At 57.9% G+C, this 56,170-nt stretch carries 54 protein-coding genes and 4 pseudogenes; 26 read left to right on the top strand and 32 right to left on the bottom strand.

The annotated features are described in order from the left end of the window. Positions 1-432: alginate export family protein (locus AC1RT6_RS09850; protein ID WP_493029480.1), on the top strand; the 432-nt coding region annotated here is incomplete at its 5' end. Positions 433-725: 293 nt separating this feature from the next. On the opposite strand, the gene AC1RT6_RS09855 is transcribed toward AC1RT6_RS09850, so the two are convergent. Both AC1RT6_RS09855 and AC1RT6_RS09860 read right to left on the bottom strand, forming a co-directional pair. Then, positions 726-1,277, bottom strand: a complete 552-nt coding sequence (locus AC1RT6_RS09855; RefSeq protein WP_472790316.1) for a tetratricopeptide repeat protein — start codon at positions 1,275-1,277, stop codon at positions 726-728. After that, positions 1,249-1,464: pseudogene (locus tag AC1RT6_RS09860) on the bottom strand (secretin GspD/PilQ domain-containing protein); the annotation flags it as partial. The pseudogene AC1RT6_RS09860 and the gene AC1RT6_RS09855, both read right to left, overlap by 29 nt. Before the next feature lie 102 nt (positions 1,465-1,566). Here AC1RT6_RS09860 and AC1RT6_RS09865 point away from each other — a divergent pair. After that, positions 1,567-2,172 (top strand): hypothetical protein, encoded by a 606-nt coding sequence (locus tag AC1RT6_RS09865; protein WP_079445821.1) that lies wholly within the window; start codon positions 1,567-1,569, stop codon positions 2,170-2,172. A 28-nt stretch (positions 2,173-2,200) separates the two neighbouring features. Here the strand turns inward: AC1RT6_RS09865 and AC1RT6_RS09870 are convergent, their stop codons facing one another. From AC1RT6_RS09870 to AC1RT6_RS09885, 4 genes are all read right to left on the bottom strand, one after another. Next, entirely contained in the window at positions 2,201-2,662 is a 462-nt protein-coding gene (locus tag AC1RT6_RS09870) for a prepilin peptidase (protein ID WP_079445817.1), read from the bottom strand. Between the two features lie 207 nt (positions 2,663-2,869). Then, on the bottom strand, positions 2,870-3,556 hold the full coding sequence (locus AC1RT6_RS09875) for an energy transducer TonB (protein WP_472790319.1): 687 nt from the start codon (positions 3,554-3,556) through the stop codon (positions 2,870-2,872). 54 nt (positions 3,557-3,610) lie between these two features. Next, positions 3,611-3,994: an ExbD/TolR family protein gene (locus AC1RT6_RS09880; protein ID WP_079445815.1), complete on the bottom strand. Its 384-nt coding sequence runs from the start codon at positions 3,992-3,994 to the stop codon at positions 3,611-3,613. Next, entirely contained in the window at positions 3,987-4,358 is a 372-nt protein-coding gene (locus AC1RT6_RS09885; RefSeq protein WP_079445814.1) for a MotA/TolQ/ExbB proton channel family protein, read from the bottom strand. The genes AC1RT6_RS09880 and AC1RT6_RS09885 overlap by 8 nt, the downstream gene beginning before the upstream one ends. A 415-nt stretch (positions 4,359-4,773) precedes the next feature. Between AC1RT6_RS09885 and AC1RT6_RS09890 the strand changes: the two genes are divergently transcribed. Next, complete coding sequence (locus tag AC1RT6_RS09890; protein WP_079445813.1) at positions 4,774-5,007, top strand: hypothetical protein; 234 nt, start codon at positions 4,774-4,776, stop codon at positions 5,005-5,007. Positions 5,008-5,712: 705 nt separating this feature from the next. Here the strand turns inward: AC1RT6_RS09890 and AC1RT6_RS09895 are convergent. The 9 genes from AC1RT6_RS09895 to AC1RT6_RS09935 form a co-directional block, all read right to left on the bottom strand. Then, on the bottom strand, positions 5,713-6,117 hold the full coding sequence (locus tag AC1RT6_RS09895) for a winged helix-turn-helix domain-containing protein (RefSeq protein WP_079445812.1): 405 nt from the start codon (positions 6,115-6,117) through the stop codon (positions 5,713-5,715). Positions 6,118-6,727: 610 nt separating this feature from the next. Then, positions 6,728-6,937, bottom strand: a complete 210-nt coding sequence (locus tag AC1RT6_RS09900) for a cold-shock protein (RefSeq protein WP_079445811.1) — start codon at positions 6,935-6,937, stop codon at positions 6,728-6,730. Between the two features lie 258 nt (positions 6,938-7,195). Beyond that, positions 7,196-7,444, bottom strand: coding sequence for a hypothetical protein (locus AC1RT6_RS09905; protein WP_079445810.1), 249 nt, complete (start codon positions 7,442-7,444; stop codon positions 7,196-7,198). A gap of 337 nt (positions 7,445-7,781) precedes the next feature. After that, positions 7,782-8,234, bottom strand: a complete 453-nt coding sequence (locus AC1RT6_RS09910) for a DUF2721 domain-containing protein (protein ID WP_079445820.1) — start codon at positions 8,232-8,234, stop codon at positions 7,782-7,784. Positions 8,235-8,530: 296 nt separating this feature from the next. Continuing rightward, positions 8,531-9,085 (bottom strand): thioredoxin family protein, encoded by a 555-nt coding sequence (locus AC1RT6_RS09915; RefSeq protein WP_079445809.1) that lies wholly within the window; start codon positions 9,083-9,085, stop codon positions 8,531-8,533. A gap of 307 nt (positions 9,086-9,392) precedes the next feature. Further along, complete coding sequence (locus tag AC1RT6_RS09920; protein ID WP_079445808.1) at positions 9,393-9,662, bottom strand: hypothetical protein; 270 nt, start codon at positions 9,660-9,662, stop codon at positions 9,393-9,395. After that, positions 9,643-11,142: a S8 family peptidase gene (locus AC1RT6_RS09925; protein WP_079445807.1), complete on the bottom strand. Its 1,500-nt coding sequence runs from the start codon at positions 11,140-11,142 to the stop codon at positions 9,643-9,645. Before AC1RT6_RS09925 ends, AC1RT6_RS09920 begins: the two co-directional genes overlap by 20 nt. Positions 11,143-11,181: 39 nt before the next feature. Beyond that, positions 11,182-12,687, bottom strand: a complete 1,506-nt coding sequence (locus tag AC1RT6_RS09930) for a tyrosinase family protein (protein WP_158081496.1) — start codon at positions 12,685-12,687, stop codon at positions 11,182-11,184. 102 nt (positions 12,688-12,789) lie between these two features. After that, positions 12,790-13,353, bottom strand: a complete 564-nt coding sequence (locus tag AC1RT6_RS09935) for a hypothetical protein (protein WP_472790327.1) — start codon at positions 13,351-13,353, stop codon at positions 12,790-12,792. A gap of 272 nt (positions 13,354-13,625) precedes the next feature. Here AC1RT6_RS09935 and AC1RT6_RS09940 point away from each other — a divergent pair, with 272 nt between their 5' ends. Then, on the top strand, positions 13,626-15,920 hold the full coding sequence (locus tag AC1RT6_RS09940) for a T6SS phospholipase effector Tle1-like catalytic domain-containing protein (protein ID WP_079445804.1): 2,295 nt from the start codon (positions 13,626-13,628) through the stop codon (positions 15,918-15,920). An 85-nt stretch (positions 15,921-16,005) separates the two neighbouring features. On the opposite strand, the gene AC1RT6_RS09945 is transcribed toward AC1RT6_RS09940, so the two are convergent. After that, complete coding sequence (locus AC1RT6_RS09945) at positions 16,006-16,710, bottom strand: hypothetical protein (RefSeq protein ID WP_244553414.1); 705 nt, start codon at positions 16,708-16,710, stop codon at positions 16,006-16,008. Positions 16,711-17,639: 929 nt separating this feature from the next. On the opposite strand from AC1RT6_RS09945, the gene AC1RT6_RS09950 reads away from it, so the two are divergent. Continuing rightward, positions 17,640-18,050: a hypothetical protein gene (locus tag AC1RT6_RS09950; RefSeq protein WP_139372830.1), complete on the top strand. Its 411-nt coding sequence runs from the start codon at positions 17,640-17,642 to the stop codon at positions 18,048-18,050. 198 nt (positions 18,051-18,248) lie between these two features. Here the strand turns inward: AC1RT6_RS09950 and AC1RT6_RS09955 are convergent, their stop codons facing one another. From AC1RT6_RS09955 to AC1RT6_RS09965, 3 genes are all read right to left on the bottom strand, one after another. Then, on the bottom strand, positions 18,249-20,162 hold the full coding sequence (locus AC1RT6_RS09955; RefSeq protein WP_472790332.1) for a di-heme-cytochrome C peroxidase: 1,914 nt from the start codon (positions 20,160-20,162) through the stop codon (positions 18,249-18,251). A 257-nt stretch (positions 20,163-20,419) separates the two neighbouring features. Then, the gene (locus AC1RT6_RS09960) at positions 20,420-21,667 is read right to left on the bottom strand and encodes a cytochrome P450 (protein ID WP_079445800.1); all 1,248 of its coding nucleotides are present in this window, start codon (positions 21,665-21,667) and stop codon (positions 20,420-20,422) included. A gap of 149 nt (positions 21,668-21,816) precedes the next feature. Beyond that, the gene (locus AC1RT6_RS09965; RefSeq protein ID WP_472790334.1) at positions 21,817-22,425 is read right to left on the bottom strand and encodes a hypothetical protein; all 609 of its coding nucleotides are present in this window, start codon (positions 22,423-22,425) and stop codon (positions 21,817-21,819) included. 222 nt (positions 22,426-22,647) lie between these two features. Here AC1RT6_RS09965 and AC1RT6_RS09970 point away from each other — a divergent pair, with 222 nt between their 5' ends. The 3 genes from AC1RT6_RS09970 to AC1RT6_RS09980 all read left to right on the top strand — a co-directional run bounded on the left by AC1RT6_RS09970 (position 22,648) and on the right by AC1RT6_RS09980 (position 27,929). Further along, on the top strand, positions 22,648-25,491 hold the full coding sequence (locus tag AC1RT6_RS09970; protein ID WP_493029481.1) for a peroxidase family protein: 2,844 nt from the start codon (positions 22,648-22,650) through the stop codon (positions 25,489-25,491). A gap of 814 nt (positions 25,492-26,305) precedes the next feature. After that, positions 26,306-27,211, top strand: a complete 906-nt coding sequence (locus AC1RT6_RS09975) for a nodulate formation efficiency C protein (protein WP_244553413.1) — start codon at positions 26,306-26,308, stop codon at positions 27,209-27,211. Positions 27,212-27,614: 403 nt separating this feature from the next. Further along, entirely contained in the window at positions 27,615-27,929 is a 315-nt protein-coding gene (locus tag AC1RT6_RS09980; RefSeq protein ID WP_244553412.1) for a hypothetical protein, read from the top strand. A gap of 51 nt (positions 27,930-27,980) precedes the next feature. Here the strand turns inward: AC1RT6_RS09980 and AC1RT6_RS09985 are convergent, their stop codons facing one another. Next, a complete protein-coding gene (locus AC1RT6_RS09985; protein ID WP_139372828.1) occupies positions 27,981-28,184 on the bottom strand; it encodes a hypothetical protein in 204 nt (67 codons plus the stop codon). Positions 28,185-28,517: 333 nt separating this feature from the next. Here AC1RT6_RS09985 and AC1RT6_RS09990 point away from each other — a divergent pair, with 333 nt between their 5' ends. Next, the gene (locus AC1RT6_RS09990; protein ID WP_079445797.1) at positions 28,518-28,868 is read left to right on the top strand and encodes a hypothetical protein; all 351 of its coding nucleotides are present in this window, start codon (positions 28,518-28,520) and stop codon (positions 28,866-28,868) included. A gap of 307 nt (positions 28,869-29,175) precedes the next feature. Here AC1RT6_RS09990 and AC1RT6_RS09995 read toward each other — a convergent pair whose 3' ends face one another. Beyond that, positions 29,176-29,622: an NUDIX hydrolase gene (locus AC1RT6_RS09995; protein WP_079445796.1), complete on the bottom strand. Its 447-nt coding sequence runs from the start codon at positions 29,620-29,622 to the stop codon at positions 29,176-29,178. Between the two features lie 429 nt (positions 29,623-30,051). Then, a complete protein-coding gene (locus AC1RT6_RS10000) occupies positions 30,052-30,549 on the bottom strand; it encodes a hypothetical protein (protein WP_472790341.1) in 498 nt (165 codons plus the stop codon). 352 nt (positions 30,550-30,901) lie between these two features. Between AC1RT6_RS10000 and AC1RT6_RS10005 the strand changes: the two genes are divergently transcribed. Next, a complete protein-coding gene (locus AC1RT6_RS10005) occupies positions 30,902-31,342 on the top strand; it encodes a VOC family protein (protein ID WP_079448360.1) in 441 nt (146 codons plus the stop codon). Positions 31,343-32,125: 783 nt separating this feature from the next. On the opposite strand, the gene AC1RT6_RS10010 is transcribed toward AC1RT6_RS10005, so the two are convergent. Further along, positions 32,126-32,317: a hypothetical protein gene (locus AC1RT6_RS10010; RefSeq protein ID WP_079448347.1), complete on the bottom strand. Its 192-nt coding sequence runs from the start codon at positions 32,315-32,317 to the stop codon at positions 32,126-32,128. 578 nt (positions 32,318-32,895) lie between these two features. Between AC1RT6_RS10010 and AC1RT6_RS10015 the strand changes: the two genes are divergently transcribed. The 4 genes and pseudogenes from AC1RT6_RS10015 to AC1RT6_RS10030 form a co-directional block, all read left to right on the top strand. Then, positions 32,896-33,150 (top strand): hypothetical protein, encoded by a 255-nt coding sequence (locus tag AC1RT6_RS10015; RefSeq protein ID WP_079448348.1) that lies wholly within the window; start codon positions 32,896-32,898, stop codon positions 33,148-33,150. A 191-nt stretch (positions 33,151-33,341) separates the two neighbouring features. After that, entirely contained in the window at positions 33,342-35,675 is a 2,334-nt protein-coding gene (locus AC1RT6_RS10020; RefSeq protein WP_493029482.1) for a Tex family protein, read from the top strand. Between the two features lie 227 nt (positions 35,676-35,902). Then, positions 35,903-36,007 (top strand): annotated as a pseudogene (locus AC1RT6_RS10025) (phosphate acetyltransferase); the annotation flags it as partial. Between the two features lie 5 nt (positions 36,008-36,012). Continuing rightward, positions 36,013-36,374: pseudogene (locus tag AC1RT6_RS10030) on the top strand (hypothetical protein); the annotation flags it as partial. A gap of 389 nt (positions 36,375-36,763) precedes the next feature. Here the strand turns inward: AC1RT6_RS10030 and AC1RT6_RS10035 are convergent. The 4 genes from AC1RT6_RS10035 to AC1RT6_RS10050 are packed head-to-tail and all read right to left on the bottom strand — an operon-like array spanning position 36,764 to position 43,994. Continuing rightward, positions 36,764-36,970, bottom strand: coding sequence for a hypothetical protein (locus tag AC1RT6_RS10035; RefSeq protein ID WP_087881223.1), 207 nt, complete (start codon positions 36,968-36,970; stop codon positions 36,764-36,766). Positions 36,971-36,984: 14 nt separating this feature from the next. Further along, on the bottom strand, positions 36,985-40,647 hold the full coding sequence (gene glgP, locus AC1RT6_RS10040) for a glycogen/starch/alpha-glucan family phosphorylase (protein ID WP_472790344.1): 3,663 nt from the start codon (positions 40,645-40,647) through the stop codon (positions 36,985-36,987). 54 nt (positions 40,648-40,701) lie between these two features. Continuing rightward, positions 40,702-41,586 carry a glycoside hydrolase family 65 protein gene (locus AC1RT6_RS10045; RefSeq protein WP_158081564.1) on the bottom strand — a complete coding sequence of 295 codons (885 nt, stop codon included), beginning with the start codon at positions 41,584-41,586 and terminating at the stop codon, positions 40,702-40,704. Between the two features lie 2 nt (positions 41,587-41,588). Continuing rightward, positions 41,589-43,994: a phosphoketolase family protein gene (locus AC1RT6_RS10050; protein ID WP_079448353.1), complete on the bottom strand. Its 2,406-nt coding sequence runs from the start codon at positions 43,992-43,994 to the stop codon at positions 41,589-41,591. 464 nt (positions 43,995-44,458) lie between these two features. Between AC1RT6_RS10050 and AC1RT6_RS10055 the strand changes: the two genes are divergently transcribed. The 9 genes and pseudogenes from AC1RT6_RS10055 to AC1RT6_RS10095 all read left to right on the top strand — a co-directional run. Next, entirely contained in the window at positions 44,459-44,806 is a 348-nt protein-coding gene (locus AC1RT6_RS10055) for a hypothetical protein (protein WP_139372952.1), read from the top strand. A 46-nt stretch (positions 44,807-44,852) separates the two neighbouring features. Beyond that, positions 44,853-45,059, top strand: a complete 207-nt coding sequence (locus AC1RT6_RS10060) for a hypothetical protein (protein WP_493029483.1) — start codon at positions 44,853-44,855, stop codon at positions 45,057-45,059. 626 nt (positions 45,060-45,685) lie between these two features. After that, the gene (locus tag AC1RT6_RS10065) at positions 45,686-45,997 is read left to right on the top strand and encodes a hypothetical protein (protein WP_079448356.1); all 312 of its coding nucleotides are present in this window, start codon (positions 45,686-45,688) and stop codon (positions 45,995-45,997) included. 135 nt (positions 45,998-46,132) lie between these two features. After that, a complete protein-coding gene (locus tag AC1RT6_RS10070) occupies positions 46,133-46,303 on the top strand; it encodes a hypothetical protein (RefSeq protein ID WP_158081565.1) in 171 nt (56 codons plus the stop codon). A gap of 1,158 nt (positions 46,304-47,461) precedes the next feature. Further along, positions 47,462-47,737: a hypothetical protein gene (locus AC1RT6_RS10075; protein WP_244553585.1), complete on the top strand. Its 276-nt coding sequence runs from the start codon at positions 47,462-47,464 to the stop codon at positions 47,735-47,737. Positions 47,738-48,071: 334 nt separating this feature from the next. Then, positions 48,072-48,383 carry a site-specific DNA-methyltransferase gene (locus tag AC1RT6_RS10080; protein ID WP_201789040.1) on the top strand — a complete coding sequence of 104 codons (312 nt, stop codon included), beginning with the start codon at positions 48,072-48,074 and terminating at the stop codon, positions 48,381-48,383. Positions 48,384-48,905: 522 nt separating this feature from the next. Further along, positions 48,906-49,082, top strand: a complete 177-nt coding sequence (locus AC1RT6_RS10085; protein WP_173816079.1) for a hypothetical protein — start codon at positions 48,906-48,908, stop codon at positions 49,080-49,082. A 61-nt stretch (positions 49,083-49,143) separates the two neighbouring features. Then, positions 49,144-49,494, top strand: coding sequence for a cupin domain-containing protein (locus tag AC1RT6_RS10090; RefSeq protein WP_309774802.1), 351 nt, complete (start codon positions 49,144-49,146; stop codon positions 49,492-49,494). A 1-nt stretch (position 49,495) separates the two neighbouring features. Then, positions 49,496-49,954, top strand: a pseudogene (locus AC1RT6_RS10095) (integrase core domain-containing protein); the annotation flags it as partial. 117 nt (positions 49,955-50,071) lie between these two features. Here AC1RT6_RS10095 and AC1RT6_RS10100 read toward each other — a convergent pair. From AC1RT6_RS10100 to AC1RT6_RS10115, 4 genes are all read right to left on the bottom strand, one after another. Continuing rightward, the gene (locus tag AC1RT6_RS10100; protein WP_079445844.1) at positions 50,072-51,766 is read right to left on the bottom strand and encodes a methyl-accepting chemotaxis protein; all 1,695 of its coding nucleotides are present in this window, start codon (positions 51,764-51,766) and stop codon (positions 50,072-50,074) included. A gap of 522 nt (positions 51,767-52,288) precedes the next feature. After that, positions 52,289-52,657 carry a GlsB/YeaQ/YmgE family stress response membrane protein gene (locus AC1RT6_RS10105; protein ID WP_079445843.1) on the bottom strand — a complete coding sequence of 123 codons (369 nt, stop codon included), beginning with the start codon at positions 52,655-52,657 and terminating at the stop codon, positions 52,289-52,291. A 591-nt stretch (positions 52,658-53,248) separates the two neighbouring features. Next, complete coding sequence (locus AC1RT6_RS10110) at positions 53,249-54,235, bottom strand: DUF5996 family protein (RefSeq protein ID WP_079445842.1); 987 nt, start codon at positions 54,233-54,235, stop codon at positions 53,249-53,251. Positions 54,236-54,339: 104 nt separating this feature from the next. Then, on the bottom strand, positions 54,340-54,543 hold the full coding sequence (locus AC1RT6_RS10115; protein ID WP_079445845.1) for a DUF2171 domain-containing protein: 204 nt from the start codon (positions 54,541-54,543) through the stop codon (positions 54,340-54,342). Between the two features lie 90 nt (positions 54,544-54,633). Here AC1RT6_RS10115 and AC1RT6_RS10120 point away from each other — a divergent pair, with 90 nt between their 5' ends. Continuing rightward, the gene (locus AC1RT6_RS10120; protein WP_079445841.1) at positions 54,634-54,951 is read left to right on the top strand and encodes a hypothetical protein; all 318 of its coding nucleotides are present in this window, start codon (positions 54,634-54,636) and stop codon (positions 54,949-54,951) included. A gap of 66 nt (positions 54,952-55,017) precedes the next feature. Here the strand turns inward: AC1RT6_RS10120 and AC1RT6_RS10125 are convergent, their stop codons facing one another. Then, positions 55,018-55,149: a hypothetical protein gene (locus AC1RT6_RS10125; RefSeq protein ID WP_274533936.1), complete on the bottom strand. Its 132-nt coding sequence runs from the start codon at positions 55,147-55,149 to the stop codon at positions 55,018-55,020. A gap of 344 nt (positions 55,150-55,493) precedes the next feature. Between AC1RT6_RS10125 and AC1RT6_RS10130 the strand changes: the two genes are divergently transcribed. Together AC1RT6_RS10130 and AC1RT6_RS10135 are read left to right on the top strand one after the other, a co-directional pair. Then, positions 55,494-55,736: a hypothetical protein gene (locus AC1RT6_RS10130; protein WP_472790353.1), complete on the top strand. Its 243-nt coding sequence runs from the start codon at positions 55,494-55,496 to the stop codon at positions 55,734-55,736. A gap of 41 nt (positions 55,737-55,777) precedes the next feature. Then, positions 55,778-56,026: a hypothetical protein gene (locus AC1RT6_RS10135; protein ID WP_079445839.1), complete on the top strand. Its 249-nt coding sequence runs from the start codon at positions 55,778-55,780 to the stop codon at positions 56,024-56,026. The last annotated feature ends 144 nt before the right edge of the window (positions 56,027-56,170 follow it).

Consider the following 56,170-nt stretch of genomic DNA (forward strand, 5'->3'; position numbering starts at 1 on the left):
GCCAGCGGCGACAGCGCCAACCCTGCCACCTTCACCCGTTTCGATACCCTGTTCGGCGCCCGGCGCTGGGAATACGGTCCGACCAGCCTTTACGGCGCGGTGCAGCGGTCCAACCTGATCTCGCCGGGCATACGATTGGAGGTCACGCCGAGCCCGATCTGGGATGCCTTCGTCACCTACCGCCCGCTCTTCCTGGCGGACGCGACCGACTCCTTCGCCACCACAGGGGTACGGGACCGTACCGGCCGATCCGGCAACTTCGCCGGCCAGCAGATCGAGACTCGCCTGCGGTACTGGCTCATCCCGGACGCCTGGCTGATGGATACCGGCGTCACCTACCTGATCAAAGGCAGATTCCTGCAGACCGCCCCCAACGCGCCTGCCACAGCCGACACCTTCTACGGCTATCTCCAGACCAGCTTCTTCTTCTAAAGACCGCGCCGGCCCAACAGCAAATGCCTGTGGGCCGGTATCTATTTTTTCGGCGGCAGAATAGAAGAAGGTCGGCAGTTGCCGGGTGAACCGCTCATCACCCTGTTCAATCATCGCGTGGCGGCAACATGACATAACGATACCACGCCAAAAGATCCGACTCCGGCCGAACGCACGGATCTCGCGAGTCAGATAGATGCAGTCCTCGCGCGTCCAATATAGCCAAGCTCAAACGAGATACGAATGGCGGATCGTGCATTCGCCTCCTTCCTAAAATGATTGAGAGTCTTGGCTTACAATCGTCCCGGTGCCCAGATCAGCGCGAGACGCTGACCCTCGTGAATCTGAGCAGGCGACATTTTGGACGCCACGGCGTTTCGCAGTCGCAGGTAGTAGTCGCGCTCGCGCCGTGGAGCGTGGGCAGCCGCCAGATTCAGCCATTTATAGGCCAGCACGACATCCCGCGGCACGCCGTGGCCTTTGTCATACATCAAACCCAGCATGCCCTGCCCGAATGGATTACCCTGGATCGCCGCGTCGAAGTATAGATCAACTGCGGCGTCATAGGCCTGCGGCGCGCCGTAGCCGTTTTCGTACATAAAGCCAAGAAGGACCTGCGCTTTGGCATTGTTCCGCAGGGCCAGCGGCGTCAGTATCCGGACAGCGCTGACATAATCACCCCGTGAATAGGCCGCGTTAGCGCGCGTTAGCGCATCAGCCGAGGCGGCTCGCAGCGGCATGAGACAGCAGGCGAACAGAACGAAGCTCGCCACCAAAGCCAATCGCTGCGACGGCTTTGGCCCACGCGTCACAATATTAGTGGACGGTGCGAACGCGAAGGTCATCAATGCTCGCTCCCACACTGCCGCGCAATTTCGTGCGCAGTTCCTCTGCGACGTGATGCGCATCGGTGCCGTCGCGGATGATCTGCGGACGGATGAAAATGATCAATTCAGTGCGGGTGCCTTTCTTGCGCTGGTGCGCGAAAGCGTCTCCAAACCCCTGGATTTCGTCAAGCAGAGGGATGCCGTTATCCGGACAATGGCGAGGCGCAAAATGACGTCGCCGCGCAAAATCGCCGTGATACTCACGCTGCTTTTGCTGGGGTTTGGTATTCCGGCTTCGACTCGCGCGTTGCAATCGGACGTCGACGACATTGATCTGGATAAGCCGCGCCGGGACAACGCATCCTCAGCGCGCTCGCTCTGGGATCAGCCTGCTCCGTCAGCGCCGACGGTGGTGCGGCCGCCGCCACCTCCTCAAGCGAAGGAGGAGCGCACGCCGAGCGCCAATCCGCTTTGGGCTATCCCGCTCGCAACACTCACCCATACGCGCGAGCGACCGGTCTTCTCGCAAACGCGCCGACCAGCCCGGGCCGCCGTGGCATCTCCGGCAGATGCGAAAGCGAAAGCGCCCCCTCCACCACCCCGTGCGGAAAGCCCGCAATTGTCGCTGGTCGGAACGGTGGTTGGCGAGGATACGAGTTTGGGCGTTTTTATTAACTCCGAGACTCGCGCGTCTCTCCGCCTGAAAATCGGCGACGATTTCCAGGGCTGGAAGCTGCGCTCGGTGCAAGGCCGCAAGGTAACGCTGACACACGGCGATCAGAGCGCGATCCTGAGCCTGCCGCAACCGGGGACTGTTAAAGCAAGCGCGCAACCGCCCGCAAACGCCGCCGCCGCGACCACGAAGGCACGTGCCGACAACCTGCCGCGGTCTCAGCCGAAATCTCCGCGTTAAATTGGAATACAACCGTTTCCGGAAACGGTCAGCCTTGTTGCTGCAGAAGGATTACCGCAAGCAGACCGAACGCGAGAAACGGACCAAACGGCAGCGCCGTTAACCGCGTTACCGGCCGCTTCGAAAGCCTCATGAGTCCGGCCGCCGCAAGCGCGGTGCCCGAGGCGATCAGAAGCTGAGTCGGTATGCCGACAATGCCGATCCAAACGGCGGAAGCTGCGAGCAACTTGACGTCGCCGAGTCCAAGTCCCTGAAACTTGCGCCACTTGAAATAGAGCCAACGCAACAGCCAGACCATTGCGCCGATAACGACGCCCTCGCAAAGCATAGCGACCGCGGGCACCCAGCCCGCGAGCGCCGCCATCCGCACCAAACCGATCGCGGCAATCAGCAGATTGAGCCAGTCGGGAATAATGCCTTCGCGCAGGTCAATCCATGCGAGCCAGACACACGCAAGACCGAGCAGGATCAGAGACGCCGTCGCGATCATCCGTACCGGTTTAAATAAAAAAAGTCTCAGAGGACGCCTCGGGAACGAAGCGACCATTCTCATCAGCTTATTGACGGGGAAGAATCGCTCAGGCTTTTGCTTCTACCGACTCGAGTTGAAAATTATGCAGGGTTCAGATCGAATGGGTTAGAGCCAACGATCACCTTTCACTTGTGGCCTTGCTAGTCCAAGGGCCTGGTAGGCTACCTAGTTCTTCTTCCCGTAACCGACGACGAAGGCAACATTCATCTCGCTTGGCGGCGGTTCGAAGGGTGCGCTGGCGCGGACGGTTGCGAGCGCGCTGGCATCGAGCTTCGACTGGCCGCTGCTTTCCGCGATCGCCAGCGTGCCGGGCTTGATCTGCCCGCTGGGAGCGAGCGTGAAGGACACCCTCGCATTGCCATGCAGACCGGCTCCGCGGCCTTCGTTTGGATATACCAGATGGGCCTGGACCTTCTTGGTCAGGCGCTTGACATATTTGCGTATGCGGTCCGCCTCGAGATCCCGCTCGGCTTTAAGAATCTGCGCCTTCTGCTGTTCATCGGGATCCTTCACCTGGTGCACCTGTGGAGGAGCCGGCGGTTGCGGCGCGGAGATCTGCGGTTGTGGCTCCAGCGGCTTGGCGCCTTCATCCTCCCGCGGCTCGGGCGGTGGCTCCTCCTGCGGCGGCGGCGGCGGTTGTTGCTCCGGCGGCGGCTGGTCAGGCGGCGCTTGCGCCACTTTTTCCTCGACCTGCGTATCGGAAATCTCGCCCTCCAACTCCACGACGAGCATCTCGGCGTCGTCGGGCGGCGGCGTCAAACTGTTCACGACAAACGGCAGCGCCACCGCCGAATGCAGCGCCAGCGAAACAGCCATGCCGTGCCAGATCGTGAACTTCAGCGCCCGATTCATGATCTCTCTCGCGACGCACGACGATGAACGCTCAAACGACTGCCCGCTATCATGTCATTTGGCCGCGTTCTGGGTCTGCACCGCGACCCTGGTGAACTTGAGCTGCTTGAGCACATCGGTGACGTCGACGAACTGCTGGAATTGGATCGCACGGTCGGCCCGGATCAGGAACGAAGTCTCCGGCGCCAAGTCCTTCGCCTTCTCAGTCAGCGTGTCCTTCGTGACCTGCTCGCCGTCAAAATAGATCACACCGCCGACGGCCAGCTCAATCGTCTTGTCCTTCTGCTTGTTGGTCTCGGCATGCGCGGTCTGCGGCAACGCGATCGGAATGCGGCCGGTGGCGATGAAGCTCGCGGTCGTCAGCACGATGGTCAGCAACACCAGCATGATGTCGACAAACGGGATGACGTTGAGGGTGTCGATAGGCTCTTCATCCATGAGCGCTCTCCCGAGCGATCTCCCATTCCAGCATCATCACTTTCGCCTTGCGCAGAAGCGCGTTGTAAATCACCACCGAGACCAGCGCGACGATCAGGCCGGCAGCGGTGGCCTTCAACGCCAGCGCCAGACCGATCATGATCTTGCTGGTGTCGATCGAGGTATCGAGGCCCAACGTGTAAAAGGTCAGCATGATGCCGAGCACGGTGCCAAGCAGTCCGATATAGGGCGCGTTGGAGGCGACCGAGGCGACGACGAACAGCCGCTGGGTCAATTTCAGTTCCAGAGCCTTGATGCTAGCGAAGGCTTTCGGGTCGACGGTGCGATAGAAAAAGATGCGCTCGAAGGCGATGGTTGAAAACATAAACGCCAGCCCGTTGTGGGCTGGCGCCTGCCTCGCGTCTTGCAGAACCCCGGAGCGGTCACCGACCTTATCAGAGGCTTGTCTTTCGAGTTCCGCGCAGTCCGCGGCAAGGTCTGCCTTTCAGGTCTGGACAGGTCGCGCGGAACAAGGCGTCGCTAGATCTGGCCGTAGCAATGGTTAGTAAGGAAAGTCGGCCAGTAGGTACCGCTGACGTTATTCAGCATGAAATCGAGGAGATCAGTACCAATGGTATCCTGAGCGGGGACTCCTGAATCGATCCGAATGCCTTCTCGAAGGCCCAAATCTGTCCCGGCATCGCGCCAATCAAGTCAGGCACCCCGGATTACGTCTATGTTGAATTCACCGGCTCGAACTATGTCCTGCTGCAGGGAGTGAACCGGTCGAGCCATGACAGATGCGGATGACCTTTCCGAAGCCGGGCTGCCTCGAGGCCGTGAAGTCCGCACGTAAATCTTTTGCAGGCTCGAAGAAATTTGACGCCACGGCAATGGTGGCAACGGGCGGCGCGACTGTCGGCAAGCAGGTCGCCGCCCCTGCAGAGGTTGCAGCAAGAGCGCCGATGGCTGTGGCCGAACTCCACCAGTCGCCGAGTTTTGGCGTATCCCGCTTCTCGCGCGATATTATTTAAGACATTTCTGGACATAAGTTTCCCTTTCACCCATCGAGCGTCCGGGCAGCGACTGCCACCGATGCCGCTCCTAAAATATATGATGAATTCAATTTGGATATGATATATTCATATGAATATATCGAATACCTTTAAAATCATGCGAGTCAATTGAGAAGTTGCGCGACGGGTTTAAGCAACCTTCGGATGCGGACCGGCCCTTTAATCTAATTTGCAATAGGTCGGCGCTGACTCAGCATGACGTGCCGCGATCTAAATGACAGCACCTCAAAAGGTAAGATTCTCGATAGAGAGAGCTTCCGCATTTGTTAAACGCCAAAGGCTCTGCCTCTACTCCTACGCAGAGACGAAACTTGACGAAAGGTCCGACCGCTTGGGAGACCTGCGGTGTGGCGATATTATACGGATCTAGTCGCCATCAATCTGCATGCCGTTATGAAGCTGCCGCTTCGCTATGTCAGCGAAACCGATGCGTTGGCAAAGCCGCGGCTTCGAAATCAGCGACACACTCATTCAAATACAAGCGGGCCGGAGCTAATGCTCCGGCCCGTTTTTCCGATACCAGATCAATACTCTGGAATTGAAACCAGACCTGAGTGCGCCAGTGTGAATGATCGTGCCGACGTGCTCGCCATGCAAAACGGCGGTGAGCCGTCCGGGGTGCGGTAGAAAACTGAACCGCTCGGGCATCAGAGCGCAGCCAAATCAACGGGCTTTGACGTCCCTGTCTCGTTCCATGCTTTTCTTCGGATGCCGGATGTCGTTTCGTAGCGCCTCGAGTTCCTTGTGGACCGCGCTGGCGGCATCGCGTTCTATCTTGCGATAGCGAGCGACCAGGGCGACCCCGAAGGGGGTCAGGACCGCGCCGCCGCCGTTCTTGCCGCCGGTCTGCCGCGCGACTGCCGCCTGCCGGCAGATGCGATTTGTTTCATCGACGAGATCCCACGCGCGCTTGTAGGACATGTCCATGGCACGTCCAGCGGCCGAAATTGAGCCGCAAGTCTGTATGCTTTCAAGGAGCTGAATTTTTCCGGGTCCAATGCGGCACTCTGGATCGAGATCGATCCGCAAAATCAGTGAGGGTAATGCTCTGTTGGATGAGGCCGGCATTTCACACTCAATGCGCCCAGAAGATGAGTCTCCAACATTATCATTTGTAACGTCAATTTTCTATCGCTAAGCGTGTCAGCCAAAGCTGCGTTGAAAAGGGAGTGTCCCGCCATCAGCGGTGTTAAACGTCCGCACTGAGCGGGCTATGATCGTTGGACGCAAGCGCCACTTCGCCAAAGAATGAATCCGTCAGGATGCTCTCACGTAAATCCAATGTGATCCTGACCGTGTGAGGAGAAGATAAGGGCTGGCTGGTCGGGCATCTAGGTCGAGATCCGACTGAGCAGATATCGCAGACCAGACGCCTGCTGACCCGCTCTATCTGTCATCCTGAACAATTTGGCAAAAACAGAAGTCGGCTTTTCCCGTTTCGTCTAATATCTACTAGAAGCTCCGCGACCGCCAGCCGACAACCCGTGCCAAATGTCTCGCCATCCCCAATAATGCATGCGCAGACAATTGGAATACGGCAGGCTGTGACGATTACCCAATGCGACACAAAAGCGTTTGGAGTTCACCGATGCGCGTATTCAACCGATCCAGGGGGTGAAGCTCGTCCAATATTGAAACCGACGAGCCCCTTCAGTACAATACATCCGTAGATTTGTTCTCACCTTAGAGACAAATTCTCCGCGCTCACCTTACCACGCGCCTCATCGGTCTTGGCTTCAAAAGACACCTTTTGACCTTCGCCAAGACTGTTCAACCCGGCGCGCTGAACAGCGCTGATGTGCACGAACACGTCACTGCCGCCACCATCCGGCTGGATAAATCCATAGCCCTTTTGGCCGTTAAACCACTTTACTGTACCTGTCGACATTCTCTTCTCCAGAGTATCACAAAGAAAGCCGCGCCATCCACCGAGATGAACAGCGCGGGAAGTCTTGGGAACGCTAGTGGCCCGAAACCGGGTCACAACCGCCTTGCGGCGAATACGGACGGAGGGAGCATGTCCATCGTCGTATTCAACTATATATATCGTAGTTTTTCAAAATTGCACAACAAACTTTTTTCGGGGTCAGGGCATGTGCCTGCGGATCATCTCCCCTTCGTGAACCATGACATTTCGGCGTATCCGTCACTTACCCATCTTAGCTTTGATCGATTTCAACTCCTTCGCACAACCGATGGTCACGTCGTCCTTATGTTGCTTAAGACACTGAATTATTTTGCCACCGCCTGGCTCTATGCCAGGACATATTCTGGCCGCGTCTGCTTTGCAGGCAGCAAGCGCACCGGCTTGAGCTTTGGATTCTTGAGATGCGGAAATCGTGAACAGGAGGACCGCAAGAAGCGAACCTGTAACCTGGTGTGTAAGCATTGTCATAACTTCGTTTCCTCTGCCACAAAGCAACAAAGCGCGAGATGGATTATGATAGCGCCCGAACAACTGCCTTGATCTAAGTCAATGCAATCGAGTGTGAACAGGTTTTCGAAGCTGTCGGTGATGCTTACACCGGACGACCTTGCAAGATGACTCACTCTCCGAAGTAGGCTTCCTTTCAGGAAGCACTCGGATGAGGATCGACCCGCTTCAAATGCAGTGACTGACCATTCGTGCAGTCCCCCGCATCTCGTTCGGCCGACGCGCGAGTCTTTGGAGACATGGTCATTGTAACGCGTTCAGAATGCTGCGATGCCTACCGCCAAGTTCAAATTGCAGCTTACCGGTAAAGGTCGACCTCGTGGAGAGCCAGTCTGGTCTCGCGGGCCAGATCAACTAATGAAACACTGAACAGGATCATGGCGGCCATGAACAAGAGCGCGATTCCATACTCGTGCCGGAGATGAAGAAACGCACTGACGAATGCTCCGAAAATGATCAGAGCGGTCGTGATTGCGGCCAGGATCGAGCAGAAGAGCGATCGGTTCAAAAGGACAGCGCGACGCCTGAGCCGAGGCAAATCACTTCGAAAGTGAAGTCGCGAAACGTCGTCATCAGGGATACTGTGGATGAAATGCAATCGGTCGATCACGCGATTGATGCGCGATATCACGACGGAGATGAAGGACGCGACCGCACCGAGTAGAAATGCCGGGGCAGCAACATTCGAAATTATCCGAGCGAATTGATCGATCGAAGGCGTCACCGGTAGTAGTCCAATCACAGTTCCCATGGGTTCATGCCAACTAAAAAACGATTGAAAACAGCCTGCCGCTTGAATGAAGCTGAGACTCGCTCTGAGCGCAAGATGGGAGAGCCCGGGACGGTTCGGATAATCGAATACGTTGTAGACGAGCGTCTCGCCCAATGGTTGCACAGTTTAGTTTGCTTATTAACCCGATGAGTCGCTTCAACTGGTAGCGCGAGGCGGACGTTGGAATCGTATGAAAGCGACCCGCGCGGACGGCATGTCTATGCTCGCCTGACTTCGAACCGCGTAGCTGGTGCGGCTCGATGACAGCGCTCGGCTTATGCATCCTTCCATTTGATCGAGCAGCCAAGGGACGGATTTTGATCAGCTGGCGCCACACCGGTCCTCGCAATCGCGCGCATGGCCTCGACGAGCTCTCGGGGCGCCTCCGCGCGGGGCGCAGTTTTGCGGCCTTCGTCGAGGCGACCCCGGTACTTGAGCTTGCGGTCGGCGCTGTAGCCAAAGAAGTCCGGCGTACACACCGCTCCATACGCCCGCGCGACCGCTTGGGTCTCGTCGTGCAGATAAGGAAATGGGAAACCATGAGCCTTGGCGAAATGCTGCATATTCTCAAATGAATCTTCGGGACGGTTCGCCGCATCGTTCGAACAAATCGCCACAAAACCAACGCCCTCAGACATCAGCACCCGCGCGTCCGCAACCATGCGGTCGATCACCGCTTTGACGTAGGGGCAATGATTGCAGATGAAGGCGACGACGGTGCCCTTTTGGCCCGCAAGGTCGTCCAGTCCGTAAGTCTTGCCGTCAGTCGCTGGAAGCCGAAACTCAACCGCCGGCGTATCGAAAGTAACTTGGTCGGCTGTGATCGCCATCTCGCATCTCCTTATAGCCGAAATAGAAATATGTGATCGGGTTCTAAAGTCTGACTCCCTTCTCGGCTGCAGGGAGATGATGAGATCGTTTTGCGGCCCGCGATCCCGACACGTCGCCCTGAGGGTCGTGAGCTCCTGCCCGTACGTTCGGATGGTGGACAAATGCAGAGGATGTACGGCATCTTATCTCGAAAGCGAATGACCAGTTCAAAGCCTTTTTATTATTGTATGAGCCTTCCATCCTTCATGCCTGTTGCCACAGCTGCATGCCGTCTCGCGATAGGGTGACTGACCTCGTGAATGACGATCAAGGCTTGCGTCTCGGAGGCCGTGCAGATTCCTGGAACGGCTTCACGGGGCTATATTGCCGCTCCTCTGAAAATTGCAGCCCAAGTTGTCCGTCCGTTACAGCCTGTAAATCTTCGCTGGTGCCCTCGACCCGCAACATCTTCGTCGAGCGTTCAATGATTTGAAGGCCAGGGTGATTCTTCACCACTTCGACCACCTGATCGGGTAGCGGCCCCGGGCCTCGTTGCCTTAGAATAAAAACGACCACCTTACGCGTCGCCTCCTTCATACGGTATCCCAGCCCCCTGCAGATCGGCAGGGAAGCCGAGCGAGGCCGCCGCGCCTAACACGAGCTGCGCGAGCCGCGTCGAACGCTCTGACCTCCGAGGCATGCTGAGGACGTCTGCGTTGCGGGCAAGCATCCGTGCCGCCATTGCACTAACAACCGGACAGGCCATCGAGGTCCCACTCAACACTCCGTACCCGCCCGGCACTGTTGAGACCACGCCAGCCCCCGGTGCTGTGAGGTCCACCTCGAGGCCCGCGTTGGAGAACGCGGCGATGTAGTCGTCGGAATCAAGACCAAACGGCGGCGTCACGTCGGCCGCCTCCACCGACTCATCCGGAAAGGTTCCTCTTCGGCCTAGCGCTGAAACCGCAAGGCAGAGCGAGTCGCGCGCCGGAAATCCCACGCTTTGGCGAAACGAGTTCCCCGTAGCTGCAACCGGTAGCACCCCGCCTTCGCGTGCATCCTCAATCGCGGTGCGCACAGCCGGATCTTCAACACCATCTTCAAGAATAAAACTCATGTTGAGGATGTCGCAGCCGTCACGAACCGCGGCGTCGATCGCCTTTGCAACCGAGAAATTGGATGCAAGACCGCCCGCTGAGCCGAACGCCCGGTAACTTCGAATCCGAGCGCCCGGGGCAATGCCCCGAACTCCCGCCGGGGCCGTGCCCCGGCTCGCAATGATTCCGGCCACGTGAGTGCCATGCCCGGAGCCGTTGTCCGCGTCGCCCTCGCAGACCAGGTCTGCATGAGGCCCGACACCACCATCAATGACTCCGACGGTGACGCCGGCACCGGTGTCAGCTTTAGCGCTTGGAAAGAAGTGTCTAAGGCTGTCGGCGCGCGTCAAATCGATCGGCTGCAAAGAGAGGGTCGCTCCATCGTCGAGCACGAAGTCGGATTGAAAAAGCCCCCAATACCCAGCGAGTGGCGGGTATACGTAGAGCCTCTCAAGCCGCACCGGCATGGTCTCGAACGCGAGCAGAGCCAGTCCGTCCTCGTCGGATACGCCATTCCGCCCCTCCCGGGTCGCGAAATTCGTAAGAGCCACGACTTGAGCGTTTTGAACGGGGCGTCCCGTCAGCCTATCGACGATCCTGAGAGAAAGCGAACCTACGCTTCCAGAATCAGTAGCCACAGAGAGCGCTGCAGGCCGAGGGGCCAAAGCAGGCCGGTAATGAACGACCGGAACCAAGTCAAGCTCGGGGAATGCCGCCCGAAAAGCTGGAATGTCCCGCCTGATCACCTCAATCAGCTTGGGCCCATCTCCGCGGATCGAATCGATGACATGGCAGCGAACGCCCTTCGCCAGGGTCACGGCTGCGCGAAGTTCAGGCAGCCGATCCGTTTCGTGCAGAACATCCACCAGCGAGTCCAGCTTGCGCAGAACCCTCCTGGCGGCCGCCGACAGGGACGGTCCCCGAGCGCGCAACCTGCGCCGCGACATGAGTATCAGTTGCTCGATACGGTCGTCGTTCATTGGCCGAGCTCCCAGGCCACGCCGACAGGACGGCCTAGACTACTGCCGTACGAGGGCAACCGACCCGACCGCTGGCCGCGCGTCCGCTGCCGCCGCGCCCGCGGGCGCGATGCGCACCGTCGGAGGAGTGCCATTGCCCGCCGCGGCGCCCGTGACCCTGTCCGTCACGTCAAAGCTGTAGAACTTATCGGACTGTACCATGCCGCCGTGCTCGCCGTGTCCCACGGCGTCGAAGAAGTTGATCGCACCCACGGGGCCCGAAGCCGGGCCGGAGGGAGCGCCAGACGGCGGATCGAGATAGACGTTGTAGCGGATCCCGGGCTGGGCGTGTGCTTGCAGATTTTGCAGGACCAGGAAGACTCGCTGGTTTTGGCCACCCGCCGCGATCTGCGCGCTCATCGGCACCGCGGCAGTCGTCGTGAGAGGCACTGATACCGCCGCCCCGCTCAGATTGACAGGCCCGGGCTGCGCTTGCTGGGCGATGATCGATGGAGCAAAAGCAGCAACCATAGCTCCAGCCGGCGTCGGCGAAAGCGGCGGCACTGGTACTGGCTGATCGTAGGTATAGGCACCGTCCTCGATCGCCTCGGGCTCCACGAAGTCACGGTTGACCGGGTCCACCCGGCTGCTGTTTTCGTTGGCAAACGCGAAACTCTGGTCGAGCCAACTCGTACTGGTCGGGTTCTTTCGCCCCGCCTTATTCCAACTCCACCACATACGGTCGATGTTGCAGTGATGGAGCCAGAAGATCGGGTCCCGCGCTGCCCATGGCACGCTGCCCATGTTCGAAGTGTTTCCGACGAGCACGTGGACATCGCCGTGAATCCCCCTCTCAACATCAGCGCTAAAACCGAGCGCGACACCTTTTATGTCGAAATCCCGTCGGGCAAGCGCATCAAGATTTAACGGCGCATCCGCATCCTGATCGATGGGCTGCCCTCCATTCACATTGGCCGTGCCAGGAATGGAGCCGTCGTTGCGATTTGCGCGGAAGAGCACCTTGTACAAAGGATCATTCGGTCTGCGAAACTGTTCAGGGATCGCCTTCTTTCCGTCGGTCGTGTAGTCCCAATATGGAAGCGTGAAGGTGGCGTCGTTGAGCTGTTTCTGGATGATCCGCTCGAAGAGATAGACGTACATGCGATGCCATGGGAGGAACATTCGCTGTTGCTGTGGTAGTCCGTTCGCCTGATGCGGTTGGCATGTATTCCACGTCGCGAGCGCGAGAAGCCGGCTCGGATCGTTCGGCGGCGCCCCGGAATAAAGCCGCGCGACCTCTGCCGCCATTCCCTTAGTGGGATCGACCGAGTGCGTGTACCATTGGAACAGCCAAGATAACGGACTGGCCTCCGGTGTCTGCGCCATCATCTTGGCGACGGCTCGGGCATATTTTTCCAGCATTCCCTGTCCCTGCGGGCTTGTCGCCTCGAACCGAGTCAGGACGGTAGCTGGTTGTGCGTGCGCTTGATGAACCCAGGCCGGCAGCGGAATTGTTGCAAGAGCCGCACCGCTGGCAATGAAGTTTCTGCGTGAAAGCACGGGCATGGTCGTCCTCCTCGAAGCTGCACCGGAGGAGAGTACACGAACAACCATGAGCAGCAACAGCTTAACCGCACCCGCAAACCGATGCGCCCATTGCGCCCGCGATTACCGGGCGTCCAGCCTGATCACGCCAATAGAAACGGCAGCCTGCTCCAAGAGGGCATGCAAACGAGACCACTCCGGGGAGCCAGACGCTGCAGCCTCGGATCGCGCTCCGACCGCAGGCCGTATCGTCACGACAAGCATGCCCCGCGAGTTTGACGCAACCAGTGACCGAAATCGCTCTGTTATATCAAAACTTAGAAGTTCTCGAGTTTCAAAAAGATTGAAGCGACCAACACGCTCGTAAGAACCCAGCGCACTTTCATCTCCAATGAGCACCTCGAACAGAATGCCGGGTGGCTGGTCAAAGCGGACATGCTCCAGGACAAGGTACACCCTCGCGGCGTTCCCTATATCTGCGCTGATATCCGCAAGAGGGCGATCGCCGAATGGAATATGGGTCGGCTCGGAGCCAAGCTTGATAGGGCCCTTCCCCACCGAAATTTGTACCAAACCTGTGGCCTCGCTATTCCTTGTTGCCTTTTGAGCAACCGAGTCGCCGTTTCCGCCGGCCATTGCCGCAGTTCCAAAACTCACAGCGAACAAAGTTGCTAGGTACTTATTCATGGCTCTGCCGAGAACACATATAGGTGACGGTCGCGGCAACATCGAGGGTAGCCCGAGCGATGGAAATAACCCTTGGCCTCCGCGTTTGACTGCATCGATGATATCCTAAGGTCATCTGTCCAATGAAGGCTCAGGTCGCGGTCCGCTTGGCTAGGTATTAATCTCTCGCACACCATCTCGCTTTTTAAGCGCTAGCGCGTTCGAGCGCTTCGCGGACGTCTCTGGCTCAACAACGCCATTCGTTGTATTTTGGCAGCGTCCTAGGGGGCCGAGTGGCAGCAGAGAAAATCGTAATCCTGTCCGATGGCACGGGCAATGCGGCGTCGAGCGTGTGGCGCACCAATGTCTGGCGCATCTTCCAGGCGTTGGACCTGCGGAGCAACAAGCAGGCCGCGAAATACGATGACGGCGTGGGAACGTCATCCTTCTTGCCGCTGGCGATACTGGGAGGTGTGTTCGGTTACGGGCTCAAGCGTAATATCCTGGATGCGTACGAGTTCATCTGCCGCAACTATGATACGTTGCCGCCTTCCAAGATCTATCTATTCGGCTTCAGTCGCGGAGCGTTCACTGCCCGCGTGCTTGCGGCCCTGGTGCTCGACCAAGGTCTTGTCCAGGCGAACACCGGCGCCGAGCTGCACAATGGCGCCCTCAAAGCGTATCGAGCCTACCGCGCCAAGAATTATCACTCGATCTGGCGCATAGAGGTTCCGTTCAGGTTATTTCGAGACTACGTGCTGGTGCCGATCTGTGACAAGCTTCGCGGACGCCAGTCTTATTCCAAGATCACATTTACCCCGGTCCCGTCCTTGGAATTCCTCGGGTTGTGGGACACGGTGGCAGCCTACGGCCTGCCGATCGACGAAATGACGCGGGGCATAAGCAATTGGGTCTGGCCGCTCGAACTGCCGAACCGGGTGCTCAGCGACAAAGTCAAGTTCGCACGACACGCCCTGGCACTCGACGATGAAAGGACCACGTTCCACCCGGTCCTTTGGACCGAACAGCCGCCCGGAAAACCAGTGCCGCCTGTGCCGGAAAGTATCACCGGGGAGCGTCTGGTCCAGGCCTGGTTTACCGGGATGCATGCCAATGTCGGGGGCGGTTATCCGGACGATGCGCTCGCGTTCGTCCCTCTCTACTGGCTAATCCAGGAAGCGCAGAAGTGCGGACTGTCGTTCAAGTCCGCGCCGGCGGCCGATCCGGACGCCTTAATCGCGATGGCCTCATCGCAGGACAAGGACGGGCGCCTGTATGACTCGCGTGCCGGTCTCGGCTCCTATTATCGCTACGGTCCGCGCAAGGTCTTCGACCTGTGCAACGATCCGGCGGTAGGGGTTAGCATCCCCATGCCCAAGATTCATGAAAGTGTCTTCGGCCGCATCGACAGCGGCGCCAATGCTTACGCGCCGATTGGCCTGCCACCGGAGTATGTTGTCTTGCTCGGCGATGGCACCGTGCAGCCGCTTGATGCAACGACGTTCGAGACGCCTGCGCAGGCCGCCGCGCGTCATGTTCAGCAGGAACGGCTGTGGAATTACGTCTGGCTGCGGCGTCTTGCCTATTTTGCCACTCTTGCCGCATCGTTCCACCTGGCCGCGTTCTGGCTCTTTCACCATCTTCGCCCCGAGCATGAGTTCACATCAAGCGTCCGGCTGGTTTCGGAGGTTGTCAGGTTTTTCGAGTCGTCCCTGCCGAGATCGGTCCACTGGTGGACCGACTGGTATGCGACCAATCCGGAGTTGTTCCTGGCAGGAATTGCCGCGATCGCGCTGTTCATGAGCCTCGGTTCATCCCTGAGCGGCAACATTCACGATGGGATGCGAGTGATCTGGCAGTCGCGTGGCAGCCGATCAATCTTGCCAGACAACCTGGTCCACAAAGTCATTTACTGGTTCCGCAACCTGCGCATCTACCGATGGGTCATCCGAGTCGGCAGGCGGCATGTGCTGCCGGCTTTCTTCGCCTTGGCGATTGTGTGGATCGTTGCGACAGCTCTCAGCCATCTGGTGTTCAACATTGCGGACTCGGCTGGGGCTTTCTGCGCGGGGTCTGCAAAGGCGGAGTTGAAGGCTGTGAACCTCGGCATCCCGCAGCCCGCCAAGGATTTCTCGACCGACACGTTCTGTGCGCCGACCGGGCTGACAGTCAGAGCGGGTTATCTATACGAGATTGTTGTCATGATCGATGCTCCCTGGGCCGACGATAAGATCCCGACCACGCCGGTCGGTTTCCGGACCTCGACATTGGAAGGCGTGCAGGAATGGGCATTCAGGAGCGCTATCCTTCTCAGGCGCGTTCTTTTCCGGCCGTGGTTCAGGCTCATCGCCAGGATCGGCGAGACAGGTGTAGATGAATATTTCCTCGACCCTGTGAAGGTCAGAGGCAATACGCCGGTGTCGTTCAGGGATACGATCAGGGCTCAGCGCAGTGGGGAGCTGTTCCTCTACGTAAACGATGCGGTGATTGGTCTGCCGTGGATTTACTCGTCTTTCTATGGCCCGGACAACAATCGGGGCAGCGCGAAAGTCACGGTCAGGCTTTGCGGTCAGAAATGCCGGGAATGAGCTGATGTGATCGAGGCATCGCATCCGAGATCTTCAATTCGCCGGTTAATCGCACGCAGCTTCGATTGCATCGATGGCGCCGTATTCACATCGGCGGCGTCAATCCGTCTTTGCCATACGTGATGCGTGGAGCTTGCAAGGTTCCATCAGACTGCTTTTTCGCGGCAACAAAGATCTTGGTCCCCGGTTTAAGGTCGCTCCTGTCACCGGTGACGAAGGTGACGATCGCAGTGTCGAGGGTAACAAGAATCTTCTTTTCTATGCCCTTGTACTTGACGGAAAGTATCTGTCCATCAACCCCGGCGACAGTCTGCTCAACATTCGCGTTGGTCATTTTACTCTGCGGCTTGAGGTCCCAGTCATAGTGGCCCTCGCCTGTTCCCCGCATCGATTCCGGGAAGATGTGCACCTCGATCGCCCTTTGGCTGCCGTCTGCTTGCGTCATTCCGGTTGAGCCAACGAACATGCCGGGCTTGATCTCGGTCATCGTCGACTTCACGATTGCTACAAAGAGCGGTTTGTCGGTGAGGGTCAGCTTTACCTCCGCACCGTCGCGATTCTTGATCACGAATATCGGCCCGTCGACATGTTCAATCGTACCCCGGATACGAACGGTTTCCTGCGCCGATACAGGCAATGCGGCGCACATTAGAGCGAAGCTTGCGGCTGCGAACGCGCTCCGTTTCAAGTCTGGCATAGTGATCCCTTTCTGTGCTGCGTTTCCTCGGGGTAATCTGATCCTGCCGACGTTCTCGGCCGGGCCGAGACGATCTTGATTGAGCGTCAGCACAGGCGCATTCTTCGATAACACCCAGGCAAAATTCCGATCGGGTCTCGTCGCGGCTTTCCATTCGACCTCAAATCTGCCTTGCCTCCTCCGGCTCACCGGATGCAAACTCTACCGAAAACTGCGGAGGAGTTAATCCGCTCGCTCTGATGGAGATACGAGGGTGAAGAGCTTTGGCCTATCCACCGCAGTCGGCTTCTTACTTGCAGTCGCCCTGACGTGGTGGGTTAGACCGGACACTAGTTCGGGAACGATCTTTCTCGTTGTGACAGTGACGCTGTTTTGCACGGTCATGGGCACGATTTTTAGCTTTCTTCTTGGCGCAATCAGGAAGGAGAAATGACATGGCCAAATTGCTCATTCGCTTCACTTGCTTTGCTGCTTTGGCTCTGTGCCTCAACTTGGCCAGCGCTCGTGCTGATTGCGATCCGCGAGACCGAAATTGTGACCAAAGCTATGGCTCCGACTCTGCTCGAACAAAGGCTAATTCGTTCCGTAACTCGTCGCCGGAAGGAGTCGGCAGTCATAGGAAGAAACGCAAAGGCAGATCGGGACGCTTCGTTGGAGAGTCCGGGCCTGGACATTCGGGAAACGCTGGCTCTGGCCGGTCCAGCTACCGCAACGGTACCGGGGGCGGTGGCGGCGCTACCAACGGAAATGTAGGTCATGGACCCCGCTCCGCACCTACCATGAATCGCCCAAGCCCCTCAATCGGCGAACGTGGTGACTCTGCATCGCATAGGCCATTACAGCCTGTCCGAGCATATCTGCGGGCACAAGAGATACCGCCGTCGGATGCAGGAGCCTATGGCTTACTCGTACTACACTCAAAGCCTACTGCAGCAAGCCGTGCCAAGCTTCTGATGGTCTGCAAGGCCTTCGTTGCCTTTTTTCCGCGAAGCGAAACTTCGAGTGTTCCAGTCGTAGATCAGATGGTGACGATCTGGCCGTTGGATGATCCTCAGGCCAGCCAGGCAAAGGCTGATGACTGCGAGTTTGTCCTGGATCATTACGATCTTGTGGCCTCACAGCTCGCCATTTCAGACGCACAGAAGCAACACGTAAACTTTGAGGGAGAAGGTCCATTCCTTGTCGGTTGGTCGCCATCTAAAGCGAGAGGGGTACCTGACGCTCTAGTACTCGTCGTTGACATGTCCGCCGACAACAATCAGGCAGACATCGACCACAAGTTCAGGTTTTGGAAGAACAAGATCATTGAAGATCCGTCGCTGTGGCGAAATGGCTGGTCGGTGGAGCAAGTTCGTCAAGCGATCCATAATTTTGCAGAGGAATATGGGCAGTCGATGCTAGAGGCTATCAAGCTCTTTGGCGCTAAACCTTGACTACCCTGAGCCAAAGTCGAACACATGCGCCGTCAAGTCTCCCCGCAGTGCTAGGGGGATTTAGGACCTCGAGCGGACCGGCATTTCCACGAAATCTGCGGAAAAGCCGCTGAAGTGCTGGCCAAGTTGACGGCCTGCGCGCTGAGCGCGACCGCCAGCGGGTGCTGGCACTGCCGCCGCTCTGCATCGGCAACGGGCTCATATCGTCTTTAAAAATTCAATCAGTGCCCGCCGCTCGTCCGGCGTAAGCTTGCGGCCGATTATGCCATTCGCACGTGGCCCATCATTGAATTCATGGCCGGTATTGCGGTTGCCTCGCAACGCTGTATCCAGCTTGAAACCGCCAGAGAACCGTCCCGCTTCCGGATCGGTTTTTGAGCCGAGGCAACGCAAATCAAGGTTGTCCTCAGGCGCGGCCGATGCCGTTATCTGATAGCCCATGCAGACGGGATCGTACTCTCGCCGACCCAGGTAGAAGGTCTTTGGCCGTTCCGAAACCGGTGAAAGTAGCGCGTAGATATTGGGGACAGCACCGTTATGAATGAAAGGCGGCGTTGCCCACACTCCGTTAAGTGGCCGCATCTTGTAGGCGAGCGGATGTTGGATCAAGTTTGGCCGAAACCCATTCAACTCGGGACGCTCGGATTCGGAAACGTTGTGAGCGTCATACCAATGAGTCACGACCTTCTCGACCAGTTGGCCGAGGGCTGGTCCAAACTCGTTTGTGGCGATTCCTAAACTGTCCGGAATCACCACCTTCCGATTCCTCATGTCCTCCGCCTGCGCTGGATCGGTACCGAGGTCGGCGATCGTCTTTGTTTTAATTTCAAGATAGCGCTGGTTAAAATTGTTTGGCGGTAACCACGCCTTCGAGTCCCAGAATGCCTTGGTGCCAACCGGCGGCAGATGGCAACCCTTGCATAAATCGTCATAAAGTGCCCCGCCTCTCGCGGCGAGTGCGGTGTCGATGGGTCCCAGAATCTCCTCTGGCCATTTCGGCGCTGTCAGCCCCGTGAAGCCGTTCGTTTCGCTTGGCTGACTCCCCGCGATTGACTTCTCAATGTTGGCAAGCGCCTTCACCTGAACCTCGGAACTGAACAATCCTTTCCCGGGGTCGGTTAGATTGATCAACGCAGAAACCCCCATCGCCTCGCCCGCGTTGCGCACCATCGGCTGCATAATCGACGCGTTGTACTGCACCCAATCGAACCAGGGAGTGGTCCAGATGTGAGGAAAGTTCACTGGCGCCGTGGTGGCGGCGTAGTTTTTCTCTCTGGCTTCAGGACCCAGGGAGAGCCCGAACACCTGGTTCCCGATGCGGTTCAAGGCGTCCAGACGGCCGTAGCCTTCGTCAACGCTCGTCTCAGCGACTTTTTTGTCGAGCTTCCTGATGACATCGAGCTGGTCCCACACTGCGGTCAGCTGTTGGCGCAATTCCGCCTTGTCTTCTTTGCTAGCGTCCTCCCCGAGAACGTTTTTCGCAAATCGATCGAAGCGGTCGGAGAAAAGGCTCAGAAAGCGACCGGAAGAAAGCTTCGTAAGCAGAACCGAAATCCCGAGTCCTTGTCGGAACTTGCCGAGGTCGGTCAGAGCCGGGCCACCCTCTACGAGTACGGTCGTGCCGCGATAGGCGAGCCGGCCGGTGTGGCAGGCGGCGCAGGTGAATCCGAGCCGTGTCATGGGCTCTTTGGTTCGCGGGTTGAGCCACGGCTGCCCTGTCGCCGTGCGCATCGTCCCTGCTCGTGCAAAACCTACCGGTAACTGGTTCTCGCCACCCCTGGTAGCACCCGGGATGAATCCATATCGGTCGAGATAGGCCGGGTCGCTTAAGCGACCGACATCGCCCACGAGCGACAACCGCGGCTGCTCCAGCGCGATGAACCACTCATAGGGTATGTTGAGCGTCTGGGTCCCCTGATCGGCGTGATGAAATTTTTCACGTTGATTCTGGTCCCAGCCTTGATCGAGCCACACGGCTTTCTTAATCGGCGCGTAGTCCGGCAAGCTGACGGTCAGCTTATCTCGGTAAAGCTTGAAGCCAATAAGCGACACGGCAACGATCACGACCGCGACGACACCGATTCCGGTCTTCACCCCACGTTTCGTAATCATTTCCCCTCCCGCTCCACCAATGGAAGCCACCATTCCATTCATTACGACAGAATGATCTTCTAATCGACTATTGGACCGACGTGCGAGCAAAACGTCCAACCAGCAGCTGTGACGCGCTGATCATCGCAGCTGGCGACGGCCGCGTTGCACGGGGCTCAGTCGGAACGTGCGGCCGCAAAGAGAGCAGAGTTCACCGAACCGAAACGGTATTTCACCGTGCATGCCGCTCCCGCTGAAGGCTCGCGCCCCGTTTAATCCTACGCGCCTGCCCCGTGTCCGATGACGAAATGCTCAGCGAAAGGGCCGCCGGCCATGTCGATGTGTCCGGCATCGCCCTCTATCAGCCGGACGCCAGGCAGCAGGAGAATCTGCCGGATCGTCTCCGGAATGATCGCATAGGCGACGAATTGGCCGAGGCATTCGTGCGGTCCGAAGCCCGTATGCAGATAAGATGTGCGGCGGCGGACGCGAAATTCGTTCGGCTCGGGGAAAACACCTGGATCGAACATGGCCGAGCCAATGCCGACCGCAATAACCGACCCGGCCGCCACCGTGGTCTCGTGTGGGCTGCCCGGAGCGAGCACCGCCCGTTCGGCGGCGACGCGGGCGACGAAGGTGGTCATCGGGTTAAACCGCAGCGCTTCCCAGACGATTGCGTCGAATGCTGCGTCATCCGAGGATCGAGCCGCTTCGATCGCGCGCACGGTGACGTCGTGACGCAACAGGATCTGCTCGGTGGCGTTAACGATAGCTTGCGACGTCGTTTCGATCGCGCCGACCAGCAGGCCACAGATGTTGCTCACCACCTGCTCGGTATCGAGGCCAGAGAGACCGCGCGCGGTCATTCGCAGCAAACGCGAGACGCTATCCTCGCCCTGCGCGTCGCTCCAAGGCTGACGTTCAGCAAGAAACGAACGAATCCACGTCCGCATCTCGGCACCGGCCGCGTTGCAGGCGTCAAGCAGGGAGCGGTCGTTTGTCGGGTTGTGGAACATATCGGCCTGCGTCGCCCACGACCAGCGCAACATGTGCTCATCGTCCGGCCCCGGGAAACCGAAGCTTTGCTGCACGACGCGCAGCGGCACGAGCCGGGAGACGGTCTGCACGACGTCAACCGTAGGCGGCGGCACGGCGGCGAGGGCTTCGGCTGCCGTGCCTGCCGCTAGAGCACGGATTGCCGGCACGTCCTCCCAACGGAGCAGCGCGCGCATCACTGATTTGTCGCGCCAATTCTCCACCGCTCCGTCGCGGGCCAGCATGAACGGACCGACTGAGTCGTCCATATGCGGCGCGTAGGGCACGCGGAACGTCTCGTTGCGGGAAAGCGTATCGACGACGTCCGACCAGCGCGCCAGAACCGTGAAGGGCGGTAGTGTCATGACCGGTCGGTTCTCGCGCAATTCGCTGAACAGCGCCCTCCAGTCGCGTCTGAGCCACTGATAGAACAGTTCGGTGCGGGCGGGATCGTTTGCGGGCAGAGCATCGAGCGCTTCGAGGAATGGCATGACGTCGTCACCAATTGCTGTGGCCAGAAGGCAAAGCTTGTGCCGATCGATTGCACAAGGGCAGATCTCAGAACTAGATCATGGTGGGCGCGTAATGCTTTCAGGCCGAATCAAATATTCCATACCTGCTTCGGGCTTGTCCGCACAGTCTAGAACACCGGCTTGGTTGGTGGATTATGTGGATCCTGAGGCTCTATGTTCACCTCATAGGCCAAAGGCCGAGTGGTAATGATTTGGAATCTGCCGTTGACGATTCTCATGGAGTAGAGACCGGCGCTGGCGCCCTTCGGCGGTATGCAAGATTTGGTTTCGCCGACGCGACGGGTGTTCAGATCGACGGTTCTGAAGGTGCTATGTTCGTAATCGATGTTGTCCTTGGTCATGCGCGCTGTGCCGACCGCTTTCCCGAAACCTGCATTAGAGTCCTTCACGCACGCACCATGATTGCCGACTTTGCGCGACGTCACATCATCATAATGGCACGATCCGTCTCGCGATTTAGACCACATCTTGTGGGCATATTGCAGTACGCCGCCATCATACTTGATAAACGCGAGCGCCAGGCATTGGTAATGGCCGCCAACCCGCTTGGAGCGAGCATCGACGTCTCTAACCTCGCCATAATAGACCGGGTCGCCCGTCTCCTGCGACCAGAGCTTGAGATGCGATACAACCTCGGCAGGGTCGGTGATAGTCTGCGCAGCAACGCTCGATGACGCGCCAGCAATCGCAATGATCGAGATCAATGCTCTCCACATGATCTATCCTCTCTTATAAAATCATGCACTAAGTTCTCACGGTCTTCGGACTTGAGCAAGAACTTCGGTATCGCAAGCCTAGAGCGGTAAACAAAAGCTTGCCGAAGCGAAAACGCCGGTCGACGCAGTTGCTGTTCGAGAAGTTGCGCGGGCTCGGATATGACGGTACCGTCGTTGGCAGAAAGTCGCTGTTTTGCATCGTCGTCCGGTAGGGAGAAAAATATGCGCCGGTCATATCTCGTTATCGGAAGCATCATCTGCGCGACCGCGATGGTTGCGAGCGTGGGAACACCAGCGCCTGCGCAGGAGAATAGGCTGGATGATCTTGGGGTCCTGCGGGCGTGCATCGCCCTCGGCCTGCAAAGCCTGGATGAGGAGAAGCCGCTCCGCCCGATCGCGACGCAACGCAGCGAGCGCTTCCAGGGGAAGGTCGCGGAGACGAACCGCCTGATGTGCCGCGGCGGATCGGGTGCGGTTCAACAACGGCCGACCCCGTGGGTTGACTGGTCGAACTATTTCGGCACCGCCTCGAAGAGATCGATGCTCGACGTCCGCGACCAACGCGGCATCACCGGCGCCTTGATCGATCTCGAATATCAGCGGATGGAGCTGATTAAATTCAATTTGTTCGACAATAAGACCTTTGCGCAATATGCCGGTTCTCCGACCGGGCCGGTGCTAAAAAAGTGGAGCGAGATGCGGCTCGAGCCGACGCATCCAAGCTTCGCCAGCGTCGGCGGCAATGGACCACAGCGCTGCGACGGAGACTTGATCCGCCATCGCACACTGACCGGCATCTGCAACGACATCGAGAATCCCGCAATGGGAGCCAGCGGGCAGCTTTTCGCCCGCAACGTGGAGTTCGAAAGCACGTTTCCTGATATTGGCGCTAACGAGCTCGCCAAGAATCGGCACGGCGACCGGCTCGGGTTGCTAAAGCCAGATCCGCAGCTGATTAGCCGCAAGCTGTTCACGCGCGACCAGACCGGGGCGCGGAATTGCAATCAAGGGCATGGTGCATCCGATTCGGTCGACGCCGACTGCCCGTACCGCAAGGCGCCGTCCTTCAATGTGCTCGCCGCCTTCTGGATCCAGTTCATGACGCACGACTGGTTCTCGCACCTCGACGAGTCGCGGAACGACCAGTCGCACATCATGACGAGCCTCGGCTGCGCGACGCCGGAGGCGGTCCAACTCGGCTGCCGCCCCGGCGACAAGATGGACGCGGCACTGATCGCCGACTCCACTGCTCCTGCAATGTTCAAGGCCGCGGAGACTGGGACCGAACGACCCGCGCGGTCCTACAAGACGACGCGCAACACCGTCACGGCCTGGTGGGACGCGTCGCAGATCTACGGCTACGACGAGCGCTCGGAGCGGCGCGTCAAGCGTGATGCGGCTGATCGCGCGAAGTTCGACATGCGGCCGAGTCACACTGGTGAGAAACTTGGGTATTTGCCCGTGTTCGGGAGCGCATGCCCGCCTGGGGCGACGACCGGACAGTGCGACCCGATTCAGCCCGAATGGGCCGGCCAGGAAGCTACGGCCTTTCCGGACAACTGGTCCATCGGCATGAGCTTCTATCACAATCTGTTCGTGCGCGAGCACAACAGCTTCGTGGATGAATTTCGCAAGCAAGCGGCACTCACGCCGAACGCCGACTCGGGTCTGCGCAACCCCGCCAATCCGCAGCAAGTCATCACCTATTCGCAAGTCACGCCCGAGGAGCTCTTCCAGGTGGCGCGGCTCGTGGTGTCGGCCGAGATCGCGAAGATCCACACAATCGAATGGACGACGCAGCTTCTCTATAACGAGCCGCTATACCGGGCGATGAACTCCAACTGGTCCGGCCTTATCGATCAGGACAAATATCCCGTGATGAACCGGATCGTCGAGCGCATCCGCGACAAGTTCAGGGCGTCAAGCGATCCCCGGGACGCCAACGTGCTCGCATCGGCGGTGTCGTCGGGACCTGGGATCATCGCGACCGGCGCGAACAAGAAACTGGTCGACGAGGGTACGGGAAAGTGGGACCCGAAGATCGTGAACGGAGGCACCAGCCATTTCGGTTCGCCGTTCAACTTCCCGGAGGAATTTCCGACGGTCTACCGCTTGCACCCCCTCGTGCCGGACCTGCTCGAATTCCGCCAGATTGAGAACGACCCGAACCAGATCCGTAAGAAGGTGGCGGTCATCGACACCTTCCGCGGCAAGGCGACCGCCCGTATGCACGACGGCGGACTGGCAAACTGGGCCCTGACGATGGGCCGCCAGCGCCTCGGTCTGCTGTTCTTGCGCAATCATCCCCAGTTCATGCAGAACCTCGATCTTCCCCCGCGCCTCGACACCAAGATCGACGTTGCCGCTCTCGACCTCATCCGCGACCGCGAGCGTGGCTTGCCACGCTTCAATGAACTGCGGCGGCAGATCGGTCTGCGCCAGTTGACCAGCTTTGAGGACTTCATCGACAAACGACCTGACGTCTCCGAGGCGGACAAAAAGCTTCAGCGGGAACTAGTGGATTCTCTGCGGGCGATCTACGGCACGCACAAATGCGACGTGAGCAAGCAGATCACCTCAGCGCAGCGCAATCCCGACGGCTCGCCGATCAACGACTGCCTCGGCAATGCGAATGGTAGCGAGGTCGACAACATCGAGGATGTCGACATGGTGGTCGGATGGCTCGCCGAGACGACCCGCCCGCATGGGTCCGCCATCTCAGAAACTCAGTTCCAACTGTTCATCCTGAACGCCTCGCGCCGCTTATTCAGCGACCGGTTCTTCACGTCGAGCTACCGCCCAGAGTTCTACACGACCTTCGGGCTCGATTGGGTCAATAACAATGGCCCGGGCGGCAAGCGGATGGAGCAAGGCGAGCCGAACGGCCACGAACAGGAGGTCGCTCCGCTTAAGCGCATCCTGCTACGCAACGCCCCCGAGCTAGAGCCCGAGCTCAGGCACGTGATCAATACGTTCGATCCGTGGGCGCGCGATCGCGGCGAATACTACTCCCTCGAGTGGAAAGCGCGCGTAGACGCAAAGAGCGATCCGTCATTCAAAAAGTGACCCAGATCGCAGTGCTCGTGAATGCTTGGCAGGTCCGGTCGCACCAATCGGACCTGCCTTTTCGTTGCGCGCGTGTCACTCGCGGGAAGCCGGCGCCATCCTGGATTGGCCGGACGACCTCGCTGGACGAGAGTGCTGCGTTGCGCTCGCTTTCTCGCTTGCACAGGACATGCTCGTTCACCCTCTGACTTTGTTTCGTTCTCAAAGAACGAATCAACATCGCCATACAACCCGGCGTAACTCCTAACAGTTAGTGAAGAAGCCATAGAACCATTATCGCCCACATTCGCGAAAGCGACCGTTAGCGAAGCCTCCAGCGTCACCAACAGGACGGCTGAGACTTCCGTTGACCAAAAGCACGACCTTGATCGCACTTAAGGAGACGAGATCTCTCCACCGCGCCATTTTATCAAACACTGGTTGGCTAACTAGCTCGCGCGAGACACGCGTCGTTGCCTTGCGCAAAACGCGCGATCTGCTAAACCGCGCGTTTTGCGATTGAAGGAATGAAGATTTGCCCAGGAAGAAAACAGCTGTTCGCCGCGAGTGGACAAAGGACGACGTTCGCACTCTTAAGGCGCTTGCGAAGCAGAAGGCAGGCGTAGCCAAGATTGCAAGAATGTTGAAACGAACACCGGGCGCAACAGCAGCCAAGGCGCATACCATAGGTGTGTCGTTAAGCACTCGATAGTGGTGTCAGCACTGAGCAACGGCTTAGATACTTTTACTCGTCCTGTTCATTCTTACGGTTGGGCCGCTTGGCTTGCGTCCGACGTTTGGGCATCCAAATGCTGAGCGATTACTGGCATTCTCTGTGCTGGGGTTTGCCTTCTCTCCTGCTTATCCCCGTCGACTCATTGTCATCTTAATTCTGCTTGCGGGGATGAGGCACGGTCAGATTGATTGCAACTCGCTGGGCGCAAAAAATCCCATGATTCATCGTTGGCTGTTACTCTTTGCTACGTTCGCCATAACAGGTGTAATTCTTGATCGTGCATACGCCGAAGATGACGTGTTGATAAAACGCGTCAAGACCACGTGGCGGGCGCAAGATGGAGCGACGATAGACGATATACTGTCCCGCGCGGCCAAGATTGCCCATTTTGTCCCGAGAGGTTGGGAAGTCGGTCAGAAACATGACTCTGAAACCCCCGTGGTCTTTTCGTGGGCCAGAAGCCAAGGCGACAAGCCTGACGACGCATATACAATCTCTTGGAATATATCGGCCAAGGGCGACATGTCACTTGGCCCACCTTACGCGAAGACAATGCAACTCGGCTGGCAACCGTTCGCATTGTCTCTCATTGCCAGAGAGATGGCAGACGAATACCCGCAGCCTAACGTTGCCTTTTTACATGACACGTCCAACTACGACTTTGTTGTTACGGCGCAGGGTGAACTTGGCAATCTTCTGAAGAAAGGACGCTGCACAATAGGCGATCCTGTATCTCTCGACTACGTCGTTCTACCCAAGGAGGCCCCCAAGGAGGATGTTTGGCGGCTACAGATTTCGGTAAATTGCGAGATCGCCGGCCCGTCATATTTTACGCGCGACGGCGTCATTATCTTCAAAAAGACGAATAGCGACCCATGGCAGCCGGCGTCATTTTTTGCCCGCCGCATCGCGAAGTATCCTCCCGGCCATTGGTTCGAACAGGTCGAACCGGATGAGCAAAAAGCGTTTGATGCGGTCCGCAAAGCGCTCAAGGGACCACGGTAGCGGTGAGGATCGGACATGTGCCGGACTTTTTTCTTCTTCCGGATTGTCATGTTACTCAGACACCACTCCGCATCCGCTCGTTCCTGACGATTGTCGTTCCTCTATTTCCTTTAGGTCTTGCGGTTCTCGACGCCGACTGTGTGGCGTAGGTACCGAGATGCCGAGTGATTGGAGCGTGAAGATCATGGGCACGCTTGTGTTCCAGCGATCATTCAATCGCGCGTCACGAGGGTGATGCAACCTCCACTCACCCTTGCAGGAGATAATAACGCAATCCTGACTCCTTGCATCATAGTGCCGTGTTCACGCCACCGCGAAAACAAAGAAGCGGAGCACACTACCGGGCGGTGCCCCCGAACGCTGAAATTGATCCGGTTACCGAAAGACGAAGAGAGCGCTTCCAATGAGTACGACATCACTACACAAACAAATTGCCATCACGCTCGTTGATAACGCGGTCAACGACGGCTTTATCATCTCCATCAACAACGGGGACGAGACGATCGTGGACCAGTCACGGAATAGCGGCGAGATCATCGGCGCGATGTTTCATGCCGAAATGGACACGCTCACGCTAAACGTTGAAGAGCGGCGCGTTGGCTTCATCACTTTAATCTACGACAACGAAAGAAACGGGCTCGATGTGATCAGCGATCACACTGACATCCCCCACATTAATCGTCTGGTTGAGCACACCATGAGGGAGTTCGAGCGCTAACCTCTGCGCCGCGTATCTCGTCGGTGATTCCACGCGCGCCAGCGGCTTTTGTCAAAGTTCGCGACGAGCGGGCTTCTTGGTTTCGCTGGCCTTACGCTTGCGCGGCTGTCTTTGCTCGCCGATCTCGGCAAACGGATTTGGCAGCATCATTTTCATCTCGATCAGACGAGACGCGGGAAAATGACTGCGGTCGGCCCGCGATGTGTGGCGTCGCGCCGCCATCCGATCAGCTAGATCATTCGGGGTACTAAGCATCGCGATACTCCACGTGCGACACTTGAAATGTAACTCTCGCGCCGGAGATTAGGAGTTCAGTATTGCGTGATCGATCGGTTCAGGCAACACCACCCGGTCCGTCGGTGCCTGGCATCCTTCCCGACTAACCAACCCCGATCGCGCAACGCGCCGCAGGGACGTGAGATATCGTGCGCTTGGGTCATTCTAAGCACCCTGCGCAGGCCCGCCCTGTACGCCTCCATATTCGAATATGAACAGATGTTCAGCTACTTAGCGCAAATTCTGGGTGATGCGCCGGAACCCAAACCGTCCGGGTTGATTAGCTCTCCACACGTTGAAGGGAGTTTTCTTATGAAGAAGTTGATTGCGGCAATGGCGATCGGAGCAGCTGCATTGTTAAGTGTTTCCGCTGCAAACGCAGCAAATCAAAAGGGCCTGACCGAGGTCGCCCAGTTGTCAACCGGCAGCAAATCTCAACATCGGCACTATGGACACTCTCATGGTCGTCAGCACTACGGCCACCGCCATCACCCGCACTATGGCCAATCTGGCCATCGTTATTACCGTCAGCAAAGGGGCTACGGCTACGCTCCTCAGTATTATGGCGGCGGCTATGGTGGGCCAGGTTACGGTGGAGGATATGGTTATGGTGGGCCGAGCATAACGTTTGGCTTCGGCGGAGGTGGATACAACGGCTGGTAAAACAAAAGCCCGCAGCGATGCGGGCTTTTTACATCAACGCCCTTAGGGACGTACAGGCGAGATCGCTATGAAAAGGATCAGGGTCTCAGGCTTGACCACTTTCTTCTCAGCCATTCCGTTGCGTCCTGCTTCGTAGAAGCGGGCGTGGATGGCGACGTACAGAGGCAAAGACAACGCCAGCGATCACGCACCGGCCTGGATCAAGCTAAACTTATGAAGCCGAAAGGGTACACCAGAATCTATCGTCCAGTTACCACTGCTCATTGGTCACAAGATAAATCCGAGATAGTTGCCGCCACGATCACTCTCATCGGCCGGCCGGAGAGATTTGACGACTCATGAAGGCGTTCACTGCCATCAGAGTTGTTGGTGTCAGCTTCGATTGCATTTTCCTAATGGCGTCCGGAAGAACTATCAAAAGTTTGCCTTCGGTAATCACTAAGGCGTCGGTCGGAACATCATAAGCAACGAAAAATTCCCCTCTCAGATGACCGCCAGGTCCCTCCGGATCGGCTCCGTCCAAGCTGAATAGATGTTGAAATCGTTCGGCAGGAATATGCTGGCTGATTTCTTCGGCGATCTCTCGGACAACACACTCCAAGAATGTTTCCTCGCCTTCCCTGTGCCCCCCGAAGAGGCCGACTTTTCCGGGTTGAATGATGTGGGGAATATTATCGCGCTGCTGCAGGAGCACGTTGCCGTTAACATCGATCAGGAGCGCCGCTGCGATTTCGCGGGTATAGGAATTGTTCATCGAAAACCTAAGGACAGAACTCTACGACTTCGGGCTATGTGAAAAGCTGCACACTGGGGCGACCGGCGAGTTCATGGACTGCAATATTGGGCGTGACAGACAAAGCCAATGCGGTTCATCAACAAGCCGCATCGCTCGGATATGCGAGTAAGGTTTCATCCAGACTTCATCCAGAAAATCCGTTTCATCTGGAGGGACGAATTTGGGAACATCCGAGTTTCATCCAGAGGTTTCTGGACGAAACTCGGTGCTAAAACACCATAGAAATCATTCGAACGGTCACACCATGCGCCGGTCCTGCGTAAAGACTCGCAATATCCAGCGCTCGCAACGAGCGTGAGCCGGCAGGTCTCGCCGAGCTTGCATGGGCAATATCTCGCGTGAACCCATGGCTAAACTTTTCTAACCCGCCGGCTCTCATGCTCCGTATCAATACCAACCATAGGGCTGGTAGCAGCCGTTCCACCCGTACCCGTACCCGCCCCAGCCACCACAACCATATGGATAGCCACCGCCCCAGCCGCCGTACGGATAGCCCCAGCCCCCGCCCCATCCCCAGCCACCTAGGCCAACAGCAACAGGAAAGCCCCATCCCCAGCCGCCGCGCCGCCAGCCCCAGCCCCCGCCGCCCCAACCTCTACCCCCCCAGCCCACGCGCCTGAACCCGCCGCCCCAACCTCTACCCGCCCAGCCCACGCGCCTGAACCCGCCGCCGGCGAACCCGCCTCTAAACCCGCCGGGCATCCCCATTCCAAATCCACCGCCCCGAAAACCGCCAAATCCGCCGCCGCGGAAACCACCGCCTCCAAATCCGCCGCCACCCCTGAAGCCCCCTCCTCTCTGCGCCGACGCCTGATCCGGCACCAGCGTGAGAACCGATGCGGCGATTGCTACGCCACTCAAGATGGTCAACACTTTCTTACGCATTGCACACTCCTTCGGGTTGAGCGTTTCGCACTTGCATCAGGCCGGCTTTGACTGCGTCAATGGCCCAGTACGATCCGCCCAGGACGAACACTCGACGTGCAGTCACACATCTCCCGGCCGCACCAATAACGTTAGCACTGTTTTCTCGTTCCTGCGCGGGTAGATCGCAGGTCGTGGTCTGATGGCGACTTCCGGTCCTGGCCCTGACCTCGCGCACGAACCGGCGCAGTGAAACATTGAGCCAGCCTTGCCTACCGTGTGGCGGGGCGAGCTGATAGTCTTGCAAAAGCGGTGAGCCGGATACCGATGGTTCGCGCGCGGAGATGTGCGGCGCTAGTGACGCGGAGTGATGATGATACTCAATCCGGATCATATTACGATTGCGGTAGCAGACGCTGGCCCGGCGATCGACTTCTTCGCTCTTCTTGGCTTCAGAAAGGATCACGTCGCGATAATCGACGGCGGACTCCCTGCCCGCTACATGGGCATGCCGGACATGAAGGCGCAGCACATCACCCTCGCTCTCGAAGGAGCCGATCCTCAATTCGAGATTCAGCTTCTTGAGTTTGAACCCACCCCAGGGGCCGATCCGGGTGCGCACCCAACGAACCTGCGACGACGAGGCTTCAATCATCTCGCCTTCCGCGTCGACGACCTTGAGGCAACCACTGCACACCTCGTGGCTAGTAGCGTGACGGTGCTCAGCGACGAGATGAACTACGTCAACCGAAAGCTGCGGCTCTTTGAGGGTCCCGAGGGCATCACCGTCGAGTTGGTACAGCGGGACAGCTAGATGCTTCTAGCTTGGACCCCAAGGCACTCGGGTACTGGCATGTCAAAATCGCGAGCGTCTAAGGGCGGAGCGGCTGGCTCGTGCGCCCGTCGAACCACCCTCGTCTCCGAAGCGAGGCTGAAGGCGAAGCGGTAGCTTCGCGTCCCTTTTCTCGCGGTACAATCCGAGCTACGTTCCGACGATCCGAAGACGTTACCGGCATCAAGAGAAACGCCCAATGCGACGGAAGTTGATCGCTACGGCCCTGTTCGGGTTCACTGCTTGGGCGATCGTCACGTTTGCCATGATGGTAGCGAAGTGGACCAGTCAAGTGCAGTCCAGATCCAGCGTTACTCACACGAGCCCTAGGTGAGGGTCGCAGAGCCAGAATTAAACTCTCGGATCATGCCCTTCTTGAGTGCGTCGGATGCAACCTGGTCACAGCCTTGTGACCCATAAATTTGCAACCAGGGGTTCAAAAGCAACGATAGCAAATCGGAGAATGCGCATGTCAGACGCAACGGGAGTAGGCAGCATTTCGGGCGGAACGCTCGACGCCGATGCGAAGAATAAGACGGGCAAGACCAAGGAGCAGCTCACCGAGGAGAAGTGAAAGGAGCTGGACGAAAAGATCGCGAAGAGCGGCGACGCGAACATCAAGTACGCCAAGCCGGGCCGCAGCGACATCTGGCCGTAGGATTGCGCGCTAGGGACCCCGCCATCCCCCGAAGGCCCCTCGACCCTAGTCGTGCACGCCGCAAGCTCCCTAACGGGCTGGCGGATTTCGTTGGGGCGCAGCTCATCCTAGGGCTGCGCTTGCGTTGCGGGGTGCGGCGGATTCTCGGCGGACTTATCGTGCGTGTTGTGGCCGGGGGAGATCAGCAGGAGGCCAAACAGCACCAGGATGACCACCCCCGCGATAGCCCAGCGGGTGGTTTTGGTGCGCTTCGCATCGCTTGTTGCCCTGGGAGGCTCGTCGTTATTGGGGAATGCCATGGCTGCGCTCCATGCCTGTTCGGGATAGCAACCTCACCGGGCCGTGACCGTTCCCGGAAGGCCGCACACGGGCGCGTGATAGTCGCCTCCTCTCGTTACAAGGCTGCTAGAGACATTCTGCGAGGAGATAAACGGCGGCGCGTCGATTTAGAAATACCCGCATGTCGGTTTGTCAAAGACGGGACACGATAGCAAGCCTCTCGATCGGAGAGATGTTATGTTGAAAGGATCAATGATCGCTGCGGCGACTGCCGTTTCTGCGCTGGTGACGTTTCTGGCCATGCCCGTTATTTGTCCTTTGGAAGGCGCTCCGTCTTGGCTGGGCGTGTTGGTCTCAAAGTGAGCCGGAGGGTTTGCCGCCCGTCCAGACGAGGATGTGCGCCTCACGACGCGGTACTTCGACCTCCTCATGCCGTGCGCCATCGCGTGGCCGATGCTCGGCTTCGGGACTCAGTCGTATTGGTGCTCCGCCTCCCGCAGCGAAAGCACGCAAGGGCCGCAGACACAGGATTTCGAGGTTTACTAGCCGGACTCAACGAGGTACGCGTTCTGCCTTGTTTAAACGGAGAACGGCTCCTATGAAGAGACTCGCGCTGAGCGCGCTTATTGCGTTTGCGGCCGCGCCGGCGTTCGCCGAGACGGTGGTCCATCACGAGGAATACTACGTCATCCGCGATGCCGCGACGAAGAAGTGCACCATCGTGGACAAGAGGCCAGCGACCACCACGAACATCCCGACAACCCCGTCGACTATCGTCGGCCTCGGCGTCTTCAAGACCCGGTCAGAAGCGGAGGCCGGCATGAAGAAGATGGAGGTTTGCGACGACGACTAATGCGCTTCGCTAGGATTTCGACGTATCGGATTCGCACTGAAATTGTGGCCACGCCCATCATTGCGATCGAAGTTCGTCCCCAGACTAATTTGTTTGTTCCAAGAGGTTGATCAGTCAGTCGACGGTAGTTCATAAGCGTCATTTCGCGGCGAGACATTTTTATTCGTCGCGATGGTTCAGGATGATGGCGCGTGGCAAACATCAATCGACGGATCGCGGACGAGCTCGGCGTTCACGAGCAGCAAGTTGAAGCGACGGTTGCGTTGCTCGATGGGGGCGCAACCGTTCCTTTCATTGCTCGTTACCGGAAGGAAATCACGGGTTCCCTGGATGATGCTCAATTGCGGGCACTCGAAGAGCGTTTGAATTATCTGCGTGAACTCGAAGACCGTCGTGCCGCGATTCTCAATTCGGTTCGCGAACAGGGAAAGCTCGACGCCATATTGGAAGCAGCAATTCTCGCTGCCGATAGCAAGGGGCGTCTGGAAGACATTTACCTTCCGTTCAAGCCGAAGCGCCGCACCAAGGCTGAGATCGCCAGAGAGCGCGGACTGGAGCCGCTGGCTCAATTGCTGTTGGCGGAACCGCAGAATGATCCGAAGACGGTAGCAGAGCCGTTCGTAAACGTCGACAACTCGATCGCCGATGTCGCGGCTGCGCTGGACGGCGCCCGCGCCATTTTGGTGGAACGTTTCGCGGAAGATGCCGACTTGATTGGCGTATTGCGGGAAAGGATGTGGTCGAACGGCCTGATGTCGTCCGCCGTGCGGAGCGGCAAGAAGACCGAGGGCGAAAAATTCAAGGACTATTTCGAATTCAGCGAGCCGCTCACCAAGCTGCCGTCACATCGCATCCTTGCAATGTTTCGCGGTGAGAAGGAGGATATTCTCGACCTTCAGATATTGCCCGAACCAGCTACGGCTACGCCAGCTGCGGTCAGTACCTACGAATTGAAGATCATGCAGCGTTTCGAAATTTCCGATCGCGGCCGGTCCGGCGACCAATGGCTGATGGAAACTGTCCGCTGGGCCTGGCGGACCAAGATTCAGGTTCATCTCAATATCGATTTGCGGATGCGGCTTTGGAACACAGCCGAACACGAGGCGGTACGTGTGTTCGCGTCGAATTTACGCGACCTGTTGCTCGCGGCGCCAGCGGGCGCACGCGTTACCATGGGGCTCGACCCCGGATTCCGCTCCGGAGTCAAGGTCGCTATTGTCGATGTGACGGGCAAGGTGGTGGCCACCACGGCGGTCTATCCGCACGAGCCTCAGCGGCAATGGGATGCGGCACTCGCCACGCTCGGCAAGCTCGCCGTTCAACATGGCGTTGACTTGATCGCGATCGGCAACGGTACGGCGTCGCGCGAGACCGACAGGCTCGCTACGGATCTGGTAAAATCCCTACCCGATATGAAGATGTCGAAGATCGTGGTGTCGGAAGCCGGCGCATCGGTTTATTCAGCGTCGGCTTTTGCGTCAGAGGAATTGCCCGACCTCGACGTCACGCTACGCGGGGCGGTATCGATTGCGCGGCGGCTACAGGATCCACTGGCCGAACTGGTCAAGATCGATCCGAAGGCGATCGGCGTGGGCCAATATCAGCATGATCTTGGCGAGAGTAAACTGGCTCGCTCCCTTGATGCGGTGGTCGAGGATTGTGTTAACGCGGTCGGAGTCGATGCTAACACGGCGTCTGCACCGCTCCTCGCACGCGTATCAGGAATCGGCGCAGTGTTGGCGCAAGCCATTGTCCAATACCGTGATAACAACGGGCCGTTCAAGGCACGTAAAGGGCTAAAGCAGGTGCCTCGACTGGGGCCGAAAGCGTTCGAACAATGCGCCGGCTTCCTGCGGATCACTGGTGGCGACGATCCGCTCGATGCCTCGGGAGTCCACCCGGAGGCCTACCCCGTCGTACGCAAGATTCTTGCTGCCACCAAAAGCGACATCAAGGCCCTCATCGGAAACACGAATATCCTCCGCCAGATCAAGCCGCAGAGTTTCGTTGATGACACCTTCGGTCTGCCGACCGTGGTCGACATCCTCCGCGAGCTCGAAAAACCCGGCCGCGATCCTCGGCCGGCGTTTAAGGCCGCGGTCTTCAAAGAGGGATTCGAGACGCTCAAGGATGTCAAACCTGGCATGATCCTCGAAGGCGCCGTAACCAACGTGGCCGCCTTCGGCGCCTTCGTCGACATCGGCGTCCATCAAGATGGGCTGATACACATTTCGGCGATGTCGAAGTCTTTCATCAAAGACCCGCGCGATGTCGTCAAATCAGGGGACGTCGTCAAGGTGAAGGTACTGGAGGTAGATGACGCCCGTAAACGGATCGCATTGACGCTCCGTCTCGATGATGAGCCCGGCGGCATGAGCGAGCGGCCAGCGCAAGGCACCCCAAAAGACAAAAGCCGGCGGATGACGTCGACACCGAGCAAGCCGCATCAGCAATCCGGCGGCGGAGCGCTTGCTGAAGCTCTGCGGCGCGCTAACGAGAAGAGCGGAAACGGTAAGACTAAATAACCCTACTGCGCTCTCTGCTGTCCGCCGAAACCATGCATTTCATCTAGACAAATCGGAGCTAATGCTTCGAGATGACCGCTGCGCGCTGAAGCTTTCCTCCAAAGCGCAAGCAAATCATTTTCAAGAAATCGAGGCCGAACGCTCCGGACCTAGCTGACTTCAAAAGTGGAGAGCCGAGGCGTCGCCCGAAATCAATCCGTTACGGTCAGATGGATCGAGACAGATTCTTGACGTCTCGTGCAGACTCGGCGCGCGCTCGGATGGCCTCCTGCGCGGTCGCGGCTCTCTACGCGAATGCAAGGCATCAACGGGCTCCAACAGTTTCCGCGTGATCGCTATGGATACTATCCTCGTCGTCAATGCAGGCTCCTCAAGCGTCAAGTTCCAGATCTTTTCGGTCGAGGGAGAGGGAGATCTGCAACGCCAGATCAAGGGCCAGATCGATGGCATTAGCAGTCGTCCTCGCCTGCGGGCGAGCGGTTCCGACAACGAACCTTGGTTGACCGCGTCTATGCCGAGGGTGTGCGGCGTTACGGATTTCACGGTCTCTCATATGAGTATATCGCGAAGACTTTGCCGCACGTCGCGCCCGAGATCGCCAACGGGCGGGTAATCGTTGTCCATCTCGGTAGTGGAGCTTCGATGTGCGCGTTAAAGGATGGACGCAGCATCGAGAGCACGATGGGATTCACGGCGATGATCGCCCAGCACCCCTGTCACTGTTAGGTGCAGCTCGGAAAAAGGAAACCAAGGCCGGAAATTGCTGGAACGATTTTCAGCCTGGCGATTGGCTCAGTTCCATCGACGTTCGTAATTTACGATGGGGCTCGCCTACAAGCTGCACAACACCCCGCCCGCCAGCAAAGACCTTGTGAGCCGGGTCATCGAACAGTTCCGCGCGGCAGGTTGCCACGCGCGTTAACAGGCTCCGGTCTCGCAGAGCGTCCCAGCGATAGCCAAATCGTCATTGACATCATTCCACTTCTGAAACACTTCCTTCGAGCGCCCGCGCCAGAAGGACTATGGACCGTGGCTGCGCCAGATACGTCGCCGGCCTTACGACAGGTGCGCTCTCCCAAGGGGATATATCATCGAGCGAAGCGAGCGAGGTGCGTGCGATGTTTAATGGCGTCGAGGGGGATAATCCGTGACGGCTGGGCGGCATTCTCACTATCAAACAGAAGCAACTCGAGCATGACGGCATGCTTCGAGAATATGCTGAAATTAACGCCGCCCGGAAGAACCGTCGCACCGAGAGGAGCGCTCGTACCCGATGTGACATCACCGGCGCTCATCGTCCGCATCCTGCTCATCTCTCGTCAGGAACAATTGGCCTAACGTTCCAGATGTCGCGGCAGTACTCCCGGACCGAGCGGTCGGATGAGAAGCGACCGACTCGCGTGCAGTTCAGAATGGACATGCGCGTCCATGCGCTCTGATCGGAGTACGCTCGACTGACGCTTTGTTGGCATTCCACGTAGGCCTGATAGTCGGCTAGCAGCATGTAGTCGTCGCGGGTGATCAGCGATTCGACGAGGGGCTGGAAGAGTGCGCGATCACCGTTCGAAAAGAACCCCGAACTGATGAGATCGATCGCTTCGCGCAGCTCCGGATTTGACTCGTAGAATTCGCGCGGCGCGTAGCCCCCAGCCTTCAATCGCTCGACCTCTGCGGCCGTCAGACCGAACAGGAAGAAATTCTCGGGACCCACGGCGTCGCGGATCTCGACGTTGGCGCCGTCCAAGGTGCCAATTGTCAATGCCCCGTTCATGGCGAATTTCATATTGCCTGTGCCAGACGCCTCCTTGCCTGCCGTGGAGATCTGCTCCGACAGATCCGCGGCGGGGTATACGCGGTGACTGTTTTTGACGTTGAAGTCCGGCAGGAACACCACCTTGAGAACCTGAGAGACGACCGGGTCCTGATCGATGGCTGTCGCGACTGAGTTAATCAGCTTGATGATGAGCTTGGCCATGCGGTATCCGGGAGCAGCCTTGCCGCCAAAGATGACCGTTCGGGGAATTTCCGCGGCGCTGGGAGCACGCCTTAGTCTGTTGAAAAGAGTGATCAGGTACAAAACGTTCAGGTGCTGACGCTTGTACTCGTGCAGCCGCTTGACCTGAATGTCGAAGAGCGAGCGCGGATCAACGATGACGCCGGTTCGTTCCTTGATGAGAGCCGCCAGCACACGTTTGTTATCGGCCTTAACGGCTTGCCAATCTTTCTGGAAGTCGGCGTCTACAGCTAACGGCTCGAGGTGTTCGAGCTCCTTCTCCAAATCTGCTAACCATCGGTCACCAATCTTCCGGGTGATCAGAGCGCTCAGGTTCGGGTTGCTCAGAGCGATCCAGCGGCGCGGCGTCACACCATTAGTCACATTGAAAAATTTTTCCGGCGCTACTCTGTAGAAGTCGCTCAGCACCGTCTGCTTCAGAAGTTCGGTATGGAGGGCCGCGACACCGTTGATCGCATGGCTGCCTACGCTGGCGAGGTGCGCCATGCGTATATATTTTCCTCCCGCCTCGTCGATCAGCGAGAGCCGCCGGAGGAGCTGATCATCGCTCGGATAACGCAGCCGAATATCGTCCAGGAAACGACGATTGATCTCGTAAATGATCTCCAAATGGCGCGGCAGCAGTCGGGCAAACAACGGTAGCGGCCATCGCTCAAGCGCCTCGGCAAGAAGCGTGTGGTTCGTGTAGCCGCAGGTCTGCTGGGTGATAGCCCAGGCCTGATCCCATTCCATCGCGTGTTCGTCCACAAGGAGCCGCATCAACTCGGCGACGGCGATAGAGGGATGCGTATCATTCAACTGCGCTGCCCAGTATAAGTGGAACTCGTGGAGCGGCTTGCCGCGCAAGATGAGCAACCGGATCATGTCCTGGAGCGAGCAGGACACGAAGAAGTATTGCTGCGCCAGCCGCAGCTGCTTCCCGGCTTCGGGTTCGTCATTCGGATATAGAATCTTGGTGATGGTTTCCGATGCAATCTTCTCGTCAACCGCCCGGTAATAGTCGCCGACGTTGAATGCTTCAAAATCAAAAGATTCCGTAGCTTCGGCCTTCCATAAGCGCAGCAGATTTGTGGTGGGCGCACGATAGCCTGGGACCGGTGTGTCGTAGGCGACGCCCTTGACCACTTTCTCAGGAATCCAGCGTACGCGCCAGGATCCGGCCTCGTCGCGATAGCGCTCCGTGCGTCCGCCAAGCTTCACATCGAACGCGATCTCGGAGCGAATGATCTCCCAGGGATTACCAAAGCGTAGCCACTTGTCCGTCAGTTCGATCTGCCAGCCGTCACGGATCGCTTGATCGAAGATCCCGAACTCGTAGCGAATGCCATAGCCGATCGCAGGAACGTTGAGCGTCGCAAGCGAGTCCATGTAACACGCGGCCAATCGGCCAAGACCCCCATTTCCTAACCCGGGTTCCTCCTCTTGATCCAAAAGGCTCGATAAATCGCCCTGCCCCACTCGCGACAGCGCATCCTCTACTGCTCGCCAAATACCAAGATTGACGAGGCTGTTTCCAAGATGCGGCCCGGTCAGAAATTCCGCAGAAAGATATGCAACGACCTTGGCGTCCGGATTCGTTTCGGTAATGGATTCTAACGTTGCTACGTAGCGCTCCATCATGCGATCGCGAACGGTGTAAGCGAGGCACATGTACCAGTCGTTCCGTGTCGCGTATCGTGGCAGTTTTCCAAGAAGGCAGTGCAAATTCTCGATTAAGGCTGCGGCGATCGCATCCGCACCGAGTCCGGTACGAACGTTCGTGAGAGCGATCGGACTGGACGAGTTGACTCCGGAACGACTCGCGGTTGCAGATCCCATAGGTTCGTCCTCCATGCTGGCCCAATCGCATTCTGACTCACGAAACCGGATCGCCTTTCTGGTCATCTTGGCGCACATCGATTTTTGCCGACGGAGCTCGCCGATCCAGCAATCTGAACTCTCAGTTGGAAAAGCATCACCCAGCAGGAACATCGCTAGAAGCACGTCCGCCTGTTTGATCATTCGTTTTCGATAAATGTTCAGTGGATGATAAAACAAGAGCAGCGGATAACGCTCGCGCGGCGTATTCTGAAGATCCCACGGCTCTCGGTCCAGAAAGCTGTCGTCCTGAGGAATGACCTTCAGCTTCTCGTCATATGGGACATACATGTTTTCCGCCGCGCGAATCCATGCTGTCACCTCAGAGGGCTCGAGTACCGTTTTGTGCACAAGAGTATTGTATGCGTCCGGTTCTGTCTTGCGCATGGATTCGACAACGTGAGCTGCGTAGCGCAAGTTTTCGCGGGCCATCAAGTTCGTGTATGCATTGTTGTTTACGACTGCATTGTATTCGTCTGGCCCGGTGACGCCGTTGATACAGAACCTGTCGCCTTTAGTATCCGAGTAGAAGCCCAGGTCCGCCCACAGACGTGCGGTTTCGACAAGCATTTCGGCGCCGTAGTCCCGCAGAAACGATTCATCGCCCGTTGCCTGCACGTACTTGCGCAGCGCGTATATAATGTCTGCGTTGATGTGATATTGTGCTGTACCTGCAGCGTAATATGCCGATGCTTCTTCGCCACTAATGGTCCGCCACGGAAACATCGCTCTCCGGTGGCCTAACTCCTTGGCGCGGGCCCGTGCCTGAGGCAGCATCTTGTAGCGGAATGCCAGCAGATTCCTGGCGATGCGGGGCGAGGTGTACGTCAGAAACGGCAGAAGATAGATTTCGGTGTCCCAGAAGTAGTGCCCTTCATAGGCCTGTCCGGTTAGGCCCTTCGCCGGCACACCCCTGTCTTCGGCACACGCCGAGGCCTGCAGGATGTGAAAAAGATTGAACCTGATTGCCTGCTGGATCTCGGCGGTGCTGCGTTTTGTTCGATCTTCTCTGACGTCCTTGATCCGAACATCGCTTCTGCGCCAGAAATCGTCCATGTACTGCTCCTGGGAGGCGAGCAAATTCTGGAAGCCCTGGCTCATCACGCGATCCATTGTCCACCCAGCACGGCTGCAGATCTGTTCGGGAGTATCCGTCTACGAGGCGTGATAGGCCATGAATTTGGTAAGCTGGATGGAGCAGCCCGGCCGCGCTTCGATTGTGAAGGCGACTTGGCCGGAGTCACCATTATGGGCGACTTTGTAGGAATACGGGCAAGCGCTCTCTATCGCATGGTCAGTCGCGCATGCGAGGACGAACCGGCTTCTTTCGGTCGAATGGCACAGCACGATGCGGCGGTCTTTGGAATAGGTGGACCGCTGATGCAGCACGCGGCCTGGATGGGCTTTCGCCAGTCGTGGATCGTCTTCCCTGCTGCGAGTGCCGCGTTCGTCTGCGGTCATCTCCGATGAGATCACGACAAAAGCTTGTGCATTGAGTATTGTTACACGATAGGAGATGGCGGCCACGTGCCTATTGACGAAGGAGACCAAACGTCGTGATATAAAGGACACTTGTTTGCCAGATGGAGTTTCCCAAACAATCTCCCTGTCTAGTGTTCCCGTCTTCATATTGAGTCGTCGGTCGTAGTTCAAAAGGTGCGCATGGGGCAGCCAGAACGGCTCGTCGTCGACGAAAAGCTTGATGACTTTGCAGTCGGTCACGTTACAGATCGTCTGACCAGTCCTTGCGAAGCCGTAAGCTTCTTCTCCGTAGATGATCGGCCACGTTTCATAGAACCCATTAATGAAAGTGCCGTTTTCAGAGTTTGGGCCGCCCTCCTCCGGGCACCCCCGTATGCCGAGGTACCCGTTACCGAACGCTAGCATCGTTTCGAGCTGAGCCCGCAATTCGGGATGAAACGCTTTTTCGACGACGTTCCATTCGTCGGCCGGATAATCGTGGGATGGCCGGCCATTGAGGCTCCGCGCTGTCTTCTCATGTCTCATCGCGCAAACGTTCATTTTCGGCTCCGCCGGCACCTTTAGACGTTGTCGGCCTCGGTCGAGTGAACGACCGCAGAAGACGCCTCCTGCCCCCATCTCCAGCCAGTGATCTCCGGCATGTCGTCTCCACACCGGGCGATGAAGGTCCTGTGGTCGATGAGCTTGTCGCGGATGGCCTGCTTGGCGTAGGCAGCGCGCGATCCAAGCTTCGGCACGCGATCGATTACGTCGCTGACGAGGTGGAAGCGATCTAGCTCGTTAAGCACGCACATATCGAACGGTGTCGTGGTGGTGCCCTCTTCCTTGTAACCCCGCACATGCACGTTGTTGTGGCTCGTGCGCCGGTAGGTCAGTCTGTGAATCAGCCACGGGTACCCGTGGAACGCAAAGATGATCGGCTTGTCAGTCGTGAAAAGCACGTCGAAATCATGATCAGTCAGACCATGCGGATGCTCGCTCGAAGGCTGCAGCTTCATCAGATTGACGACATTGATGACGCGGACTTTTAGATCGGGCGCGTACCTTCGAAGGAGGTCGACAGCGGCGAGCGTCTCCAGCGTTGGCACGTCACCACAGCAGGCCATTACGACATCGGGCTCGCCACCATGGTCGTTGCTGGCCCATTCCCAAATACCCAATCCAGCTTCGCAATGCTTGACAGCCTCGTCCATCGTCAACCATTGAGGAGCGGGCTGCTTCCCCGCGACGACGACGTTGACGTAGTTTCGGCTGCGCAGACAATGATCAGTGACCGAGAGCAAGCAATTAGCATCAGGGGGGAGATAGACGCGGATGACCTCAGCTTTTTTGTTGATGACGTGGTCGATAAACCCTGGGTCTTGATGGCTGAAGCCGTTGTGGTCCTGGCGCCAGACATGGCTCGACAATAAGTAGTTTAGCGAGCCAATAGGCCGCCGCCATGGAATGTGATTGCAAACCTTCAGCCACTTGGCGTGCTGATTGAACATCGAGTCAATGATGTGGATGAACGCCTCATAGCAGGAGAAAAAGCCGTGCCGGCCGGTCAGAAGATAGCCCTCAAGCCAGCCTTGGCATTGATGCTCGCTGAGCATTTCCATAATCCGCCCATCGGGTGCTAGATGATCATCCCAGGGGAAGGTGTTTGCAGCCCAGGCACGATTGGTGACTTCCAGTACATCCTGCCAGCGGTTCGAGTTGTTCTCGTCCGGACTGAAGAGCCGGAAATTACGGGCCTCCATATTTAGCTTCATTACATCGCGAAGGAACCGACCCATGACTCTCGTAGATTCGGCGGTTTCGACGCCGGGTGCGGTCACGTCAACAGCGTAATCGCGAAAATTTGGCAGCCGCAGTTCGCGCAGGATCAACCCGCCATTGGTATGCGGGTTGGCGCTCATGCGACGTGCGCCTCGAGGGGCGAGGTCGGCCAACTCGGGGAGGAGCTGGCCGCTGTCATCGAACAGCTCTGAAGGTCGATAGCTCCTCATCCACTCTTCGAGGAGACGCACATGGGCCGCGTTCCGATGCATCTCACCCATCGGCACCTGGTGAGATCGCCAATAATCCTCTGTGCGCTTGCCATCAATTTCCTTCGGACATGTCCAGCCTTTGGGTGTGCGGAGTACAATCATCGGCCATAGTGGGCGCTCCTCAAATCCATCTTTGAGTGCAGCGGATTTAATGCGCTGAATTTCCCCGACAACCTTATCCATGGTTGCGGCCATCAGCTCGTGCATTTTTTCCGGCTCATCCCCCTCGACGAAATATGGCGTATAGCCGTAACCGCGAAATAGATGATCCAATTCATCATGACTGATGCGCGCGAGAATGCAGGGATTGGCGATCTTGTAGCCGTTCAAGTGAAGTATCGGCAAGACCACTCCATCGGTCGCCGGGTTCAAGAACTTATTGGAATGCCAGCTCGTTGCCAGCGGTCCAGTTTCCGCTTCGCCGTCGCCGACGACACAGGCCACGATTAAATTGGGGTTGTCGAAGGCCGCTCCGTAGGCATGTGAGAGGGCGTAGCCGAGTTCCCCGCCTTCGTGAATCGAGCCAGGGGTCTCCGGTGCAACGTGGCTCGGGATACCGCCCGGGAAGGAGAATTGGGTGAATAGTCGCTTCATTCCCTCTTCATCGGGAGAAATGTTCGGATAGACCTCGCTGTAGGTCCCCTCCAGGTAAGCGTTCGCGACCAGCCCGGGACCACCGTGTCCGGGGCCGGTGATGTAGATCACGTCGAGATCGTGCTTCTTAATCACCCGGTTAAGGTGGACATAGATGAAGTTCAGGCCTGGCGTCGTTCCCCAGTGGCCAAGAAGCCTCGGCTTGATGTGATCCTTTGTGAGCGATTGCTTAAGCAGCGGGTTGTCGTAGAGATAGATCTGGCCGACCGAAAGGTAATTGGCCGCCCGCCAGTACGCATCCATCATCGCCCGCTCTTTGCTAGAAAGCGTGCTTGCCATCCCTATCTCCCAGCGATACCTGCAACGTTAAACCTGTTGTCAGTCCTCACCTAGAAGCTCCGATCCGCATCTCCATCGGCCCGCCCTCCCCCAGCATCACTTCCGATCCCCGAAGATTGTCGCTGTGAACTCGGATGCGAATTCCGCCGGCCTTCCATGCCATTCACCGTTCGATGGTCATCCCGAAACCGAACAGCCAGTTTGATCTAGATCAAGAGCTGCCGAGCGGACGCTGCAAGAGCGTAACCTGTATACGCTGTAGCATGAGTGCACAGACTGGCCGCCCGATCCCGTGAACAATTGGCGAAAACAATCGAACCGCGCATCGTGGGGGCGCTTTGATCGGCTATCAGAGAAGGGAGCAATTCCCTTTGGTCACCAGGCTCGCGTAGGTTCCTCTGCGGGGTGATCAAGAGCGCTTCAAAGCGATACTTGATGGCAATCGTGACGTTCCGCTTCGAACGATGGCAATTCCCACCGTGGATCGGGACGCCGCAGTCAAGTTGACTCACAGATTCGGTGATCCATCATGGCTCGGCGAATACTTGGCGAGTGAAAGCAAACCAATTTTGAACCGGCAGTCTTTTTCAACGAGAAGGTTTATTTTTATGAGTGATTTGAAACTTCAAGGTCCGAACTTCAACTTTGAAACCTTTAGTGAGGGATTACGCATTACGCGAATTGCGGACAGTGAGCAGCGTGCTTCGAACAGCGCTGAAGTGGTCGCGATCTTTGCAAAGATGGTCACGACGGAAATGCCGGGTGCGCATCAAGAAAGGCTGTTTGGATTGATGTTCGATGCGCTGGCATAACCGCGCAGATCCAGACAGTGCCTTTTGAGGAAAGAGGGATTTTATGGTGGACGATTTGAAACTCGAAACACCTGATTTCATTTTTGAAGCTTCGAGTACGGGCATTCTCATGACGCGCGTCGCCGATGGCCGATGGGTAGCGGGCACAAGTGCAGTCGCGGCGGCGTTTTCGAAAATGTTGAAGGCCGCTGACCCAGCGCGGCGGCCGATGCTTTTGGATTTGATGTTTCGGGCGCTTGATCCGGACACCTAGACGCGACCCGGTTCAACCTATTCTCAGATTCGGGAAACCTATTCTCGGAGAAAGGCTACCTAAAAATCATTTAGGCTTTTGTTGGCGATGCGGTATTTGCCTAGTGGCGACGGCGGTTCGGATGTTTTGAAGCTCCTCGCCGCCGTCGCCGGAACGCCTGAGCTTTTGGACACCGCACTATGCCTCGCTTATTGGCGCGCTTTCGAGCCCGGTGTTTCAGCCGCTGAGGCCGCATGACGCGGCCAAAGCCGTCATCGTTTAGGCGGCGGAGAGTGCGACGCAGGACGGCAACCGCGCTAGCGCAATGGCTGGTGCGGTCGCATCGGCAACGTGGTTGTAGCCATGATCGCTCCTAGACGGCGGTTGCGGTTAGAGCCGGACGCGAGGTCGCCACTTTGCTCCGGCCTGTTTTCGTGATATCATGGTTGCATGAATAATTCAATTCGTGATAACATGAAAACACCAAAAAAGAGAGCGCCTGCTACTGGCGATCTAATCGGCGTTCGCGTCCAGCCCGGTATGGCCAAGGCCCTCGACGACTGGCGTCGGAAACAAGACGACCTACCTGGCCGTCCGGAAGCGGTTCGGAGGCTGGTAGAGATTGGGCTGAAAGCGAGGAGGGATAGATGAGCGAACCTACTGATTCTGAGCTAACCACGATCTTCCTCGTTCTGAACGAGGGCAGCCCGGATGAGCATGGTGTGCGCGTAGGCACCGTAAACTTGTCGTCGGAAGACGAGCGTATGCAGGAATTGATCGGGACCCCAAAAGTGTATGGCCTGGTCCAGGAGGCGCTAACGGCAGCGGGCGAAACAGTGGGCGCTGAGAGTTGCTTTGCATTCATCCCGGCTACCGACGAGGAGCGTAAGGCTTGGGAACAGGAGCGCCTGGGCGCTCGCGAGGGTGTGTACTTTCTGCCCTACGAAGCGAGGAAGTGAAGGCAAGGTGCCGCCTACAGACCTAAGCCGGACGAATGCAAGGCAGGCCCGCCGCCGTCAAGGGGGATGCTGTTCATCTTGCAAACGGCGGGCATTTTTTCGTTTTTCAAATAGAGAACCCCGCCGGAGCGGCTCATGTTGACCAAGTCAGAACAGTACAGAGAAAATGCCCGCAACTGCGGTGAACTCGCCGACGATGCGAAGGACCTGCCTTCGAAGAACCGCTATAGACGCATGCAGGATGCCTGGCTCGCACTTGCCGAGGAGCAAGACTGGCTAGATGGACAGTTGCCAACTCACAAATAGAAAATCTCGCCCGAGCAATGCATTAAGCGTATGGCGGCACTTCGACGAGTGTCCCAATCAAACGGAGCAATGCCTGCTGTTCTGGGCCTTTCCCACTCCGTAGGAATTCTCCCAGTTCAATATGCGACAACCGTCCGCCGGATGGGGAATTAGGCTGGTGAATGATAAAGGCATGCCCGTCTGTCGGCTCGCGACCTAAGTACCAGGAATCGCCATTTGGGCTTCGATATAGTTCGCGGCGTTCTGTCATGACTTGCCTCCTCCTGTCTTGAGGTCAGTCTATCACAGGGGGCGCGGAGAAAGCCTTTCGGAATGGACTCTCCAAGACCAAGCGACGGCCCCGGCAGCCTGCAAATGCCGGGACCGCCACAGGCGGGGTGTCATGGGCAAACACCCCAATAGCCAAACTCCCAACTGGCATAAGGTTGCTCTTCCAAATGAGGATTATTTACATCGCCCCTAAGAACATTGGTGCAGCCTTCCGCGACGGGGCGTCTACCCACCAAACTCGACCATAAAACCTTCTTTTCTTTCTAAGTTTGGTCGTCATCGTTGGAGCGTCGGAAGGTACCGCCGTCTTCGACGAGGGTCGTAGCCTTTTTTTGTCGTATCCAAGGCTTTCAATGCCGCGCGGTCAGCCGCAAGAGCGGCGCACTCTGTGGTGTTGATTTTCCAGAAACCACTCATTGATTTGAAAAACTCCGTTATTGAAAATTGCCGCGCGCCAATTCATCCGAGGTCGCGGTGGTGATGGTAATGTGAATGCTCAATCACTTCGTCGTGTGACGATGTGACTCAACCTGTCCGAAGTTTAATTCGCTCGACTCATCATCGTCAGAGTTCCGCAGTACAGCCGTCACCGATGCATGGTACAGCGCTGCCAAAACGGAGATTCAAGATGTTTGATGCAGAGCTAGTTACGATAATGCGAGGCGCGCTTGCGCAAGCCACACTGGACGTTCGCCCTGATCCATCAACCAAAGCGTTGATGGCCGAGCGGATTCTACAGTCAGCCGCGAATGGCACCCGCTCGCAAGAAACATTTCGGATTATTGCGAACGAAGCCGCGGCAGACAGCGAGCGATCACGACTCCTTAACCCGCCTCACCCGAGCGAGGTTGCTGTTGACGGCCTCGATGCAAACAATTTTAAGCATCGGTGAAAATTGGTCTCAGTAACTTTGAGTCACTTTCAGGCATCGGCTGGAGCCTGTTGGAAATGCCTACGCTGCTCGAAGATCACAAGTTGCCATTAGTTCAGTTGAAGGAACGGCGGCGTGACCTGATTGTCGGCCTCATGGGACACCAAGGACCATTGTCAAAACAGCAGATTGCAGAAATCGCTGCCATCCAAACTGCCATCTCGGCTATCGAGGCGGTTCTCGACGACCTGGACGCTGAGGCGGAGGTCGCGTTACGAGACCGCGCGGCATAGCAGCAGCGTTGGTCTTACCCAGCAGCCTCATAGGCGGCGGCCGTGGCTGTAGGCTTGTTGTCGTCGGCGGGGACGACCGTGCAGGACCTCGCCACTCGTCCAACGCTTCGGTGGAATACACAATCGCGCGCTCGAACCGCATAAACCGCGGCCCGCCGCCGTAAATGCGCGCTTTATCCAAAAAAAATTCTTCGACACGCCGAGATGCTCGGCCGCCTCCACTACCCTTACGTTTGCCATCAGCACCTCCCGTTTGCCGGTGTTGCTCCCTTAATTAGGGGTCTACGCGCAGTTCAGGGGCGGGTTGCTTTGCTGGGAATAAATTGGCCGGAGGATGCTCAGCTCGCGAGCGGGCAGGCACGGCCGCTACCGCACCAATGTGTGGAGCTACGCCGGCGTGAACAGTTTCGGTAACGATCGTTCCGACCTTGCCCTTCATCCGACGGTCAAACCGGTCGCGCTGGTGGCGGATGCCATGATTGCGACCGAGCAGACGGGCCGCCGCGGTTACGGGATCGAAATCGACCCGCTCTATCGTGACGTCATTATCCGCAGCCTGCGCACAGCATGCCGCCTTGAAGCCATCCTCGAAAGTGCAGGGAAGTCCTTTCAGCAGATCCAGGTCAAACGCTCTGAACCGAACTGACGTTAAAAATTGAGGAACGATCCGCCTGCTCCCCGTCGGCAACTTCGAGGGACATGGATGGATTTTAAAGAAATTGTTCTGCACCAGGCGAGATACAGTTCACCGCACGACGGCAGATATCATACCGCGCGACCATGAACGTACTGGCGCGCGGTAGATGTGCTGCACTACGTTGTGCTCAGCGAAATATCCAAGGCGCACGCCTTCGCTGCCGTTGCACCGGGAGTACGGTTTAGCTTTTGAGCGATCTTGGCTACGCCAGCCCTCTGCTTCGCGAGCGCCTTGAGAGTGCGAACGTCGTCGTTCGTCCAGTAAAAGATATATCCTTGATATTTCTTTTTAGAGGTGTAGATTTTGACTCGTGACGAGGGTCCTAGTCCCTCCCTTCGCCGCAAACTCCGCGATCCGGTACGAGTACCAGTAGGTACCGGGTCGCTCTGCTCACTTCACGAAGATGGAACGGTAGCTTGATTTTGGTTCTGTACACCAACCAAACTAACGAGGGGCTGAGAAAGGTTCTCAATGAATACCGTTGATCAAGTTCAAAAAGCAGCCGAATTGCAAAAGGACGCCGAAGACTTCGCCAACAGGCAGGCTGATCCGCGTTCCAGTGCGAGCCTAGTGCCAATGCTTGTCGCCGGGGTTGTTCTAACTTTTGGAGGGATGATTGCCGCCTTGGCCTTTACTTCAGTGACTTAAAATATAGGTCAATACGAGGTCGGTCACCTGTGACCTGCTCATGCGGAGGGAGACGAGTGCAATGGCCATGCACCACGCCAGCCCCGAAGAAGTTTTTGATCTCGCACCATTGGGGCCGAAGCTGAAGGACGCGCGGACAACCGCCGTCGTAAAATCGGAAGCGTTCGAGGTCGTGCGCCTCATCGTTCACGCTGGCACGGATATCAAGGCGCATCAGGTTGACGGTCCCATCACGCTGCATTGCCTGGAAGGTCGGGCTCTGCTCGGCTTGCCTGAAACGTCACTTGAACTTTCGGCAGGTCAATGGGTGTATCTCGAAGGGGGCGTTCCGCACTCGCTCAGGGGAATCGAGGATACGTCGTTACTGCTCACGATTCTTTTCTTCTCCGGAAAGTTCCAACCCTCTCAGTGATCGCAAGCTCCGCCTGATGACCCTGATCGATGAGCTCACCCGGGAATGCCTGGCCATCCGTGTGGCGCGTCGTATCAACAGCTTCGGCGTCATCGAGACGATGGCCGACGTGATGCTCACCAGGGGTGTCCCCGAACACATCCGCTCCGACAACGGCGCGGAGATGACGGCCAAGGTGGTTCGCAACGGGCTTGGAAAACTCGGCGCCAGGACGCTCTACATCGAGCCGGGCAGCCCGTGGGAGAACGGCTATTGCGAGTCCTTCAACGGCAAATTGCGCGACGAATGCCTCAACCAGGAAATCTTTTACAGTCTGAAAGAAGCTCAGGTCGTGATCGAGCAATGGCGCAATCACTTCAACACGATACGTCCGCACTCATCGCTCGGCTATCGACCACCGGCGCCGCAAACATCCACAGCCCAACTGCCTCAACTGGATCAGTGTGCTGCCGTGCAGTAGTCTCTATCCCGCTGGTGCAAAATATCCGTCAGATCACGATAGAACTGAGGGTCTGACGAGGGCACGCCGTATCGCGCACTGCTGGGTTTGAGGGGGAGATGGCTCCGGGCGCGCCATCTATGCCACCCGGACGGAGTCCAGGAACTTGTTCACCTCCACCTTGAGCCGGGCGCTGTCGCGCGACAGCGTTTGCGCCGCAGACAACACCTGGGACGAGGCGGTTCCGGTTTCCGCCGCGCCGCGCTGGAGGTTGCCGACATTCGAGGAGACTTCCTGCGCCCCCTGCGCAGCATGCTGCACGTTGCGAGCGACTTCGTGGGTGGTCGCGCCCTGTTCCTCAACAGCAGACGCAATCGCGGAGGAAATTCCCGAAAGCTTTTCGATGGAGTTACGAATATCGTTGATTGCCGCGACGGATTCCTGCGTGGCCGATTGGATGCCGCTGATCTGCTGACCGATCTCGCCGGTGGCCTTGCCGGTTTGCTCGGCGAGCGCCTTCACTTCCGAGGCAACGACCGAAAACCCGCGACCGGCTTCCCCGGCGCGCGCCGCCTCAATGGTGGCGTTCAGGGCAAGGAGGTTGGTCTGACCAGAGATATTGTTGATGATCTCGACGATGTCGCCGATGCGCGCCGCCGCGCTCGACAGCGCACTAACGCGCTCAGTCGCCGAATGCACCTGTTCGACGGCATCGCCCGCCATGCGCGCCGATTCCTGCACCCGCTGGCTAATTTCGCGAACCGAGGCGGTCATCTCCTCCGTGGCCGAGGCCACCGAATTGACGTTCGAGGAGGCTTCGTTCGAACCGTTGACGACGCGTGCCGCAAAATCCTTTGCATGGTCGGCGTTCGACGCGAGCGTGGTTGCGGAAGCTTCCAGTGCGGTCGCTGACGTCGCGACAGCCTGAACGATTTCGCCGATCGCCGCTTCGAATGAATTGGCGATTTTTGTCATGTCCGTCTTGCGCTGAACCTCGGCCTGGCGTTGCATGGAGTTGACTTCTTCCCGGCTGAATCGAATCAGCGTCTGCACGTTCTGAAGGTTGCGAAGCGCCACGCCGATTTCGTCGTCGCGCTTGATTTCGATCCGATTGTCGAATTTGTCGTGAACGAGGTTCAGCATGGTCTCGTTCAGATGATGTATCGGCCCCTCAAACGCGCGAAGCGTCTGACTCCCGACGATCCATCCGACGGCGACCCCGACAATGGCAAGAAGGCTGAGGACGAGCCCCCACGTCCCGCCAACCACGACTGCCCCCAGCACACCACAGGTGAGCAGAAAAGCAGCTTGCAGCGTGATCAGCGTCGTTATTCGCGCCCGCATGGTGCGGGTGAAAAATCCGAAACGGTCGAAGAACGATCGCTTCCGGATGATGCCGGCATCAATCCGGTACGGATGCGGCCGCTTTTCGCGGATGGCTGCATAAACTTCGTCTGCCAAGGCGCGCTGGTCGGCGGCAAGCTTGGTGCGGATCGAAGTATAGCCGGTGACTTGCCCGTTTGTGCGAATCGGCGAGGCGGTCGCCAGCACCCAGTAGAAGCCGCCGTTCTTGCGGCGATTCTTGATCGCGCCGACCCAGGGCTTCTCGGCCTTTAGCGTGTCCCAGAGATTTTCGAACGCCTCCGGCGGCATGTCCGGGTGGCGCACGATGTTGTGCGCCTTGCCTATCAATTCCTCGGGCGTAAATTCCGCTGCGTCGATGAAGTCCTCATTGACGTAGGTGAGACGACCTTTGAGGTCGGTCCTGGAAACGATCAGCGTTTCGTCGGAAACGGGATATTCGGCGTCGGTAACCGGAAAATTCTTGCGCACGGGGAAACTCGTTGATCTGTTGCGGTTGAAGCAAGCATCACGCCCGATGCGATACTATGACGCGCTTCGCTACGGGCCTCTCAGCCTCGGCCCCCGGTGGGAGGGGGCCGCTGCCGATGATAGAGTGAAAAGAATCATACACGGTATTTGTTTAAAATCGATTTAGGACACCTAGCTTGCTGACAGCTGTCGTCGAGCAGTTTTTTTCGCCGGCTGTGCTGGACGATCCAGAAGGAAATAGTGTCTCCGGATATTTTCAGATAATGGTCAGAGGGTCGGGAGACGTTCGGCTGGGGGTGTGCCTACCGCAAATTAAATCTGAAGATATTGATGGTGCAGTCCGCCAAGGGTTGGACGACAAAGAATGTGCCCGTCGAGATCGACGGCGCGCGAGATCGATGAATCTTTCTCCAGGTTTGCGATAGGGACTAGTTGTGCTCTAGCCGCTGGTCACGGCGCCGGGCGGCGTCGAGCAATCCCGACTTTCTTCCCCACCGTGAACCTGATGTGAGATGATTGAACTCAGGCGACAAGCCGAGCAGCCAGTATCACCAGCACCGCACCGATAGTTGCCGTGACAATCCGGCTGGTGAGCGGGTTCCGGATGCCAAGTTCGATGCCTAGACGGTCTAACAGAAACGCGCCTACCAAGGAGCCGACAACTCCAGTGAGCGCGTATCGCAGCAGCCCACTACCGCCGACGATCCAGCTTGCCAGCCAGCCTGCGACGAGGCCGATGCCGAGTTGAGCGGCAAGGGCTTGCTTATCTAGGGCGGCAAAGGCCTCGCGGTTGATGGTGATCCGAACAAGCGGACGGTGACGCGGCGGCTCAGGTGAGCCTCCCCCATTTGGACGCCGCTTGGTGCGACCGCCGCTCGAAGTAGTAGTCATGGCGCAGTTACGGTGCCTGCTTTGATGTTGTAGAGGCTCGCCTGAAACTTGGAAATGACGAAAGCAGCTGACTGCGGCGGTATTTGGTCGGGGAAAGCGAGCAGGTGCCAGGCATCGTGTAGAGGGGCGGCATCTGATATTCTCCTTCAGCGCTTGTGTTCTGGATGCGCGGGCTACGCCAGTCGGTCGTATGCCAGAGCCAAAAATCTAAACGAGGCCATTGCTGCGCGATTACGCTAGCCCGTTTGAAAACCCAGCGACATCTTGCCTCTTAAGTTAACCACCGCATCCATGCAGAGACGGAGCGCCCTTTGGCGATATTATTTGGTCCAGAGACGCGCGCAGAGACCCGACGGATCGCGAAAACCTCGCATTTTGCGCGACAAATTGACGTATGTGCCACCGCGTTCGATCCCTACGAACTGGGTGGTGGACGATGCATGGCTCGAACTGGTTGCCCACCACGCAGTCTGTCGAACGAGTCTCCGCGTTCCCAGGAAGCGAGGCCCTCTCTCTATGTCAGATCCGGCTAAAAGTCGGCTCGGCCGTGAGGTTCTCCAAGGACAAAAATGAAAAGTCAGCAAGCGCAAACTAAATCTGATTTTTGGAGATCGGCGATGGATTGTGATGCGCTTCGGAATGACCCGTGGGAATCCGCGGGATGCCGAAGTCGCATTCCAGCGCCTGCCGGTTCCACCCGGCTAGGTCCGCCGCCGCTTCGTACGTCGATTGCAAGAAGCTCGTGAGGTCTTCCTGAGGATCGGCGCTGGTCCGCACCGACTCATAAGGCAGCAGGAACTCTCCAAGCTTCTGGTCGAAGCGGGCGGCCGCCGGCTTGACGGAGCGGCCGGCGAAGCCATCGGGCACCGGATAGGCGTAGGAGTAGAACATCGCCTCATTCACTCCGCCGCCGCCGGGCCAGAAACCGGCCGAAGATACTTCGTGGCTATAGGCTTCCTGGGTAATCGAATCGGGAAGCGCGGGAATCCCGCCGGGATGGAGCGGCGCTTTGCGGCCCGAGAACCGCGTCACAGCCAGATCGAACGAACCCCAGAACAAATGCACCGGCGAGACCTTGCCAAGGTACCCAGTGCGGAAGCGTGCGAATACGCGATCGATCTGCACCAGCGCCCGATGAAACCGCTCGACCGCCTTACGGTCGTAGGGCCGAGACGCGGTGTCCTGCGCGAACGGCTTCGCATCGGGGATCTCGTTCGGCACACCATGAATGTCCATCCGGCCGCCAAGCCGTTCGACCAGCGTAATCGTCCGGCTCAGGAAGTCGGCTACGCTCATCGCCTCCAGCGGAAAGCTCTCACGCATGTCGGCCGTTTCGGCGATCAGCGCATGGTCGTGGAAGTCAAAGGTCAAGGTGATGGCTGACTTGCCGTCGGGCACCATTCCCGTCGTCAGACCGCGCGGTGTCACATAAAGTGTGGCGTGCCAAGAGTGATTGACCCAAGGTGTGTGTGCGAGCCGGTACTTGCCGACGATCTGCGTCCACAAATGGAGTGCGGAGCAAGTTTCGGCCCAATTGCCATAGGGCAAGGCCGGCCAGCCGGTTTCTTCCTCGCTCATCCGATCGGCTCCATGGCTTGCCGCGCGAGTGCCTGTTTCACACCCCTCGTCCGCTTCCATATGCGCGCGGCTCGCCGCGCAAGTGGTCGCCCGGTCCCGCTCCGTTAGCGCCTCTTGACCTCTTTCGCTTCCACAGAAAGCTTTACCGTGCTGCCCGCGACCTCTGCGACCAGCTGCTTGTCGACGTAATGGTGCTGGTTGTCAGAACCCTGCTCCAGCTTGATGCGGTCACCCTCGACCTCGTCAACGATTCCGACTTCCGCGCCATGCTTGTCGACAACCTTCATACGCTCTCTGATTTCAGACATCGGCATTATTCTCCTTTGGACGAAAATAACTCCGATGCGCGTTGAATGGTTGCATTGACCGACGGAGCCGCTTGGAAGGAGAGCTGAGACGTGCTCGCGACCTCGTGCGACCCTCCGGGGCTCTTTTCTTTGCAGGTTGCAGGGGACGTGGAGGTGTTCCATGGCCCACACGTGAAGCTTGAGGGCTTCATCGACAGCTTCTTCATCATCCAGCCCGCCTACAGCGAAGCGGAGTTCGGCCGGCTCACGACAAGCTGGCGCCCGCGGCGGGACCCAAGCGGGAGCTGGAACAAACACCGGAAGAGCTGGTACGGGAGAAAGATAAGGGATCGGACAAGTGTCGCATCATCCCGTTCCGAAAGAACCGATGATGAGGCGTTAAGCGCCGGACTTGGCGCTCAGAGCTGAGTGGAGAAGAAGCCGCCATCGCCCGTGAAGAGCTTGGCGGCTTCGTTTTTGCGAAACCAGCTCAACTCACTCAGATTGCGCTGCGGCAGTCCCGGCGGGCCGATAATGCGTGCCCGTTCCGTTGTAAAAGGAGGAAAAGAGGACCAGCAGCACGATGACCGCGCCTCCGATAACCCAGCCTTGTCTTACGCTACTCATATGTTCGACCTCCGAGGAAATGCAGTCCGATACCATGGGCGCACGGCCAGGAATAGCAACCCGACAAGGCGCCCGTTCACGCGCGCGTGATAGCATTGTGAAGAGCCTGAGGGTTCGCTGCCCGTCCATTCTGACCAAAGCCGAGACCGGCATGAAGACCATGGAGGTCTGCGATGCGAGACGGACGAGCCGGCGCGGGACCACGACGATTGATTCAGTTCACTCTTATTTAATATTTAAGCTCCGCCGGAGACAGCCGCCGGGACTTTTCGCGCGTTCATTCCGCGGAGGAATGATAGGCGCGGCGCCCGGTTCTTGCCTGTCCAGACGGAGGAACGACTTCCATGAAGAGGTTCGCATTGAGCGCGCTCATTGCCCTTGCCGCTACATCGGCGCTCGCGCAAGCGGTGACGGTCGACGAATACTACGTCGTCCTTGATCCCGATTCGAAGAAGTGCACCATAGTGGAGCAGAAGCCGGCTGTTGCGACCAGCATCGTGGACCATGGCGTGTTCAAGACGCGGACCGACGCGGAGGCCGGCGTTAAGACCATGGAGGCCTGCAAGTCGGAAGTGGACGACGATTGATCCAGACAAGCTTACTTCCCCTTCTGGCAAAGGAGCATTCTGTGAAGATATTTTCCTTAAGCGCGCTCATCGCACTCGCGGCCGCGCCGGCCTTGGCCCAGACTTCGGTTGACGGGGAATACTACGTGGTCCGAGATCCCGCGACCAGGAAATGCAGGGTCGTCGACGAGAGGCCGGCCGTCGCGGCGGACATGGTCGGCCGCGGATCCCTCAAGACTTGGGCCGAAGCCGAGAAGGGCATGAGGGACTCAAAGGTCTGCGCGGCAGCAGAACACGACAACGACGATTGATTCCGCGCGCCGTTGCCGCCACCTGCTCTTCACCGTATTTCAGACCGTCTTCACCGCGCTCTACGACGACAGGCTCAGCGTCGAGTTCGAGGGCAAAGAGGAGGGCGATACCGACACGGCCGAGAACCTGACCGACCTCGCCGA

The organism is Nitrobacter sp. MLSD-S21 (assembly GCF_058809865.1).

Excerpts from the sequence above, each read along its gene's own strand:
- AC1RT6_RS10005 (WP_079448360.1), top strand. The coding sequence starts at position 30,902 with ATGATACTCAATCCGGATCATATTACGATTGCGGTAGCAGACGCTGGC.
- AC1RT6_RS09950 (WP_139372830.1), top strand. The coding sequence starts at position 17,640 with ATGGTGACGATCTGGCCGTTGGATGATCCTCAGGCCAGCCAGGCAAAG.
- AC1RT6_RS10050 (WP_079448353.1), bottom strand. The coding sequence starts at position 43,994 with ATGGCAAGCACGCTTTCTAGCAAAGAGCGGGCGATGATGGATGCGTAC.
- AC1RT6_RS10105 (WP_079445843.1), bottom strand. The coding sequence starts at position 52,657 with ATGACTACTACTTCGAGCGGCGGTCGCACCAAGCGGCGTCCAAATGGG.
- AC1RT6_RS09880 (WP_079445815.1), bottom strand. The coding sequence starts at position 3,994 with ATGGATGAAGAGCCTATCGACACCCTCAACGTCATCCCGTTTGTCGAC.
- AC1RT6_RS10000 (WP_472790341.1), bottom strand. The coding sequence starts at position 30,549 with ATGCGTAAGAAAGTGTTGACCATCTTGAGTGGCGTAGCAATCGCCGCA.
- AC1RT6_RS09920 (WP_079445808.1), bottom strand. The coding sequence starts at position 9,662 with ATGAAGGAGGCGACGCGTAAGGTGGTCGTTTTTATTCTAAGGCAACGA.
- AC1RT6_RS10125 (WP_274533936.1), bottom strand. The coding sequence starts at position 55,149 with ATGAGTAGCGTAAGACAAGGCTGGGTTATCGGAGGCGCGGTCATCGTG.
- AC1RT6_RS09935 (WP_472790327.1), bottom strand. The coding sequence starts at position 13,353 with ATGAATAAGTACCTAGCAACTTTGTTCGCTGTGAGTTTTGGAACTGCG.
- AC1RT6_RS09930 (WP_158081496.1), bottom strand. The coding sequence starts at position 12,687 with ATGCCCGTGCTTTCACGCAGAAACTTCATTGCCAGCGGTGCGGCTCTT.
- AC1RT6_RS10010 (WP_079448347.1), bottom strand. The coding sequence starts at position 32,317 with ATGGCATTCCCCAATAACGACGAGCCTCCCAGGGCAACAAGCGATGCG.
- AC1RT6_RS09995 (WP_079445796.1), bottom strand. The coding sequence starts at position 29,622 with ATGAACAATTCCTATACCCGCGAAATCGCAGCGGCGCTCCTGATCGAT.
- AC1RT6_RS09900 (WP_079445811.1), bottom strand. The coding sequence starts at position 6,937 with ATGTCGACAGGTACAGTAAAGTGGTTTAACGGCCAAAAGGGCTATGGA.
- AC1RT6_RS09910 (WP_079445820.1), bottom strand. The coding sequence starts at position 8,234 with ATGGGAACTGTGATTGGACTACTACCGGTGACGCCTTCGATCGATCAA.
- AC1RT6_RS09855 (WP_472790316.1), bottom strand. The coding sequence starts at position 1,277 with ATGACCTTCGCGTTCGCACCGTCCACTAATATTGTGACGCGTGGGCCA.
- AC1RT6_RS09985 (WP_139372828.1), bottom strand. The coding sequence starts at position 28,184 with ATGCTTAGTACCCCGAATGATCTAGCTGATCGGATGGCGGCGCGACGC.
- AC1RT6_RS09955 (WP_472790332.1), bottom strand. The coding sequence starts at position 20,162 with ATGATTACGAAACGTGGGGTGAAGACCGGAATCGGTGTCGTCGCGGTC.
- AC1RT6_RS09890 (WP_079445813.1), top strand. The coding sequence starts at position 4,774 with ATGCGGATGACCTTTCCGAAGCCGGGCTGCCTCGAGGCCGTGAAGTCC.
- AC1RT6_RS10085 (WP_173816079.1), top strand. The coding sequence starts at position 48,906 with ATGAATACCGTTGATCAAGTTCAAAAAGCAGCCGAATTGCAAAAGGAC.
- AC1RT6_RS09905 (WP_079445810.1), bottom strand. The coding sequence starts at position 7,444 with ATGACAATGCTTACACACCAGGTTACAGGTTCGCTTCTTGCGGTCCTC.
- AC1RT6_RS10090 (WP_309774802.1), top strand. The coding sequence starts at position 49,144 with ATGGCCATGCACCACGCCAGCCCCGAAGAAGTTTTTGATCTCGCACCA.
- AC1RT6_RS10130 (WP_472790353.1), top strand. The coding sequence starts at position 55,494 with ATGAAGAGGTTCGCATTGAGCGCGCTCATTGCCCTTGCCGCTACATCG.
- glgP (WP_472790344.1), bottom strand. The coding sequence starts at position 40,647 with ATGAGCCAGGGCTTCCAGAATTTGCTCGCCTCCCAGGAGCAGTACATG.
- AC1RT6_RS09915 (WP_079445809.1), bottom strand. The coding sequence starts at position 9,085 with ATGGCGATCACAGCCGACCAAGTTACTTTCGATACGCCGGCGGTTGAG.
- AC1RT6_RS09895 (WP_079445812.1), bottom strand. The coding sequence starts at position 6,117 with ATGCCGGCCTCATCCAACAGAGCATTACCCTCACTGATTTTGCGGATC.
- AC1RT6_RS10080 (WP_201789040.1), top strand. The coding sequence starts at position 48,072 with ATGCTCAGCTCGCGAGCGGGCAGGCACGGCCGCTACCGCACCAATGTG.
- AC1RT6_RS09875 (WP_472790319.1), bottom strand. The coding sequence starts at position 3,556 with ATGAATCGGGCGCTGAAGTTCACGATCTGGCACGGCATGGCTGTTTCG.
- AC1RT6_RS09925 (WP_079445807.1), bottom strand. The coding sequence starts at position 11,142 with ATGAACGACGACCGTATCGAGCAACTGATACTCATGTCGCGGCGCAGG.
- AC1RT6_RS09970 (WP_493029481.1), top strand. The coding sequence starts at position 22,648 with ATGCGCCGGTCATATCTCGTTATCGGAAGCATCATCTGCGCGACCGCG.
- AC1RT6_RS10065 (WP_079448356.1), top strand. The coding sequence starts at position 45,686 with ATGAGCGAACCTACTGATTCTGAGCTAACCACGATCTTCCTCGTTCTG.
- AC1RT6_RS10035 (WP_087881223.1), bottom strand. The coding sequence starts at position 36,970 with ATGAGCGCCGGTGATGTCACATCGGGTACGAGCGCTCCTCTCGGTGCG.
- AC1RT6_RS09965 (WP_472790334.1), bottom strand. The coding sequence starts at position 22,425 with ATGTGGAGAGCATTGATCTCGATCATTGCGATTGCTGGCGCGTCATCG.
- AC1RT6_RS10055 (WP_139372952.1), top strand. The coding sequence starts at position 44,459 with ATGGCAATTCCCACCGTGGATCGGGACGCCGCAGTCAAGTTGACTCAC.
- AC1RT6_RS10070 (WP_158081565.1), top strand. The coding sequence starts at position 46,133 with ATGTTGACCAAGTCAGAACAGTACAGAGAAAATGCCCGCAACTGCGGT.
- AC1RT6_RS09870 (WP_079445817.1), bottom strand. The coding sequence starts at position 2,662 with ATGATCGCGACGGCGTCTCTGATCCTGCTCGGTCTTGCGTGTGTCTGG.
- AC1RT6_RS10115 (WP_079445845.1), bottom strand. The coding sequence starts at position 54,543 with ATGTCTGAAATCAGAGAGCGTATGAAGGTTGTCGACAAGCATGGCGCG.
- AC1RT6_RS09980 (WP_244553412.1), top strand. The coding sequence starts at position 27,615 with ATGAGTACGACATCACTACACAAACAAATTGCCATCACGCTCGTTGAT.
- AC1RT6_RS09960 (WP_079445800.1), bottom strand. The coding sequence starts at position 21,667 with ATGCCATTCCTCGAAGCGCTCGATGCTCTGCCCGCAAACGATCCCGCC.
- AC1RT6_RS09885 (WP_079445814.1), bottom strand. The coding sequence starts at position 4,358 with ATGTTTTCAACCATCGCCTTCGAGCGCATCTTTTTCTATCGCACCGTC.
- AC1RT6_RS10110 (WP_079445842.1), bottom strand. The coding sequence starts at position 54,235 with ATGAGCGAGGAAGAAACCGGCTGGCCGGCCTTGCCCTATGGCAATTGG.
- AC1RT6_RS09990 (WP_079445797.1), top strand. The coding sequence starts at position 28,518 with ATGAAGAAGTTGATTGCGGCAATGGCGATCGGAGCAGCTGCATTGTTA.
- AC1RT6_RS10015 (WP_079448348.1), top strand. The coding sequence starts at position 32,896 with ATGAAGAGACTCGCGCTGAGCGCGCTTATTGCGTTTGCGGCCGCGCCG.